This is a genomic window from Bradyrhizobium sp. USDA 4503 (genome assembly GCF_054055815.1).
The window spans coordinates 4,581,382-4,635,256 of record NZ_JBSRXS010000001.1 but is presented as its reverse complement, the minus strand read 5'-3'; the positions used below and the strand labels follow the sequence as shown (position 1 = coordinate 4,635,256).

Below are 53,875 nucleotides of genomic sequence, written 5' to 3'. Positions count from 1 at the left end.
GGCCACCGTCACCGAGAAGGCCACCGTCACCGAGAAGCCTGCCGAGAAATCGGCCGACCCCAAATCGGCCGATGTGAAGCCTGACGTGCCGGCCGATACCGCCAGCATCCTGGCCGACACCCGCCATCATCCGGCGGCGCCGAAGGCCGTCGCGAAGGTCGCGCCCGCCGCGCCGCAGCCGGCCGCGCCCGCGACGTCAGCCGCGCCGGTCGAGGCTGCTGTGACGCCCGAGGAAAGCCGCGACGCCAACGACCTCGCACGCGCCGCCATCGAGCGGCTGCGCAAGGAGCGTCCGCAGGAGGCGGCGCGGTCCCAGGATGCCACGCGCACCGATCTCGCCCGCCTGCCTGAGGCGCAGCGTCCGGCAGCCACGTCGGCGATCCGGCCGTTGCCGCCGCCGATCATGGTGTCGAGCCCGTCCACTGACAATGTCGATCAATCCTCGCAGCCGCGTCCGCCCTATGCCGCCGGCGGCCAGGATTCCAACCGGCTGACGCCGCCGGCCGACATTCCGGTCCCGGTGGTGCAGGCCCCGCTCGACCTGCGCGCCGAGGCGATCATGCCGGCGCAGAAGAACGAGCGCACGTCGGTGACCGACGACATGTTCTCCGGCATGAAGTCGATGTTCCACGCCGTCCTGCCGAAGTAGCCACAGCGCCGCTCGATCGTTTCTGACGGATTGCCTTCACGCCAAGGGCTAGCCGCCGGTGCGCGCCAGCCCGCTGCGCGCATTGCCGTCGCCTGGCCGCAGCGCGAGCGCGCGATTGTAGGACGCCGCCGCCTTGGCCTTGTCGCCGAGCCGCTCATAGGCCTGGCCGCGCGTGCTCCACGCCCCAACATTGCCGGGATCGGCCTGCACGGCCTCGTCGAGATCGCTGGCGGCCTGCTTGGCCTTGTCGAGCGCGAGGTAGCTGGTGGCACGGCCGACCAGGGGCTCGGCCCTCTGCGGCGACAGCCCGCTGGCTGCCGTGAAATCGTCGATCGCCTGCTGATGCTGTCCGCGGCCCTGATAGATCAGGGCGCGGCCGTAGAGCGCCTGGATGTTGTAAGGGTCGGCCGCCAGCGCCTGTTCGAACTCCGCCATCGCCTCGTCGAGCTTGCCGGAGCGCGCCAGCGCCTGCGCACGCGTGGTGTGATCCTTGGCGCTGTTGACGTCTTGCGGGGTGATGGTGTCGGCGGCGGGCTTGTCGGCGGTGGCAGCGGGCTTCGGCTTGTCGTCCGAGGAGCCCCATGAACCGAGGTCGAAGGAGCAGCCTGCGAGCGGCAGGCCGAGAAGCACTGCAATGATGACGAGATGCGGCGCGCAACGGCGCTGCGCCGGTCCTGGAAAGGGCGGGCGGGCTACCGGATCAGCCGTCATGCAAAATGCTCTTGCCGGTCGTTTTGCATGGGTACCCCGGAACGCGGCGTGCTTCAAAACGACAACGCGGGCCCGTGGCCCGCGCTGTTAGACTTCCATATCGGCAAAACGGTTCAGCGAGGGCCGCGACCGGCGCCTGCACCGCCCGGACGGCCGCCGCGGTCGCCACCGGGGCCAGCGCCGAACACCGGCTTCGGCTTCATCGGCAGCAGGCCTTCGCGCTGCAGCTTCTTGCGCGCCAGCTTGCGCGCGCGGCGCACGGCTTCGGCCTTTTCGCGAGCCTTCTTCTCAGACGGCTTTTCGTAGTGACCGCGGAGCTTCATCTCGCGGAAAATGCCCTCGCGCTGCATCTTCTTCTTCAGCGCCTTCAGGGCTTGGTCGACATTGTTATCGCGGACGAGAACCTGCACGCGGCATCCTCTTTTGAATTGATCGGTTCGGAATTCTGGCGAGGTGAAGGGACGGCAAAAGGCCTGCCTCTTAACCCTAGGCGCGCGCATGTATCAGACAAACGCGCAGATGTCCACCGGTCGAGTGACTTTCGGGCCTAGTAAAGCCACGAAATAGGACGAAAATGCCATTGTGCGGCCCTGATTTGGGTGGTTTGGCGCCCAGATGAGGGCCGCTCCCGGCGTTTTGGATAACCCGGACATTGGAAATAGGGGAGATGCGAGATGGAGATGAAGAAATACGCTGCCGAGGCCATCGGTACGTTCTGGCTCACATTCGCTGGTTGCGGCAGCGCGGTGATCGCGGCCGGCTTTCCGCAGGTCGGGATCGGCCTGGTCGGCGTGTCACTGGCCTTCGGGCTGAGCGTGGTGACCATGGCCTATGCGATCGGCCATATCTCGGGTTGCCACCTCAACCCGGCGGTGACGGTCGGGCTCGCCGCGGGTGGGCGTTTCCCGGGCGGCCAGGTGCTGCCCTACATCATCGCGCAGGTTGTGGGCGCAATCATCGCGGCCTGGCTGCTCTATGTGATCGCGAGCGGCGCGCCCGGCTTCGATGTCAGCAAGGGCTTTGCCTCCAACGGCTATGACGCGCACTCACCCGGCCAGTACAACATGGTGGTGTGCTTCATCACCGAGGTGGTGATGACCATGATGTTCCTGTTCATCATCATGGGATCGACCCATGGCAAGGCACCCGCCGGCTTCGCACCGCTCGCCATCGGCCTCGCGCTGGTGATGATCCATCTCGTCAGCATTCCCGTCACCAACACCTCGGTGAATCCGGCGCGCAGCACCGGGCCGGCGCTGTTCGTCGGCGGCTGGGCGCTGGGGCAGCTCTGGCTGTTCTGGGTCGCACCCCTGATCGGCGGTGCGCTCGGCGGCGTGATCTATCGCTGGCTCAGCGACGAGCCGACCGGCATCGTCGCCGGCGCGAAGACGGCGTGATCGGCGAGAGCGTTTTCGAGCGAAGTGGACGCCGGTTCGCGTGAAGAAAACGGGTAAACAAAAATCCAGAGCATCGGTTCTGATTCAATCAGAACCGTTGCTCTAATGGATCGTGGTTGCCACGATCCCATTTCCATCGATGCGACGAAGGCGGCTATCGGCCGCGTGTGGAATTATCCCTTGCGGGCCGGCGTCACTTCGGTGACGTGTCCCATCTTGCGGCCGGGGCGCGGCGTGCCCTTGCCGTACAGATGCACTGTGGCGCCGGGAACGGTGAGCCACTGCTCGTAGCTCAGGATGTCGTCGCCGATCAGGTTGGTCATGACGACGTCGCCGTGGCGCACCGGCTTGCCCAGCGGCCAGCCGGCGATCGCGCGGATGTGCTGCTCGAACTGTGAGATCGAGGCGCCGTCGAGCGTCCAGTGACCGGAATTGTGCACGCGCGGCGCGATCTCATTGACCAGCACCGTCGCCTTGCTGCCGTTGCCGGGCACCGCGAACATCTCCACCGCGAGCACGCCGACATAGTCGAGCGCCGAGGCGATCTCTTCGGCGATCGCGCGCGCCTGCGCGGCAAGCTCATCGGGGATCGCGGCCGGCGCGCGGGAAATTTTCAGGATGTGGTCGCGATGCTCGTTCTCGGTGACGTCGAAGCATTCGACTTCGCCGGACGCGGAGCGGGCCGCGATCACCGAGATCTCGCGCTCGAACGGCACGAAGGCCTCGAGGATGGCCGACTTGGTGCCGAGGTCCTCCCAGACCTGTTCGAGGTCATCGCCCTCGCGGATGATGGCCTGGCCCTTGCCGTCATAGCCGAAGCGGCGGGTCTTGATCACCGCGGGCAGGCCGATGCGTTCGATTGCCGTGCGCAGCGTGCCGACCGAGGACACGTCGGCGTAGTCGGCCGTGCCGATGCCGAGCTTGCTGATGAAATCCTTCTCGATCAGCCGGTCCTGCGTGGTCTCCAGGATCTTGTAGGCCGGCAGCACCGGGCGCCGCGCGGCGAGCACCATGGCGGTCGCGGCCGGGACATTCTCGAACTCATAGGTGACGACGTCGACATCGTTGGCGAACAGTTCGAGCGCCTCGACGTCGGCATATTCCGCGCAGGTCGCGTTCTGCACCACGTCGAACGCCGGGGAGTCCGGATCCGGCGAAAACACCTGGCAGCGGAGCCCGAGGCGCGCCGCGGCCATCGCCAGCATCCGGCCCAATTGTCCGCCGCCGAGGATTCCAATGGTGTCGCCCGGCTTCAGCTTCACTGCGTTCGAAGCCGTCACGCCGCGCCCTCCGGATGCTCGTTGACCGCGTCGGTCTGCTGCTTGCGCCAGGCCGCAAGGCGGGCCGACAGAGCCGGATCGTTGAGTGCGAGCACGCTCGCCGCGAGCAACGCGGCATTGATCGCGCCGGCCTTGCCGATTGCCAGCGTTCCGACCGGGACGCCGGCCGGCATCTGCACGATCGAATAGAGCGAATCGACGCCCGACAGAGCCTTCGACTCGACGGGAACCCCGAACACCGGAAGCTCCGTCAGCGCGGCCGTCATGCCCGGCAGATGGGCGGCGCCGCCGGCGCCGGCAATAATCACCTTGTGGCCGGCTGCCTTGGCGCCCTTGGCAAAGGCATAGAGCCGATCCGGGGTGCGGTGGGCCGAAACGATGCGCGTTTCGCAGGCCACGCCGAGCGCAGCCAGCGTCTCGGCGGCATGGCGCATGGTTTCCCAGTCGGACTGACTTCCCATGATGATGGCGATCGGAGCGGTCATCTCTTCAATTCTGTGCAGGAATCCAAAAGCATAGGCCGATTATAGGGACGGCCCGGGCGTCATCCAAGGCGTGGCAAGGGAGTTAGAATGGACTATCCTGTCTTGGTGAATCCCGGCAAGCCTTCATAAGCAGGCCTCAACAAGGATGCGCATGAAGAAGAAGACGACGTCGGCCGCCTCCGGGGCCGCGAAACGACGGAAAGGCGCGCCCGCCGCGCGCAAATCCAGGCCGGGCAAGACTGCAGCCAAGCGGGCTGGAACCAAACGGGCTGGAACCGGAGCTTCCACGCGAGGCGCGGTCGCATCCGGCGACAAATCGACCATCCGCAGCTTGCGGGCGCAGCTGGCGCGGGCGCAGGCCCGGATCGAGGAGCTGCAGGCCTCCGCCGAGACCGACTTCCTGCTCGACATCTTCAACCGGCGCGGATTCGAGCGCGAGCTCGCCCGTTCGCTCTCCTTCATCAAGCGTTATCAGGCCTCCGGTGCGCTGATCGTGCTCGACGTCGATCGCCTCAAGCCGATCAACGATGCCTTCGGCCACGCGGCGGGCGACGAGGTGCTGAAGGCGATCGTTGCCGCGATATCGGATCAGGTGCGCGCTTCCGATGTGATCGGCCGTCTCGGCGGTGACGAGTTCGCCGTGCTGCTGTGGAATCTCAGCGAGATCGATGCCCGCGCCAAGGCGGCTGCGCTGGAAGAGGCGATCGATCGGTTGACCTTCATGTTTCGTAACAGCCAGGTCACCGCAGGCGCCTCCGCGGGCGTTGCTATCCTTACCGCGCACTCGGATATCGATCGCGTGCTCGATGAGGCCGACCGTGCGATGTATGTGCGCAAGGCCCAGCGGCGCCACGAATCCCGAGAATTATAACGCGCTCAAATCCTCCGGCACATTTCCGTAAGCACGCAACAGCTTGGCATCGCCGAATTCGCCGATCGCAGGATCGCCGGTGCGGCTGAACGCGACGGCGCCGATGCTGCCGGGCATCCGCGACATGGTCTCCGCGCGGCGCAGCGCGACCGCCGAGCTCTGGCATTCCTCGGCATTGCCGGCGACCGGCGTGCCGTCATCATCCTGCATGAAGGGCAGTGCCACGTAATACGTTACATCGGCCATCGCTGTGCTCCCTGAAGATCAGGCCAAGGATCAGGCGGCATCGGTCGCCGCCCGGGTCTGCGCCGGCACGCAGCCGGCGGTGATCGCGGCCTGCAATTCCTCAAGCTCGGCTTCCAGATATTCGTTGGCCATGATCAGCGCCTTGATGGTGCTGCGCAGGTTGCCGTCGCACATCGCGATCGCCTGATCGCAGGCCTTCTCGTAGCGGCTGTTGTCGGGCAGGGAAGGCGGTGCGGACATGGCGAAACTCCCTCTGATGGCTGGCGGCTGGGCTGGCATGTTCTCTTTTTGTTCATGTGGAGTCAAGCGCCGGGAAACCGCCTTCCGTCCGTTGCCGCGAACGTGAAGCCGGCGAGGCGATGTGGATGACGGGGAAAACCGTCGCCCGGTCTGAACCGGAAGCGCCGAACCGCGAAGGCCCGCGCCGCGGCACGCGTCAGGCAATGATGTCGGGCGTGATCTGGTCTTCGATAAAGGCGATGCGATCGCGCAGTTGCAGCTTCCGCTTCTTCAAGCGCTGCAGCATCAAGAGATCCGGCGCCGGCGACTGATGCAGCGCGTCGATCGCGGCATCGAGGTCGCGGTGCTCTTGTTGCAGCCGCGCGAGTTCGGCGATTAGTTCGCGCTCATCCTGATCGTTCATGGTTGTGTATTAACTGATAAGCACGATAAGGTTGTTGCGGCTGAAGTCGCCGCTCGCCGGAATATCCTCCTTGAACGCGCGCCGCGCAAGCCGGACCGGTTCCATAGTCACGATTGGTTACAGATAAACCGAAATGAGTGCGTGCGGCATTTCGCGTCCCCCATCGACAGCGCCGTCCACTCGTGTACACTCGGCGGTCCGGATCGAACCTGAGGTTTAACGCACCGAGGAGTGTTCGCAATGGCAATACAGGCCCATCTCATTGAGCTGGAGCGTAAACACAAAATACTCGAGAACGAACTGCACGAAGCGCTCGTTCACCCCTCTGTAGACGACCTGCATATTTGCGAGCTGAAGCGCCGCAAGTTGATGGTCAAGGATCAAATCGAGCGGTTGAGACTGTCCGCCGACGACACGGTCCACTAGACCGCCCCCCTGCAAATTAGCAAATAGCCTGGCCTTTCACCGAGGGATGAACGCCCAAGCGCGCGCGCATCCCCCGGGAGGCCTTACTGTATTTGCTCAGAGTTCCGCCAACGCGCCGACATGGTCGGCGACCGCGAGGGACGATGTCAGTCCGGGCGATTCAATCCCGAACAGGTTGATCAGGCCCGCGACGCCATGATCGGCCGGCGCCTGGATCAGGAAATCCTGGGTCGCCACCGCCGGCGGCACGATCTTGGGGCGGATTCCCGAATAGCTCGGCATCAGCGCGCCGTCCGGCAGGGCCGGCCAGTATTTCCGGATCGCCGGATAGAACCGCTCGGCCCGATCAGGGTCGACCGCGTAATCGATGTGATCGATCCATTGGACGTCGGGCCCGAATCTCGCCTGGCCGGCCATGTCGAGCGTCAGGTGCACGCCGAGCCCGCCGGGTTCCGGCACCGGGTAGATCAGCCGCGAGAACGGCGCCCTGGCGCTGCAGCTGAAGTAATTGCCCTTGGCCAAATAGGCCGTTGGAATCAATTCGATCGGCATGCCCTCGACGTTGCGCGCGACTGCCGTCGCGCCGAGCCCGGCGGCATTGACCAGGAGATCGCAGGCCAGCGTTATCGGTGCGGCGCCGCCGGCCTCGATCTCGAACCCGTCGGCGGTGGCCCTGGCGTGGAGCAGCGGCGTATGGAAGGCGAACGCCGCCCCGGCCGCCTCGGCGTCACCGCGCAGCGCCAGCATGTAAGCATGGCTGTCGATGATCCCGGTCGAGGGCGACAGCAGCGCTGCGTCGCAATTCAGCGCCGGCTCCAGCGCGCGCGCCGCCTCGCCGGACAACAGCTGCATGTCGTCGACGCCGTTGGCCTCGGCATGCGCGCGGATCGACTGCAGCTTCTCGGTCTCCGCAGGCGTGGTGGCCACGATCAGCTTGCCGCAATTCTTGTGCGGGATGCCGTGCTCGGCGCAGTAGCGGTAGAGCGCCCGCTTGCCGCTGACGCACATCCGCGCCATCAGGCTGCCGGCGCGGTAGTAGATGCCGGCGTGGATCACCTCGCTGTTTCGCGACGAGGTCACCGTGCCGATCCCCTCGGCCTCCTCGAGCACAATCACTTCGCGGCCGGCCTGTGCCAGCCGCCGCGCCACGGCGAGGCCGATCACCCCCGCACCGACGATCACGCAATCAACCCTGTCCATCTCGTCCTTCAGGTCCGAAAATTTCCGCCCAGCCACGCCATGACCGTTGCCGCCAACATCGTTCAGCCGATCCGGCCGCCTTGGGCAAGTGCTTATTAGGCAAGTGCTTGGGCCATCTCAAATAGTTGGGAAGCCATGCCCTGTTAGTGGAGCATTAATCATGTCAGGGCAATTGCCATAAATTAAGTCAGCATTTTCCGGTTGCATCAGTACGCGTTTACCCGATCCAAACCGCCGGAGCCGGACACTCGCCCCGGAAATCCGCGGGTGATCGATGGTTGGCAGGAAGGTGCAGGCGGGCGGGAAGAATTCGATTCCGGCAAGGGCCGTGCTCTGCCTGATCGCCGCCGTCGCGCCGTGCGCTGCAGCTCGGGCCGGCACCGGTGCGTTCGCGCCGTCGAGCTATCTGGGCAGCCTCGATCCCGGCCTGGTCTGGGAGCTCCTGATCGGCAGCGTGGTGGTCGCGTCCTTTTTCGGCGCGGTCGGGCTGTGGATTCTCTCGGCGCTGCGCAAGGCCAAGCGCGCGCAATTGCGGCGCAACGCCTTCGTCTCGTCGGCACTCAACCATTTGAACCAGGGCGTGGTGATGACCGATGCGCAGGAGCGCATCGTGTTCTGCAACGACCGCTATCTCGACATCTACGGCCTGTCGCGCGCCGACATCAGGCGCAACATGACCGGCGTCGAGCTGCTGGAACTGCGCCGCGACCGCGGCGTGCTCGATCTCAGCGCCGAGGATTTCTTCGCCAGGGCCGCGGCGCCCGAGGGATTGGTTACCGAGCTGCCCGGCGGCAGGTCGGTGCTGGTGAAGTATTTTCCATTGCCGAACGGCGGCTCGGTCGCGACCCATCTCGATTGCACCGACCAGCGCAAGCTGTCGCGCAAGCTCGCCTCGACCACACAATTCCTGGAATCGGTGCTCGACAACGTTCCGGTCTGCGTCGCGGCCAAGAACATCGAGGACGGCCGCTACATCTTCGCCAACCGCGCATTCGAGCGCTTCTCGCGCTTCTCGCGCGATCACATCGTGGGCAAGCGCGCCGACGAGATCTTCCGCCCCGAGACCGCCGCCAGCATCGACACCGCCGACCGCGCGGCGTTGAGCGCGGCGGAAGGCTATCACCGCAGCGAATTCTTCGTCGAACGCGGTTCGGACAAGCGGATCCTCGCCTCCAACCGCGTGATCGCCCGCAACGAGGCCGGCGAGCCGGAATTCCTGATCGCGCTGTTCGAGGACGTCACCGATCGCCGCTCGCTGTCGCGCGAGCTCGAGAACAACAAGAAATTCCTCGAGCTCGTGGTCGACAACATCCCGGTCTCGCTGATCGTGCAGCGGGTCAGCGACGGCCGCTACCTCCTGGCCAACCGCAGCGCCGAGACGATCCTCAATCGCCGCCGCGAGGACGCCGCCGGCCTGACCGCGTCCGACATCTTCAATGCGCGTGAAGCCAAGCTGATCATCGCCCGCGACGAGGCCGCGATCAGGAAGCGCAGCATGATCGCCGAGGAGCATCCGATCTCGACCAAGGACGGCCTGCGGCTGTTCCTGACCCGCCGCATGACCGTGCTCGACGATGTCGGCGAGCCGCAATATCTGATCAAGACCCATGAGGACGTCACCGACCGGCGCCAGACCGAGTCGCGGATGGCGCACATGGCCTATCATGACGGCCTGACCGATCTGCCGAACCGCGCCGCCTTCCTGCAGGCGCTGACCCAGATGATCGAGGCCTGCGACGGCACCGACGAGGAGTTCGCCGTGCTCTGCGTCGATCTCGACGGGTTGAAGGAGATCAACGACGTCTACGGCCATGCTATGGGCGACAAGGTGCTGATCGAGGTCGCGCAGCGTTTGCAGGCCGTGGCGCGCGGCGGCGTGGTGGCGCGGCTGTCCGGCGACGAATTCGGCCTTATCATCGACGGCAAGCAGCCGGTCGCCGGCATCGCGCTGGCCGAGCAGGCCGCCGAGGCGCTCGGGCAGGATTTCCTGATCGACGGCAAGTCGGTGCGAACCGGCCTCACCACAGGGATCGCGGTGTTCCCGGACAACGGATCCGACGCGGCGTCGCTGCTGGCCAATTCCGGCGCGGCGCTGTTTCGCGCCAAGGCGAAGTCGCGCGGCACGATCTCGATCTTCGAACCGGAGATGGACCAGCAGATCCGCGATCGCCGCGTGCTGCACCAGGAGCTGTCGGTCGCGATCAAGAATGGCGAATTGTCGCTCTACTACCAGCCGCAGGCCGCCGCGGGCGGCAGCGTGGCGGCCAGCCAGATCATCGGCTTCGAGGCGCTGGCGCGCTGGCACCATCCGGTGCGCGGCTTCGTGCCGCCCGGCGACTTCATTCCGCTCGCGGAAGAAAGCGGCCTGATCGTCGAGATGGGCGAATGGATTCTGCGCGAAGCCTGCCGGGAGGCGGCCTCCTGGGCGATCCCGCTGCAGGTCGCGGTGAACCTGTCGCCGGCGCAATTCACCCATGGCGACCTCGTCGGCCTCGTGCATTCGATCCTGCTCGAGACCGGGCTCACGCCGGACCGGCTCGAGCTCGAAATCACCGAGGGCGTGCTGATCGAGGATTTCGACCGCGGCCTGTCGCTGCTGCGGCGGCTGAAGGCGCTCGGCGTCCGCATCTCGATGGACGATTTCGGCAGCGGCTATTCCTCGCTGAGCTACCTGCAGGCATTTCCGTTCGACAAGATCAAAATCGACCGTGCCTTCGTCATCAATCTCGGCCGCAACCCGCAATCGGCCGCGATCGTGCGCGCGGTGATCGATCTCGGCCACGGCCTTGAAATGTCGATCGTCGCCGAGGGCGTCGAGACCGAGGCGCAGCTCGACTTTCTCGCCGAAGAGGGCTGCGACGCGGTGCAGGGCTATCTGATCGGCAGGCCGGCCCCGATCGGTCAATTCGCCGCGCTGGTCGGCGGCGACCAGCTTGCCGAAACCGTGCGCAGAGCCGGGTAATTTGGCCTGAATCGCCCGGCCGGCTGTGCTTGCCATCCGCTGCACGTCCGGCTACATCTCGACCCACCACATCATTTCAGCCGAGAAAGGAGGGCTGCGTCGTGGCGAGATACACCGATCCCCACCTCAAGCGTGGCCCCGTCAACGCCCTGCAGATGCGTTTGCAGGGCTGACCGGAAACTCGCGCTAAATCCTTCCTGGTCTGCCCTTCGTGGCCGTGCGGCGTCGACGCTTGAGCGTTCGCGCCCGCACATCAATCCCTCGCCGCGCTTCGACACGCACATCCGATGATGGCTGGACGCCTCGGGATGTTGCGATTGCCGGCAAGACCAGAGAATTGATCGTGACCCTCATCAATGTCCGCAATCTCGGCGTGACGCTGAACGCGCCGCTGTTTTCCGAACTGAATTTCGTCGTCAATGCCGGCGACCGCATCGGGCTGGTGGCCGCCAATGGCCGCGGCAAGTCCACGCTGCTGCGCTGTATCGCAGATGCGATGGAGCCTAACGAAGGCGATATAACCCGCGCGCGCGGACTGACCGTCGGCCATGTCGAGCAGGATGCGCCGCCCAGACTGCTGGATACGCCGTTCCATGCCGCCGTGCTCGAGGCGCTTCCCGGCGAGCAGCGCGCCAGCGAGGGCTGGCGGGTCGACGTCGCCTTGCAATCGCTCGAGGTGCCGGAGGAGCTGTGGACGAGACCGCTGAAGCAGCTGAGCGGCGGCTGGCTGCGGCTTGCGGTGCTCGCCCGCGTGCTGGTGACCGAGCCCGACGTGCTGCTGCTCGACGAGCCGACCAACCATCTCGACCTCGCCAAGATCGGCCGGCTTGAGGCCTGGCTGAACGCACTGCCGCGCGAGATGCCGGTGGTGATCGCAAGCCACGATCGCGCCTTCCTCGATGCGACGACCAACCGGACACTGTTCCTGCGCCCGGAGCGGTCGCAGCTGTTCTCGCTGCCCTATACCGCGGCGCGCGCGGCGCTCGACGAATTCGATGCCTCGGACGAGCGACGCTATCAGCGCGACATGAAGGCCGTGCGGCAGCTCCGGCAGCAGGCCGCGAAGCTCAACAATCTCGGCATCAATTCCGGCAGCGACCTTCTGCTGTCGAAGACCAGGCAATTGAAGCAGCGCGCCGAGAGACTGGAGGAGACGGCGAAGCCCGCGCATCTGGAACGCTCGGCCGGAACGATCCGGCTCGCTAACCGCGACACCCATGCCAGGGTCCTGATCAGGCTGGACAACGCCGGGATCGCCACACCCGACGGCCGGCTGTTGTTCAGGACCGGCCAGCAGTTCATCTGCAAGGGCGACCGGATTGCGCTGCTCGGGCCGAATGGCGCCGGCAAGACCCGCTTCGTCGCGGCGCTGCGGCTGGCGATCGAGAATGCCGCAGCGGCACCGGCCGAGATCCGGGCCACCGAGTCATTGGTGCTTGGCTATTGCGATCAGGCGCTGGCCGATCTCGCCGATAGCGACACGCCGATGCGCATGCTGACGCGGCGCTTCGAGGTCGGTGATCAGCGGGCGCGCGGCCTGCTCGCCGGCGCCGGGCTCTCGATCGAGATGCAGGGCCGTCCGATCGGGCGGCTGTCGGGCGGGCAGAAGGCCCGCCTCGGCATGCTGGTGCTGCGGCTCACCCAGCCGAACTTCTATCTGCTCGACGAGCCGACCAACCACCTCGACATCGAGGGCCAGGAGGCGCTGGAAGACGAGTTGATGGAACAGCAGGCCAGCTGCCTCCTGGTGTCGCACGACCGCCAGTTCGTGCGCACGGTGGCCAACCGATTCTGGGTGATCGACGGCAGGAAGCTGATCGAGGTCGATGGACCGGAACAGTTCTTTGCCGCGGCCGGCGCGGGCTAGCGCGTGATGGAGTCAGGTTGGATAGCCGTCGCGAAGACGGTGTGCCTCTCCCGCTCGCGGGCCGTCGCAGGAGGAGCGCTGCCAAAATATCGAAAACAACCCCATGCAAAGTAGCCGGCGGCGGCCGGCGTTCGAGCAGGCTACTTGACACGTCGGGCAACTCAGGGGCATTATTCCAATATTCCGAAATCGTGCAAACGTACGATCGCCCCGCAAGCGGGAAGGTGAGTGTGCCGTGATTCACCCGGACATCATGTAGTTCAGCGCCGCGCCTTGACGCATTTTTCGTGCGAACCCGTCTTTTGTTCGCATTGAAATGCGATAGGCGTTGCGCATGGCGGACTACGACGTCGCGATCATCGGCGGTGGCCTGAACGGGACGAGCATTGCTCGTGATGCCGCCGGCCGCGGCCTGCGCGTGATCCTGCTGGAGCAGGGCGATCTCGGTTCCGGCGCATCGCAGGCTTCGCCACGGCTGGTCCATGGCGATCTGGCCGGGCTGGAACGGCGGGAGTTCTTCCGCGTCCGCCGGGCGCTGAGGGAACGCGACGTGTTGCTGCGCATTGCGCCGCATCTGGTGCGGCCGGTGCGCTTCGTGATCCCGGCGCATGCCGAGGAGCGGCCGCCGTGGCAGTTGCGGTCGTTGCTGCTGCTCTACGAACGGCTGACTTCGCGCAGCGGTCTGCCGCGCTCGGCGACGCTCGATGTCACCCACCATCCGGTCGGCAATGCGCTGAAGCGGCCGTTCGGAACCGCGTTCGAATACTCCGACTGCGTCGTCGACGATTCCCGGCTCGTCGTGCTCACCGCCGTCGATGCCGCAGCGCGCGGCGCCGATATCCGCACCGGCGCGCGCGTGACCCGGGCCGAGCGCGGCGAGACCTGGCGGCTGGTCGCGATCGACCGCGGCTACCGGCGGGTGATCACGGCGCGGGCGCTGGTCAGCGCGACCGGCGCGTGGAGCGCCTCGGTCGCCGACATCGTGCTGCGCGTGCCCGCGCCGCAGCTTGCGACCGTGCAGATCAGCCAGATTGTCGTGCGCCGCCTGTTCGACTGCGACAACGTCTATGTGTTTCAGAACCCTGACGGCCGGTTGATCTTCGCCAGTCCCTACGAGCGCGACTTCACCCTGATCGGCAGCGTCAGTCATCCCTTCAAGGGTGATCCGGCGGTGGTCGCAATTGGTGTGCGCGAGGAGGCCTATCTCTGCGACGCAGCCAATCGCTACTTTCGCGAACAGATCGCTCCAGTCGATGTGCTGCGGACCGTCTCCGGTGCCAATTCCGTGCTCGTGCCCGCGCGCCGGCACATGAGCGATGGCGCAGCGCTGCTCGATGTCAGGCGCGGCAAGGCGCCACTGCTTACGATCTTCGGCGGCGACGTCACCACCGCGCGGCGCCGCGCCGAGCGGACGGTGTCGGAGTTCACGCGGTTTTATCCGATGACGCCGCGCTGGACCGCAACGGCGCCGCTGCCGGGCGGCGAGTTCGCGTGGCAGCGCTTCGAGACCGAGGTCGACATCGTCCGCGACCGCTGGCGCTTCCTCGGCGAGGCGCAGGCGCGGCGGCTGGTGGCCGCCTATGGGCTGAACGTCAGAGATGTTCTGGGCGACGCCAAAGAGAAGGCCGATCTCGGCCCGGCCTTCGGTCCCGAACTGACCGGCGCCGAGGTGCGCTACCTCATGCGCAAGGAATGGGCGCGCTTTGCCGACGATATCCTGTGGCGCCGCTCAAAGCTCGGGCTGACCATGCCGCAAGCCGATCGCGACGCGCTTGCGGCGTTCATGGCGAAGATGGATTGAGCTCGATTCAAACCTCCCCTTGAAAAGGGGAGGTCGCTTTGCTCGCCAGAGCAAAGCGGGTGGGGATTCTGCCTCCATGACAACCGGTGTCGTTCGTGGCCGACCCCCATCCCGACCTTCCCCCTTTCAGGGAAGGAGGAGAGCTCCAGCAGCGGCTATTGCCGGGCCGCCTCCTGTGACCAGGCGAGGTCGCGCCGGGACGGACGGCGATGCAGCCGCTCCGAGATCAGGCTCGTTGCCTGCCGGCCCTGGCCGGCGCGCAGGCATGCGACGATGAAGGTGTCCTCCCACAATTCACGTTGCGCATGGCTGCCGCCGATTCGCACCAGCTCTGGCATCAGCGGCGCAAGGATGCGCACCGCGTCGTCGTGATCGCCGGCGGCGAAGGCCGCGATCCCGCGGCCGAGCCCGATCGCCGCGGGGCCCGGCGCCAGTCTGCCGTCGGCAGCGCGCGCGGCCATCTCGACCAGCCGCGCCTCGAGCGCGTCGTTGTTGGTCGTGGCTGCGACCAGCGCGTGGTGCACGTCGGCGAAATGCGCGCCGGCCTTCGGGAAGTAGCCGTCGCCATAGGCGGCGACATCCTTCCAATGCTGCTCGAGACCGGTCTTGCCGGCGACCGTCAGCCGCCACAGCAGCGAGGCCGTGTCGGTGAAGATATTGAGCGGCGGATAGGGGCGGCCTACCGGCTTGATGTGCTGCTCGTAAATGTCGAGCGCGCTGTCGGCGTCGCCTTCCTCGATCGCGATCAAGGCCAGGTGCCAGGCGAGATGGCCCTGCAGGAAACTCGTCCGGTCATTCGCCGGCAGCCAGGCGGAAAGGAAGCTGCGGCCTTCCGCCGCGTCGCCCTGCTCGAACAACGCATGCGCGACCGCGTGCGCGGCGCCGGCGTTCTCCGGCTTCAGCGCATAGCCGCGCTCGGTGATGGCGCGACCCGAGACGATATCGCCGGCCTCGGTTTTCGACCAGCCGAGATAGGTGAGGAACCACCAATCGTCGCCATAGTCGCCGGCGTAACGCTCGCAGACGGCAAGCCGCGCGGCGTCATGATCGGGCCGGCCGGAGAACGCATAGAGGCCGAAGGCGCCGAGCAACAGCGACAGCACCTGCGCATCGCGCGGATATTCGCTGAGATGCTGCTCGGCCGCGGCCATCGCCTTCTTGCCTTGGCCCTCGATCACAGACGCCATGATCTCGATGTGCTGGCGCTCGCGCGGGCTTGCGGCCGCGGCCAGCTGCCGTGCATCGGCCGCCTTGGCGCGGGCCTTGGCGCCTTCCATGTTGAGCTGGTGGACGCGGGCACGGCCGATATGGGCCAATGCGAAATCGGGGTCCTCGGCGATCGCCGCCTCGAATGCCGCATCGGCGCCATGCAGCGCCGCCAGCATGCGATCGACGCCGTCGACATAGTAGGCGGCGGCGCGGTCCGAGGTCGTTGTCAGCGGCAGGCCGTAGCGGTCGTGAATCATCGGTTGCCCTCCCGGATTTGGCTGCGGAGTCTAGCAGAGGCGCGGACGCCGACAATATTGCGGGAGATGTCCGTGAGGCGGTTGAGCCGGTGGCGATCCACCGCTAGCTTGCCGCCAGAATCGGACCTTACGGGGAATCGGGGCTGACGGACGTGACATCGGGCGAAGCGAGTGCGGAGGCGGCAAGGCCGTTGCCTGAACCGGCCGTCTCGGACATGCCGCTGCTGCGGGTCGAGGGTGTCGCCAAGTCGTTCGGCAATTTCCGCGCGGTCGACAAGCTCTCGCTCGATATCCGCGCCGGCGAGTTCTTCGCGCTGCTCGGCCCGAGCGGCTGCGGCAAGACCACGCTGCTGCGCATGCTCGCCGGCTTCGAGACGCCGGACGAGGGCCGCATCCTGCTTGGCGGCAGCGACATCGCGCAGGTGCTGCCGCATGAGCGGCCCGTCAACATGATGTTCCAGAACTACGCGCTGTTCCCGCATCTGTCGGTGCGCGACAACATCGCCTTCGGTCTGAAGCGTGCCGGCATGGCGCGCGGCGACATCGCGGCCCGCGTCGCCGAGATGGTGGCGCTCGTCAAGCTCGAGGGGATGGAGAAGCGCAAGCCCGACCAGCTCTCCGGCGGACAGCGGCAGCGCGTCGCGCTGGCGCGCTCGCTGGCGCGGCGCCCGCAGGTGCTGCTGCTCGACGAGCCGCTCGCGGCGCTCGACAAGAAGCTGCGCGAGAGCACGCAAGGAGAGCTCATGGAGTTGCAGCGCCGGCTCGGCATGACCTTCATCATCGTCACCCACGACCAGGAGGAGGCGATGACGATGGCCGGCCGCATCGGGGTGATGGATGCCGGCCGTCTGGTCCAGGTCGCCACCCCGCGCAATCTCTACGAGGCGCCGGCCTCGCGCTGGATCGCCGAGTTCGTCGGCGACATCAATCTGTTCAACGGCGAGGTCACGTCCCGCGAGAACGGGCGCCTGACGGTCGCGACGGCTGATGCGGGCAGGCTGGCGGTCAGCGAGCTGTGGCCGCCGGTGACCAGGCAGGTCGTTGCCGTCGCGATCCGCCCCGAGAAGGTGAAGCTGTCGCGCCGCGCGCCGGCAACGGACGGCGGCGCGTCGCAGGCGATCAACCGGCTGGACGGCGTCGTCACCGACGTCAACTATCTCGGCGGCGTGACCAGCTACCGGGTGAAGCTGGAGACGGGCGCGGTGGTGCGCGCGTCGATGGCCAACACCGCGCGGCTCGATGTAGATGCCTATCTCGCCGGCCAGCGTGTGGTGGCATGGTTCACCGCCGACGATTGCCTGGTGCTCGAACAATGAGCGCGCGCCGCATCTTCGCCCGGCCGGCGCGGTTCGCCGCGATCGCGCCCTATCTGTGGATGGTGCTGTTCTTCCTGGTGCCGTTCGGCTTCGTGCTGAAGATCAGCCTGTCGCAGACCGCGATCGCGCAGCCGCCCTATACGCCGGTGTTCGAGTTCACTGAGGGCCGCGCGGCGCTGGCCGCGGCGTTCGCGCAATTGTCGTTCGACAATTTCCGCCTGCTGATCTCGGACAATCTCTACATCCTGTCCTATCTGCGCAGCCTCGTCGTCGCGGTGACCGCGACGCTGATCCTGCTCCTGATCGGTTATCCCATTGCCTACGGCATGGCGCGGTTGCCGCAGCGTTGGCAGGGCGTGGCGATGATGCTGGTCATCGTGCCGTTCTGGACCTCGTTCCTGATCCGCATCTATGCCTGGATCAACATCCTGCAGCATGACGGCCTGCTCAACCAGGTTCTGCTGGCGCTGCACATCGTGTCCGCGCCGGTGGTCTGGCTGTCGACGGACAGCGCGATGTATCTCGGCATCGTCTATTCCTATCTGCCGTTCATGATCCTGCCGCTCTATGCGACGCTCTCCAGGATGGACGCGTCGCTGCTGGAGGCCGCGGGCGATCTCGGCGCCTCGCCGTTGCAGGCGTTCTGGCTGGTGACATTCCCGCTGTCGCTGCCCGGCGTCGGCGCCGGCGCGCTGCTCTGCTTCATTCCTGTTGTCGGCGAGTTTGTGATCCCCGACCTGCTCGCCGGCTCCAACTCGCTGATGATCGGGCAGACGCTGTGGCTCGAGTTCTTCACCAACAAGGACTGGCCGGTCGCATCGGCCGCCGCGGTCGCCTTGTTGCTGCTGCTGGTGCCGCCGCTCGTACTCTACGATCGCCTGCAGCGGCGTCAGCTCAAGGCCAACAGCTGATGACGCGCCCCGTCACCAGGCTCACCAGGCTCACCCGCTTCAACATGACGTCGCTGGCGCTCGGGCTGGCGTTCCTCTATCTGCCGATCGTCATCCTCGTGATCTACTCGTTCAACGCCTCGCGGCTGGTGACGGTGTGGGGCGGCTGGTCGCTGCGCTGGTACCGCGAGTTCTTTGGCGACCGCGCCATGCTGGAAGCGGCGTGGATGAGCCTGTCGGTCGCCGCGGTGTCGGCGACGCTGGCGACACTGCTGGGCACGCTGGCGGCGATCGGGCTGGCGCGCGGCGAGCGGTTCCGGGGCCGGGCACTGTTCTCCGGCATGTTGTATTCGCCGCTGGTCATGCCCGAGGTGATCTCCGGCCTGTCGCTGCTGCTTTTGTTCGTGGCGCTCAATGCCGAGCGCGGGTTCTGGACGGTGACGATCGCCCACACCACGCTGACGATGTGCTTCGTCACGGTCGTGGTGCAGTCGCGCCTCGCTACGCTCGACCGCAGCCTGGAGGAGGCCGCGATGGACCTCGGCTGCGATCCGGTGCGGGCGTTCTTCCTGGTGACGCTGCCGCTGATCGTGCCGGCGATCGTGGCGGGGTGGATGCTTGCCTTCACGCTGTCGCTCGACGACGTCGTGATCGCGAGCTTCACCACCGGCCCGGGTTCGGCGACGCTGCCGATCCGGATCTATTCCGAGGTCCGGCTCGGAGTGAAACCCGAGATCAACGCGATCTGCACGCTGGGGATCGCGCTGATTGCCGTGATCATCGTGATCGCCTCGTTCGCGTCGAAACTGTCGAGCGCGCGCGGCGAGAGCGCCGCGCCGCTGTAATTTCCGTCATTCCGGGGCGATGTGAAACATCGAACCCGGAATCTCGAGATTCCCCGATGCGCAATTGCGCATCTGAGGTCTGGTGCTAACGCACCATCCCGGAATGACAGCGCGTCACGACTTGACAGCGCCTGCCGTCAGCCCGCCGACCATGTAGCGCTTGAAGGCGTAATAGACCGCGGCCGGCGGCAGCGCGTAGATGAAGCCGGTGGTCATCAGGAGCTCCCACGGCGAGTCGTCCGCGGCGAGGAAGTTGCCGAGCGCGACCGGCAGCGTGATGTCGGTGTCCTTCGACAGCAGCAGGAACGCGTAGAGATATTCGTTCCAGGCGAGCAGGATCGCATAGGTGCCGACCGCGACCAGCGACGGCATCATCAAGGGCACATAGACCAGGCGGAACAGCTGCAGTGTGGTGGCGCCGTCCATCGTCGCGGCCTCGTCGAGCTCGACCGGCAGCTTGTCGGAGGCCTGCTTCAGGACCCAGATCGCGTAGGGCGCGGCGATCGTCACCATCGCGAGGATCAGCGACCAGTGATTGTTGAGCAGGCCGTAATTGCCCATGGTGCGGTACATCGGCACGGCGAGGAACGCGGCCGGAATGAAGTAGGTGAACAGCGCCATGTTCATGACGGCGCGGCCGCCCGGCACGCGCAGCCGCGAGATCGAGAACGCGGCGGCGGTGGCGACGAACAACGTCAGCGCACCGACCGCGAGCGCGATCACGGTCGAATTCCAGAACTGGATCCAGAAGTCGCGCAGGAAGTAATGCTGCTGGTGGAACACGATCGAGAAATTGTGCAGCGTCGGATGCGTCGGCCACAGCTTGCCGGTGAACGCGTCCTCCTTCGGCGAGATCGCGAACACGAACATGTGGTAGATCGGGATCATGGTCCAGATGAAGACCGGGATGCCGATCAGCAGCAGCTTGGCTTCGGTACCGACTTCGCGGAGGGTGGGCAGCTTCATCGCGACAACCGTTTCATCATGAAATAGACCAGCGGCAGCACGAACGGCATGGCGCAGACGATCGAGGCCATCGCCAGCGAGAGCTGGTCGAGGCGCAGATAGCGGATGCCGAGGGTCGACAGCACGTGGGTGAGGTCGGCGGGGCCGCCGCCGGTGAGCAAGTAGACGCTGTTGAAGTCGCCGAGCGTCCAGATCATCGAGAGCAGCGTGCAGGTGATGTAGAGCGTCTGCATCGACGGCCAGGTGATGTAGCGGAATTTCTGCCACCAATTGGCGCCGTCGACGTCGGAGGCCTCGTACAGATCGTGCGAGATCGCGAGCCGCCCGGTCAGCAGGATCAGCGTCCAGAACGGCAGCGACTTCCAGATGTGCACGCCGATCGCCATCGCCAAAGCGACCGACGGATCGTTCAGCCAGTTCGGGCCGTCGTCGCCGGTGAACTTGAAGATCAGCTGGTTGACCACGCCCCATTCGGGATTGAGCATGAAGCGCACCGACAGGATGGTCGGGATCGAGGGCACCGCCCAGGGCAGGATGAAGATGACAGACAGCCACCTGATCCAGGGCCGCTGCTGGGCGAAGAAGCCGGACAGGAACAGCGCGATCAGCATCTTGATGTTGATGCCGATGACCAGGAAGATCAGCGTGTTGATCGCCGCGCGCGCGAAGATCGGGTCGTGATAGAGCGCGACATAGCTCGCCGGATGGCGCGCCAGCCACAGGCCGTAGCCGACCGGATAGACCACGAAGGCGAGGAAGACGAGCAGATAGGGCGCGAGCAGCACGATGCCCCAGACCTGCGGCGGCGACAGCCGCGCCGACAACGGCGGCGAGGGGACATCGGATGCGGAGAGTGTGATCGCCATTCGATTACTCTAAGATGTCGCTTACGTCGTCGATGTCGCCTACGTCGTCGTCCCGGCGAAGGCCGGGACCCATAACCACAGGGCCCGGCCGTTGCCAGAAAGCCGTCGACCAGCCTGCTCCCAAATTACTGCCTCGGCGTATGGTCCCGGCTTTCGCCGGGACGACGCGGAGCAAGTGTCGGCAGTGCCGGTCATCGTTGATGTTACCCCGCGACCTGCTTGATGCGGGCGATCAGTTCGTCGACGGCCTTGTCCACCGGCACCTTCTCGCTGACGACGCGGTTCATGGCTTTGGCCCAGACGTTCTCGTTGTTCAGGATGGTGAACTTCCAGTTCTTGGTGAAGTCGAACGGCGCGGTGCCGCCGGTGAACTGATTCCACACCGCCTTGCGGTGCCGGTCGGCCTGCCAGAACGGGCTCGCCTGGCTGGCCTTGGTCACCGGGAACCAGCGACCGAGCGCGCCCTCGACATAGGGCCGCACATTGTCTTCCTGCATCAGGAACGCGATGAACTGCTTGCCTTCCGCCTTGTTCTTGGCGTTGGCGAAGATCAGCCCGGTCTTGACGTCGGAGCGGTACTTGATGGTCGAGCCGTCCGGTGCCTTGGGGAAGGACGCGGTGATGATGTCCTGCTCATAGGCCTGCTTGCCGGCGGCGCGCTGCGCGTCGGTCAGCGCCGGGTTGGTGGAATCCTCGAACCACTTCGCCGCGATCGAGATCGTGAAATTGTGGGTCATCACGATCGTCTTGTTGTGGAAGGCGACGTTGTTGTCCGGATCCTTCCAGGTCGTCGAGGAGGGCGGCGTGCAGCCCTTGATGTAGGTGTCGGTGTAGTCCTTCAGCGCGTGGATCAACCCGTCGCGCACCTTGGGATCGTCGACCAGGAGCTTGCCGTCGTCGTCGACCAGCTTGACATGATAGGCGTCCATGAAGGTGTAGAACGACTGGAACGAGTCGGTGGATTCCACGCCCATCGGCTGGCCGACGCCGTAGATGCGCTGGCCGGTCGCCTTGCGGATCGCCGGCTGCACCTTGTCGCACCAGAACGACCAGTAATCCTCCCACTTGGTCGGGATGTCGGCGGCCTTGAAGCCGGCCTTCTCGAGCATGTCGCCCCAGATCTGGACGTGCATGCTCTGCTGCTTCAGCGGGAAGCCGTAATAGGCCTTCTTCTTGGCGACGTCGTTGTAGAGCAGCGCCGTCTCCAGCGTGTTCGGCGCGAACGCGTCCTTCATCGGCAGCAGGATGTCGGAGAGATCCTCGAGTTTGCCTTCATAGGCCCATTTGCCCTGGGCCTGCACATCGTAGGTGTCCGAATAGGCGACGTCGGGCACGGTGCCGGAATCGAGCGCGGCGACCGTCTTCGGAATCATGTCCTGGATCGCGTATTGCGACAGTTCGACCTTGATGCCGGTCTTGGCTTCGAATTTCTTGATCGTCTCGAGCAGCGCGTCGTCTTCGGATTTGTAAAATCCCTTGCCCCACCAGACGGTGATCGTCTTGCCCTGGGCCAGAGCGGGTGCAGTTGCGGCGAACAGGCCGACCGCGGCGACCGCAATTGATAGCGCACCGATAACCTTGGATCTCACGTTGTTCTCCCTCATGAGGCCGGCTTTTTAACCGGTTGGAGAAAACACTAGCGCATGCCCGTGACCCGATAAAGATGTCGCGCCGCCGACTTGTGTAGGGGTTTGCGGCGAGCGCGTGGATCGGTCCCGGTGCATCGATGCGCAAAGTGAATGGATTCAGTTCGACTTCGCATTCTCGGCCGACGCCGCCGGTGCGCCGCCGGGCGCGCCTGCCGCAGCATCGGGCGCCGCCGCGGGCCGTGCGGCTCCTCCGCCGGTGAAGCGCTCGATCACCGAGCGCACCGCGTCACGGGTCTTGCGATCCTTCACCGCATCGAGCAGCGGAGCGGAGGCCGGCGAGCGGCGGATCAGGCTTTCCGGATCGGGGAAGATCAGCGGATCGTCCCACGGGCCCTGGATCACGAAGGGCAGATCGAAACCGTTGCCGCCGGCCGATGCCGAGGTCAGGCTGGCGACGCCCTTGAGATCGTATTCGCGCGACGGCACCGAGGCCGTGCCGGTCAGCGTGATCTTCGCGGTGGGGCTTTCGACATGAATGTCGTCAGCGGTCGCGACGCCGTCGGCGAATTTCACCGAGATGCTGAGATTGTCGTAGGGCGTCGAGCCGGAGCGGAAATTGCCGCCGCCGGACAGCGGCCGCTTCTCCAGCCGCTTCAACAGCTGCTCGACATTGAAGCCCGCGATCGCGCCGTCATGTCCATTCAGCGTCGCGGTGCCGTCGAGCGACGACGCGAGCCCGAACGGGCTCGAGCCCGAGGCGGTCAGCGAGACGTTCAGGTTGCCGCGGCCGGACAGCTTGTTGATGCCGAACAATTCGCTGGCGCAGGCCTGCAGATCGACATCGGTGAACTGGAATTGCGCCCTGACGTCGGCGACCGCATCCGAGCGCGCGATCGCGAACGAGCCCTTGGCGATGCCGCCATACATCTGCGCCTCGCCGACGCTGAGCGCCAGCGCGCCGCCGCGCAGATTGGCGCCGAACGCGGTGCGGCCGAGCTTGGACGGGCCGACCGTGACCTTGGCCGCCGACAGGCGCATGTCGAGATCGGTCGACGACAGCGAGGAAAGGTCGAACAGCTGCCTGTTCCAGTCGCGCTGGCCGCTGGCCAGCAGGCGGAACGTCGAGATGTAAGGCGTGAAATCGAGGTTGCCGGCGGCAAGCGTCGCCTGCAGCGTCTGCCGGCCGTTATTGGCGTAGGTCATCACGCCCTCGGCGACGTTGCCGTCGAGCTCGACATTGACATTGGTGAGCGCGACCGAGCCGCCGACCACATTGGCGCGGGCCTTCAGCGCGAAGCGGCCGAAGCCGCCACCGCCGCCGGGCGGGGCCTGGCCCATCCAGCGCAACGCGTTGCGCAGCGACGGTGAGTCCATGGTGGCGACGCCTTCCATCATCAGGCTGGTGCGGTTGGCGACGGTTCCGTCGAAAGCAACTTTCAGCGGCGCGCTGGCGAGCCGTGCCTTCAGACCGGAGCGGTCGCCCGACAGCAACGCGACGAAGTCGCTGGCGCTGATCGAGCCGTCGACGCGTTCGCCGCGCCAGTCGAACTGGCCGGTTGCGGCAAAGGAACGCGAGATCGAGGGCCAGGCCAGCGACAGGTCGATATCGCCGAGCTGCTCGGAGATGTTGTTGGTGCCGTCCTGGTAGTTCAGCTCGCCGTCCTGGATCCGGATTTCGGAGAACGACACCTGGTTCTCGGCGCCGGGCGTCATCGCCTTGGCGATGGTCTCGACGAACGGCGTCCAGTTGCTCTCGCCGGCGCCGTCGCGGACCACATGGATATGCGGACGGAGCATCATGACGTCGGCAATCTCGAACCGCCGCAGCAACAGCGGCAGCAGGCGCAGATTGGCGGTCAGCACGTCGACCTGCAGGGCGGGACCGATGGTATCGGCGCCCTTCAGCCCGACATTATGAAAGGAGACGTAGCTGCCCGGAAAAACCGAGACGTCGATCGGGCCGTTGACGACGAGTTCGAGCCCGGTCACGGCGCGGATCTGCGCCTCCACCGCGCGCTGCAGCGCGTCCCGGTTGAGGAACCACGACGTTCCGACCAGCCCGACCAGCGCCAGGCCGAAAAGCGCCGCGATCGGCATCCCCAGGCGCTTAATTCCTTGGGCCATCGTCAATGACATATCCGGGTCGGGTTGAATTTTGTCGGGTCGTCGTCGAACACAGCGGGCTCTCGCCGGAGGCCCCTGCCAACCCACGCAACTTGAAGGGTTTTCTTGTCGCTTTCAAGGCCATGTTGCTGCCGCGGGCCGCCGCCCGTCGCCGCACCGGGCCGTGATTGACGCATTGCGAAGATTTCGCCTAATAATCCGCTTTGCCACAGCCGTTCCGCGCCCTCCATCAGGTATTCGCTGCATGAACAAAGTTTATCCCGACGCCAAATCGGCACTCGATGGTCTCCTCAAGGACGGCATGATGATCATGTCGGGCGGCTTCGGCCTCTGCGGCATCGCCGAGACCCTGTCCGACGCGATCCGCGAGTCCGGCGTCAAGGGCCTCACCGTCGTCTCCAACAATGCCGGCGTCGACGGCATCGGCCTCAGCCGGCTGCTGGAGACCCGCCAGATCAAGAAGATGATCTCGTCCTATGTCGGCGAGAACAAGCTGTTCGCCCAACAGTATCTCGCCGGCGAGCTCGAGCTCGAGTTCAACCCGCAGGGCACGCTGGCCGAGCGCATCCGCGCCGGCGGCGCCGGAATCCCGGCCTTCTACACCAAGACCGGCGTCGGCACGCTGATCGCCGAGGGCAAGGAAGTGAAGGAATTCGACGGCGAGAAGTACATCATGGAACGCGGCCTGTTCGCCGACGTCGCCATCGTCCATGCCTGGAAGGGCGACACCGCCGGCAATCTGGTCTACCGCAAGACCGCGCGCAACTTTAACCCGATGATGGCGACCGCCGCGAAGGTCACCGTCGCCGAGGTCGAGCACCTGGTGCCGGCCGGCGAGATCGATCCGGACCACATCCATACCCCCGGCATCTTCGTCAAGCGCATCGTCGAGGTCGGGACCGGCAAGAAGCGGATCGAGTTCCGCAACACCCGTCCGCGGCCCGCCGCCTAAAACATAATCCTTCAGGAGAGCCACATGGCCTGGACCCGTGAACAGATGGCCGCCCGCGCCGCCAAGGAGTTGCGCGACGGCTATTACGTCAATCTCGGCATCGGCATCCCGACGCTGGTCTCGAACTACATCCCCGACGGCATCGACGTCAGCCTGCAGAGCGAGAACGGCATGCTCGGCATGGGCCCGTTCCCCTATGAGGACGAGGTCGACGCCGACCTGATCAACGCCGGCAAGCAGACCGTGAGCGAGCTGCCCTCGACCAGCTATTTCTCGTCGGCCGATTCCTTCGGCATGGTGCGCGGCGGCCATATCGATCTGTCGATCCTTGGCGCCATGCAGGTGGCGCAGAACGGCGACCTCGCCAACTGGATGATCCCCGGCAAGATGGTGAAGGGCATGGGCGGCGCCATGGACCTCGTCGCCGGCGTCAAGCGCGTCGTGGTCGTGATGGAGCATTCCGCCAAGGACGGTCCGAAGCTGCTCAAGCAGTGCAACCTGCCGCTGACCGGCGAACGCGTGGTCGACATGGTCGTCACGGATTTGGCGGTGTTCACCATCGACAAGCACGGCAAGGACGGCATGGCGCTGATCGAGCTCGCCGACGGCGTCACGCTCGACGAGGTCAAGGCCAAGACCGAGGCCGAATTCCGCGTCGCGCTGAAGAACACCTGAGATGATCGGCGCGGGACGATCCTCGATCCGTCCCGCACGATCCGATGACGCCGGCTTCATCGCCCGCATTGTCCTGGCCGCGCAGCGCGGCCCGTTGCCGCGCGGCTGGTTCGACATCGCGCTCGACCGGGGCGAGGCGGAATGCCTGGCGTTCATGACACGGCTCGCCGTGGCGCGGGTGCGGTCATGGTATCACGTCGCCCATTTCCTGATTGCTGAAGTCGATGGCGTGCCGGCTGCCGCGCTGTGCGCGATTCCGGCATCCGGAACCGTCCTCGCCGCACGTGCGGCGATCGAGGAAGTCGCAGCAGAGACCGGCATGGACGCCGATGCCATCGTCGCGCGCGGCGGCTATGCCCGTAACTGCTGGGTACAAGGCGGCGAGGGCGACTGGCTGATCGAGCATGTCGCCCGACAAGCGTCCCATCGCAGCGGCGGCCTGGTGCAGGACTTGATCCGCCGCGCACTCGCCGACGGCAAGACGGCCGGTTACACGCAGGCATCGATCTCGTTCCTGATCGGCAACGACGCCGCCGAACGCTGCTATGCCAAGGCCGGCTTCACCTTCGCCGAAGAGAAGCGCGACGCCGCCTTCGAAGCGATGACCGGCGCGCCTGGCTTTCGCAGATTTGCGCGGGCGATGTGAATAGGGCGCACGGCGAACGGCCCGCATATACATCTGTCGTCCCGGCGAAGGCCGGGACCCATACGCCGCGGCGGATGTTGCAGGCGGGACTCGTCGTTGCAATCGCGCATGACAATTCGCGTCGGTGGTTATGGGTCCCGGCCTGCGCCGGGACGACGGTGAGTGTGCGGCACCGCTTGTGAGTCATACGCCCGCATTTTCGCGACATGGTTTGTCCGGGTTGACAGTTTTTTGCTGAGTTTCCCGTCGGGCAGCCACACGGCGCGGCGCATTCGGCGCCCGCCGCCCGCTTGTCCGGTCGTCCATGCAATGGCAGAATTGCGCCATGTTGTGCAAAATCGGACACGGGCCATGCCACTCATCCGGATCTGGGTCTATGACGGCATCCTCGCTTCGGGCGTGGCGGGGATTGTCGACGTGTTCACCGCCGCCAATTCGGTGACGTCGCGGCGACCGCGACGTCGCAGCGGCACGCCGTCGCAGCTGCGGTGGCGCGTCGAGTCCTTGAGTGGCCGGCCGGTCCACACGGCGTCAGGCCAGGTCATCGGCGTCGATGGGCCGATCGGTGCGCGGTCTTCGGCAGACGCGGTGGTGATCCCGGGACCGTTCGTCGGCGATATCGAACGTTTCTTCGCGCGGCTCGATACCGTCGAGCCGCTACTCGCGGCGCTGCGTCGGCAGCATGAGCGCGGTACCCTGCTCGCGTCCTATTGCACCGGCAGCTTCATCCTCGCCGAGGCCGGCCTGCTCGACGGCAGGGTTGCGACCACCCATTGGGCGAAGGGACGGACATTCGCGATGCGCTACCCGGCAGTGGATCTGCGCGTCGCCGAGATCCTCACCGAGCAGAACCGCATTGTCTGCTCGGGCGCGGTGACCACCTCGCTCAATCTCGCGCTTCGGCTGGTCGAGAAATTCGCCGGTGCCGACGTAGCCGCCGAGACCGGCAAGCTGATGCTGATCGACAGCAATCGCGTCTCGCAGGCACCCTATGCCAGCCGCGCGCGCGACACGCAGCACTCCGACGCGCTGGTGGCGCGGGCACAGAGCATGATGGAGAAGTCGCTGCAACAGGGCTTCAGTCTGGCCAGGCTGGCCCGCGACCTTTCGGTCAGCGAGCGGACGTTGAACCGCCGCTTCAAGCTGGCGGTCGGCGAGGCGCCCCTGCAATATCTGCAGGCGCTGCGGGTGGATGTGGCCAAGCGCCTGATCGAAACCACGCGGCTGAAGCTCGACGCGGTCAGCGGGCGCGTCGGCTACAACGATCTGTCGACCTTCCGTCGTCTGTTCAAGCGCGAAACCGGGCTTTCGCCCCGCGAATACCAGCGTCGGTTCGTGCGCAGGGCCCCCGCTAGCTGAGAAGGCCGTGTCCGAATTTGCCCTGAGAATGGCGATACTGCCACTGCTGCAAGGAGCACGCCGCGCATAGACCTCGTCCTGTCAACAACAGGAGGTCGCCTCAATGCCGATGATCGACGTGACAATTCCCGAAGGAGCCCTGAAGCCGGAAGCGGAGGCGCGGCTCATCAAGGAGCTCGGCGATATCCTGATCGGCCACGAGGGGTTCGATCCGGCGAACAAGGTTGCGCAAGGCGTCACCGTTGTCTTCCTGCATCGGCCGGCCGCCGTTTATGTGGCGGGACAGCCATCGCCATCGCCACGATTTCGCATCGTCCCGACGGTCCCCGAGGGGCAGTACACCGAAGCCTCGCGCGCGGCCTTGGTGAAGGACGTCACCGACGCGGTGGTGCGCGCTGCCGGCGGTTCGTTCGAGGATGTGGCGCCGCAGGTCTGGGTGTTTCCGACCGAGATCCCCGACGGCCAGTGGGGCAGCCGTGGCGTCATTCGTCCGCTGCCGGACATCCAGGCCTTCATCGCCGGCGAGCACGAGCGCAAGGTCGGCGAGGCGCGTCTGGCGCGACGGCGGCGCGTCAAGGCGCTGGAGTTGCTTGCGGGCGCGCTCGACGCTGCCCGCAAGGGCGTCGACTGACGCGGGCACAACCATGACATCCGACACGCATTTCAGGCTCGCGGCGGTCCAGGCCGCCGCGGTGCAATTCGATCGCGACGCCTCGCTGGAGAAGGCCTGCCGCCTGATCGGCGAGGCCGGCGCCATGGGCGCGACGATCGCCGCCTTCGGCGAGACCTGGCTGCCCGGCTATCCCTTCTTCTGTCACGCGCCGACCGGGCCGAACACGTTTCGCGCGATGGCCGAATATCTCGACAACGCGGTCGAGATTCCCTCGCCCACGACCGATCGGCTCTGCGCCGCCGCCGAGGCCGCGGGACTGGATGTCGTGATCGGCGTCGCCGAACGTGATGCCGTGACCAAGGGCACGGTCTACTGCACGCTGCTGTTCATCGGCCGCGAGGGACGGCTGCTCGGCCGCCATCGCAAGCTGAAGCCCACCTTCAACGAGCGCTCGGTGTGGGCCGATGGCGACGCGGCGGGCCTGCGCGTGCATGAGCGGCCCTATGGCCGGATCAGCGGCCTCAATTGCTGGGAGCACAACACGATGCTGCCCGGCTATGCGCTGGCCGCGCAGGGAACGCAGATTCACGTCGCGGCGTGGCCGGGGCGGGAGCCCGCGGTGGCGCCACCGTCGCCGACGCCGCTCTGGCCGCGGCAGTTGTTGCTGTCGCGAGCGTTCGCCTCGCAAGCCGGCTGCTACGTCATCGCGGTCGGCGGCATGCGCTCGCACGAAATCACGCCGGAACGTTACCGCGAACTATCGACGATCGAGTACAGCGGTGACAGCGTCATCATCGATCCGCGCGGCGAGGTCATCGCAGGTCCGGCGCAGGGCGAGACCATCCTGATCGCGGACGGCTCGCGGGAGGCCGTGCTCGCCGCCAAGGCGCTGTGCGATATCGGCGGCCATTATTCGCGCCCCGACCTGCTGCGGCTGATCGTCGACCGCAATCCGCAGGAGCAGGTCATCGACTGCGGCTTCGCCGGGCGTGTCACGCCGGAGATGTGGGAGTGACGCGACGGCGCGGGTAACCCGCGCCGTCAAAGCCTGTAGCGAGAAAGGTCGCTCCGTGTCACGAAGCTTCCTGCGGAATTGCCGATGGTGATTCCTCGCCCTTGAGCTCCTCGAGGCTGCGGTGCCGCGGCTCGATGCCGAGCGCCCATACGGTGATGATCTGCACGATGAGCAGTCCGATCATCAGGGCCATCACGCCGGCGACGCCGCGCGCTTCGAACAGCATCACGACCAGGAATGGTGTCACGATGGTGGCACCTCGACCGAGTGTGTTGACTATGCCGGATGCCCGCAGCCGCACCTCGGTCGGGAACAGTTCGGGAATGTAGATGCCGAACAACAGTGCGACCAAGACATAGATCGGCACGGTCAGCGCGAAGCCGACGGCCGGCAGCAGGAATGGATCCGAGATCATCGGATAGATGACGCCGAGGATGATCGATATCAGCGATGCGCCGATGATCGTGGGCTTGCGGCCCCAGCGGTCGGCGGTCAGGGCGCCGATCGCCGAGCCGATCGGCGCGCCAAGCGCCATCAGCAGCGAGTAGCCGAACGAGGTCGCGACGGACAGGCCCTGCTTGATGAAGAATACCGGCAGCCAGGTCACGAAGCCATAGAGCAGCGTATTGATGGTGATCAGGCATACCGCACCGACGATCATGCGGGAGAGCAGCGGCGCGGTGAACAGCGTGGCGAGATCGGGCGACACCGGTGCCGGTGTTGCAGCCGCGGGCGGCGGCAAGGGTTGGCCCTGGGAAGCTTCCTTCTCGATCGCCTGCATCAGCGCCTCGGCCTCGGCGGTGCGTCCCACCGCCTCCAGCCAGCGCGGCGACTCCGGCAGCGACTTGCGCAGGTACCAGACGATCAAGGCGCCGACGCCGCCCAGCACGAACATCGCGCGCCAGCCGAATTGCGGGACGACGACCGATGCGACCAGCAGCGCGATGGGCAGGCCGGTCACGACACAGACGGCGGTGAAGCCGAGCCACTTCCCGCGGCTCCGGGCCGGCACGAACTCGGTCATGGTGGAATAGCCGACAACATTTTCGGCGCCGAGACCGACGCCCATCACGAAACGGCAGGCAATCAGAAAGGCCATGTTTGGCGCAAGCGCCGCCGCCAGGGACGCGATGCCGAACAGCAGCAAATTGAACTGGTAGGTGAAACGCCGTCCGTAACGGTCGCCGAGGAAGCCGGTGCCGAAAGATCCGAGCATCATGCCGACGAAGGTTGCGGAGATGAACGCGGCGTTTTGGGCGAGCGTCGAGAACCCGGTTTTCAGCGTCACGCCGAGCACTGTGCCGGCGATATAGATGTCGAAACCGTCGAAGAACATTCCGATCCCGATCAGGATCATGATCCGGCGGTGGAATGGTCCGATCGGTAGCCGATCGAGGCGGCTCCCGGCATTGACCGATGTCGACATATGCGCTCTCCCCTTGACTGTTTCCTCGGTGATGCGGCCCGCCATCTGTGGGCGGTTTGCCGCTTTGCTCGACTGCGGCTAGTTCAACCGGCGCTGGCTGGCCGTGTCGCGGTACCAATCGAACGGCTGTTCGTGGGTCGCGACCATCACGCTCTTGGTGTTGAAATGGTCGTCGAAGCTCTCGGTGCCGCATTCCCGGCCGATGCCGGAATCGTCAACGCCGCCCCAGGGCGAGGCCGGATCGAGCCGGTGGTGATCGTTGATCCAGACGATCCCGGCCTTGACCGCGGCGGCCACGCGATGCGCGCGCGCGACGTCGCGGGTGCGAATGGCGGCGGCGAGGCCAAAGGGCGAATCGTTGGCCAGCCGGAGCGCGTCGGCCTCGTCCTTGAAGGGGGTCACCGAGGTGAAGGGACCGAATACCTCCTCCTGGAAGATCCGCATGTCGGATTTGACGTCGGCGAACACGGTCGGTTCGACGAAATAGCCGTTGTCGTGGCCCGCGACCTTTGCGGCCACGCCGCCGGTGAGCAGCCGCGCGCCGTCTTCATGACCGTAGCGCGCATAGCTGAGAACGCGGTCGCGCTGGCGTGCCGAGATCACCGGCCCAAGCTGCGTGTTCGGATCGAACGGATCGCCAATGCGGATGGTGCGGGTCTTGGCCTGCAGCTTTTCGACGAACTCGTCGTAGATCGAGGCCTGCACGATATGGCGCGACGCGCAAACGCAGGTTTGGCCGGCGCCGATGAAGGCCCCGAACGCGGCATAGTTAACGGCGCGGTCGACGTCGAAATCGTCGAATATCATCACCGGCGTCTTGCCGCCGAGCTCCATGGTCTGGTGCGCGAACACCTTCGCCGCGGCGCTGCCCGCGATGCGGCCGGCTTCGGTCCCGCCGGTCAGCACAAGCTTGTCGATGTCGCCATGCTCAGCGAGCATCTTGCCGGCGCTCTGGCCGAGGCCAAGCACGATGTTGAAGACGCCGGGAGGCAGTCCGGCCTCGCTGAAGATCTGGGCGAGCTTCAGTGTCGTCAGCGGCGTGTATTCCGATGGCTTGACCACGGTGACGCATCCGGTCGCCAGCACGACGGCAAGCGACTTGCACAGGATCATGAGCGGGTGATTGAAGGGCGTGCAGTTGGCGACGATTCCGATCGGCGTGCGCAGGGTGTAGTTCAGATACGCGCCTTCGACCGGGATGACGGAATCGCGGCGCGACAGCGCCAGTCCGGCGAAGTAGCGGAAGAAATCCGGCAGGCGCGACAGCTGCGCGCGGGTTTCGTTGACCGGACGGCCGTTGTTCAACGTCTCCAGCCGGTACAGCGTGTCGAGATTGGCCTCGAACGCGTCGGCGAGCCTGTTGACGAGCCGGGCGCGCGCCCTCGTGTCCATCCCGCCCCACGCCTTGCCTTCGAATGCAGCGCGAGCGCTCTTCATCGCACGGTCGATATCCGCGGCGGTCGAATTCGGAATCCGGGCGATGACGTCGCCGGTCGCGGGATTGCGGACGTCGAGCATCTCGCCGTCTCCGGCCTCGACCTCGCGTCCGTCGATGAAGTTGCCGTGGATCTCGACGTCGATCGTCGCGGGCTTCGACGGAATGTTCATGGTGACCTCTCTTCGACGATGACGGCGTTGCGCTTGAGTGCCGGTAGCACGCGCTTTTCGGTCGCCGCGATGTGAGCCTTGATGATGCGGGCCGCGGTGCGTGCCTCGCGCCGCTGCATGGCGTCGATCAATGCGACATGCTCGGCCACGAGCTTCGCCGGGTCGTGGCCCTTCAGATTGGAGACGCTGACGCGCACCAGCCGATCGGCCTGGCCGATCAGGTCGCAGAGCGTGGTCGCCATGCGGCGGTTGCCCGACGCGTGCGCCAGCGCCGAGTGGAAGCCGCGATTGTAGGTGATGAAGTCCTCATGGCTGCCGGAGAAGCGACGGAATTCATCGAGTGATTTCAGGATGCTGTCGGGCGCGCTCTCGATTGCTTCGGCGACGCAGGCCGGCTCGAGCGCAAGGCGGAAGCGCAGCAGATCGCGCGCGTCGGACAGCGAGATCGGATTGACCCGGTAACCCTGGCGGGGCTGCACCGTCACGAGGTGCTCGCGCTCGAGCCGCAGCAGGGCGTCCCGGACCGGCTGGCGGCTGACGGCGTAACGCTCCGCCAGATCCTGCTCTCGTATTTCATCACCGGGAGCAAGCTGACACGATAAAATATCAGATCGCAGGTTTTCGTAGATATTCTCGCGGAGAAGGATCATTTTATTGGAGCCTCCTGCCCGTAAAATGCAGTTTGTGAAATATCACGTCAAGCTGAAATCCTTGAAATCCGGATGATTTGATTTATCAATCGTCCGCAGGGGCGCTTTGGAGCCCAAATGAGCGAATTTCGGGCGCGATTTGAAAGAGAGCGACGATGGACAGGCTTTTGGCCAACCGCACAGTCAACGCAGCCCAGTCGGGCGAGGGGCCGCCGCTGGTCCTGTTTCACTCGCTGCTGTCGGATCGCGCGAGCTTCGATGCGATCGTGCCGGAGCTTGCCCGGTCGTTTCGGACCATCGTGCCGGAACTGCCGGGATTCGGTCTATCGAGCGCGGTTGAGGGTGGCCTTGCCGCGATTGCCGACCGGATGGCGGACGCGGTGCATGATGCGGCTGATGGCACGCCGGCCATCCTGCTCGGCAACGGTTATGGCGGGTTCGTCGCGCTGCAGATGGCGATCCGCCACCCGGCGATCGCGAGCCGGCTGATCCTCGCCGACTGCGGTGCGGCGTTCTCCGAGCCGGGCCGCGAGGCGTTTCGCAACATGGCCAGGGTTTCACGCGAGAAGGGGCTCGCCGCGATCACCGACATTGCAATGCGCCGGCTGTTTGCACCGGATTTCCAGGCACAGCATCCCGCGCTGATGCAGGATCGCCGCGACGCATTCCTGCGCACCGATCTCAACGTGTTCTGCGCGGCCTGTGACGCGCTGGCGAGCCTCGATCTTCGTGCCAAACTACGCAGCGTGACTGTACCGACGCTCGTCGTGGTCGGCGAATATGACGAGGCGACGCCGCCGCCGATGTCATACGAATTGGCAGGCGGCCTGCCGAGAGCCAGGCTCAGGGTCATTCCGGGATGTGCGCATGTCCCGCAACTGCAATCGCCAAAACTGTTCCTCGATACGATCGGCGATTTCCTGGCGGTCAAGCATAACGCGCCCGCCTGAGGCGCGCGCAAAGGGCTGGATCGCGCCGCGGGTCACGCGGTGGCGTGCCGACAATTTGGGCAGAACGCCCAGCTAATGCCGTTTGACGCGACAGCATCTCTGCCTAGTCTGACCGGAGACGGAGATGAAACATGCGAGCGATCCTTGATCACTGCACCGGCGGTCGCAGGCGCAGCCTGCCGGCGGGCACGGATTTCATCGAGGAGGGCGGCAAGACCGGTCATCTGTTCGTGCTGCTCGAGGGCAAGGTGGAAGTCGTCAAGGGCGACAGTCTGGTCGCCGTGATCGACGAGGCCGGCGCGGTGTTCGGCGAGATGAGTGTGTTGCTCGACCGGGCGCACAGCGCCAAGGTGCGCACGGCCACTGATTGCGTCCTGTACGAGTTCGACGATGCGGCGTCGTTCCTGCGCGAGCAGCCGGAGGTGGCGCTGCTGATCGCGCAGCTCCTGGCGCAACGGCTTCATGTCGCCACGACCTATCTTGCCGACCTGATGCACCAATATGCCGATCACGGCACCCATCTGGCGATGGTCGGCGAGGTGCTGCAGAGCATGATCAACCTGCCGCCGATGCAGGTCGCGCCAGGCTCGGATCGGCAATCCGATCCAAGGATATGAGCCAGTCCGGCGCATCGCGCACAGGCGCCGCCGGCCGCGACAGCGGCGCCTTGAGATCGATCATCTGCGCATCGCCGGCGGCCAGCCAGAACGCCTTGTCCTGCGCGAGATCGAGCACGATGTAGACCGGAGGCCGGCCGGGCTGCAGGCCGGTGTTGAACACCCAGCTCGCCCCGATCCGGTCGAACCACGAGCCGCTCTGGATGAACGGCGATTGATGCACATGGCCCGAGATCACCAGCGCCGGATGGTGGCGCTCGATCCAGCCGAGCAGCTCGGCGTCGCCGAAAAAGCGCTTGCCGCCCCAGCTGGTCGGCGAATCCGCCGGCGGGGCGTGATGGACCCAGACCCAGCGGCGGTGCGGCATCGCGGCCGCCGCGCGAAGCTGATCGTCGATCCGCGCCTTGACCAGCGGGCCGTCCCACCACGGGCACACCGTGAACAGCGTGTCGCCGATGGCCAGATTGTCGCCGTCGCAGGCGACGCCGAACTCCCTGATGCCCGCGACCCAGCGCGCGATCTTCTCGCCCTCCGGGTTGCGCTCGTCGAGGTCGTGATTGCCCGAGCAGAAGATCACCCGCGTGAGATCGGCGAGCCGCGACAGGTATTTCGTGACGACGACGATCTGAGCGCGGAAATCGACCGCCGAGCCGAGGTTGAGCGCATCGCCGGCGAAGATCACGAGATCGAATTGCGGTGCCGCCGCCAGCAGCCAGTCGAACTGCGGCAACGAGTAATGCAGATCGGCGACGACAAGACAGCGCATCGGTGAAATCCGAATGCCCGGAAAACGGGCGGGGCCGCACGGCAATGAATTCAAACAAGCCGAATCGCAGCAAGATCTATGCCGCGCCGCGCGGATCCGACGCGACAGATGTTCGCAGTGTCCGGGAATCGGCCGGCAAGAGCGCGAAGGGCGGATCGCGGCTCACGCCCTTGCTGTGGCGTGGGCGAAGGTCACCTCGATCAGCGTGCCGGTGCGGCCGCCGGTCCGGATCTGGAATTTGGCGCGATTGGCTTCGACCAGCGCCTTGGTCAGCGACAGGCTGACGCCGCCGGAGCCGGCCTGATCTGATGGCGTCGGGGCGCGGAACGGCTCCAGCGCGGCGGCGACCTCGTTGTCGTTGAGACTCTGCCCGGTGTCGCGCACGCGCAGCATCACCTCGCCAAAATCCGACAGCGCGGTCGAGACGATCACCTGGCCGCCGGCATTGGCGAGATGGATCGAATTGCCGATCAGGTTCAGCGTGATCTGGCGCAACGCGCGGGCGTCAGCGACCACAGGCGGCAGCGTGTGGGCGAGCGAGGTGCGGATGATGATGCGCTCGCGGTTGGCCTGCGGCTGCATCACAGCGACGCAGCTCTCCACCATCTCGTTGAGGTTCTGGCTGGCGAAGGCGAGGTCGAGCTTGCCGGTCTCGATCCGCGACAGGTCGAGCAGATCGTTGACGATCGCGATCACCCGCTCGCCGGAGGCGCGGATGTCCTTCATGTATTCGACATAGCGCTCGTTGCCGAGCGCGCCGAAGCGCTCGCCGATCATCACCTCGGCAAAGCCGATGATGGCGTTGAGCGGCGTGCGCAGCTCGTGGCTGATCCGCGCCAGCATGTCGGACTTGGCGTTGGCGGCGCGTTCGGCGAGCCGCCGCGCCTCGCGCAATTCGCCTTCGCTCTTTTTGGTTTGCGAGAGATCACGGAACACCGCGAAGAAGTTCGGTCCATCGGCGCGGGTGCGGCCCATCGTCACCGACAGCGGGATGATGCCGCCTTGGCGGACGCGGCCGAGCGTCTCGCGGCCATGGTCGAGCAGGCTGGCGACGCCGGCCGATTTCAGGCTGGCAAGATAGTCGAAGATGCCGTGCTGGCTTTCCGGCGCGAACAGATCGGCGAGCTTGCGGGTGACGAACTCGTCGCCGTCATAGCCGAACAGCGCCTCGGCGCTGCGGTTGCAGGAATGGATGTTGCCGTCGGCATCGAACATGATGATGCCTTCGGCCGCGGTGTCGAGGATCGCGCCGAGCTCTTCGGCGTCGGCCTGGCCGGCTTGCGGCTCAGCCGGCGCAAGCAGCGGCTCGGCGGCCGCCGCAGGCTCCGGCTCGGATAGCGCGGCGGCGATCGCGGCATCCTCGTCCAGCGTGCGCGAGAAGATCAGCGCCAGCGCGGAATCGTCGTCCCAGGTGATGGTGTGCAGCCGCGCCTCGGCGGACACCGACTGCGCGCCGTGCTCGGCGCTCTGGTTCGCGGAGATCGTCACCGGCGTGCCGGTGCCCGACGTGCTGCTCGCCTGCGAGACGCCGGGCTCGACATAGAGCGCGTCGAGGCCGCCGGCGGCTTCCAGCGCGTGCAGGCTGTCATGGCCCATGCGCGAGAGGAAGGCGTGGTTGGCATAGAGCAGGCGGTCGAGCCGGTAGATCAGGATGCCGACCGGCAACAGATCGAGCAGTGCGCGGTCGCGCCGGGAATCGGCGCGCGGCGCCGGCTCCGCCGCAGCCAGCCAGCCGGCCTTTGGTGTTTCCGCCGGTGTCTCCAGCTGCGCGACCGCCTCTTGCGCTGGCGCCTCTGCTTGCTGCGGCGGTTCGCTTGCGGGCGGCGCTTCGCCGACCGGCTCGGCCGGCACGCTGTCGTCCGTCGTCGCGGCGAGACCGGCCTCGTTCTCGAGCCGCGCCGACAATTGACGGGCGAGCTCGTTGAAGGCGTTGTTCTCGACCGGCGTCAGCGACGGCGGCCGGGTGTCGCCGGCGGGACGGAACGGCACCACATTCGGTGGCGGGTCGTGACGCACTTCGTGCGTTTCCTCGTGCGTTTCCACGGCGTGATCCGGATCGGCTCGGTGTGAAGTCTCTGCGGCTGTCGGCTCGGTCAATTCCTCGGGTGGTGCTGCTGCGGTCGTGTCGGGCGGCGGCTCCGCGTGCGGCGGAGGATTGTCCTGTGGCGCGGCGGGCCCGGGCGGCGCAACGGTGCGCGGCACCGGTGCGACATCGGCCGACAGCGATTGTGGCGCGACCGTGCCGCTGAAGAACTCATAGCGGCGCAATGCGGCGAGTCGCGCAAGTCCGTCGAGGTCGCGACACACACCAAAGCCGCGATAGCCGGCGAAATTCCTGGCACGATCGAACACCGGCAGGCCGGACAGTTCGACCGGCAGCCGGCCGCCACCGTCGACCGGCCAGTGCAGCGTGATGCCGCTCCAAGTGTCATGGCTGGCGAACGCCTGCATCACGCGGCCCTCGGGATCGAGGCCAAAACTCTCGGCGATGTCGCTCCACAGCCGGCCGAAGCCCGCCGCGGTGTGCAGGCCGATCAGGCGGGTGAATTCATCGGAGCCAAGCGAGAAGCGGGCCTCATGGTCCATCTGCCACATGAAGCGCAGCGGATGGCGCCGCACCGGCAACGGCTCGTCGAGCCATGATGGTGGTGGCACCGGCGCCAATGTCGCGGGCTCCGGCTCGGCGGCAGGCGGCGGCGCGGGCGCATCCGCGATCGCATAAGGCGAGGTGGCGGGATCGGCCGGGGGCGCCGATATTTCCGGCGCGTGCGTGCGTGCCATCTCTGCGAGATCATGCGCGGGCTCCGGCACGGGCTGTTCGGCGTGCGTCTCCGTGGGCACTTCGATCAGCGCTTCCGACAGCGGCTCCTCGACGGCGGGGTTTTCGTCAGGTGTGGTGTCGAGAGGTGCAGTCTCGACGGGCGCTGTCGCTGCGTTTGTCTGTTCTGCTGACGCGGGCGGCGACGGAAGCTGCGCAGGCTCTTCGATCTGCGCGCCGTCCGGCACTTCGATCAGTGCTTCCGACAGCGGTTCCTCGGCGGCAGGTGTTTCGTCTTGCGTGGTGTCGAGAGCTGCGGTCTCGACGTGCGCCGCCTCTGCTGCCGCGGCAGATGGAGCAGCATTCTCAGGTTCGGATTTGGCCGCGCTGACGATCGGCTCGATCGTGACGCGCTCTTCCAACTGCGGATCCAGCGCGTCGAACAAGGCGATCGGTGCTGCGCTGGCCGTCGCGGGCGCTTCGTCATGCGCAACGGCTTGTTCTACAACTGCAGGTGCTGGCGGCGGCTCTACGGCCATGGCCTCTTGCTGCGCTGGCGCTGCGGGAGCCGGTGCTTCGCGCGCCGGCGTCTCCGGCTCAACCGGCGCAGGCACGATCGGCGCCGGCCTTGCGGCGAGATGCGCCGCCGGCTTGATCAACGCGACCAGCGCGCGATCGGCGCCGTGCCCGATCCGCTGCAGCACGACGCGGCCGATCGCAACGCTCGCCGCCGCGCGGCCCTGCGCCAGCGCCTCACCGCGCGCGGCATCGAGACCGGCTTCGGTGAGGTCGTGCAGGCCGGGCAGCGTACGCGCCGCCTCATTGGTTGCGACCAGCAGTCCGTTGCTGGTGAAGGCGGCGGCCGGACGCGGCAAGCCCTGCAGCAGCCGCTGCAGGCGTTCCGCGAGCGGCATGCCGCGGCCGGTCGCGTTGAGCGCCGTCATCAGGATGCCGTGGCTGCCGTCCGGCAGGTCGATCCGGGCGCAGCCGCAGGTCGCGAGCATGCCGGGCGTCGCGCCGAAGCCGCGCAGCCGCTCCAGGCGGACCGCGCCATTGGCGTTCAGGCTGTGGCCGAGCCGCGCGACCTGGCGGCGGTGCGGATCGGCCGGGCCGAAGCCGCGCTTCGCCAGCTCGGCGCCGTTGGCGGCACCGAATACCTGCGCGCCGACGGGATTGGCCCAGAGAATCCGCGCGCCGTCGGCCGCCCACAGCCATGCCGGCAGGGCGCCCGTCGCATGATCCGCCAGCCTGACATCGCCGAGCGCCTGGATCTGGAATTCCGCGTCACTCATCACGCAAGATTTGACCGCATGGGTTTGGCTTTCTTCCTTAAGCTCAGCCGAAGGCCCGGCAGCCGCAGGACGACAGCCTTAACAGAAGGTTAGTATCGCAACTGGGGGGCGGCAGGTCCATGTCCGCAGCGAAACTGCCCCCGCCAAAGCCGGGATAACGTTAACTCGGCTGAACGATCCACAGCCGTTTGGCGTTGTCGGGCAAAGAGAGGTTGCTGCGAGCCGCGCGATGCGGAACCAGGCGGCGCCGCGTCACACCTGCGATTGCAGTGCCACGATATATATTCTGCCGTCTATCTTGCCCTGGGCCCGCAGGGCCAAGCGGCGGGCCGATCAGCAAGCGAGGGAGAGCGACCATGAGCGACAACGGGCGTGACCATTTCGAGATCCCCAAGTTCGAGATTCCCAAGGATATGCGGTCGATGGCGGAGGCGAGTTTTGAGCAGGCGCGCAAGGCGTTCGAGCAATTCGTGACCAACGCCAAGGACACCGCCGGCAAGATCGAGGAGCGCAACGCCACGGTGCGCGCCGGCGCCAAGGATCTTTCGACCAAGGCGCTGTCCTATGCCGAAAAGAACGTGCAGTCGTCGCTGGACTACGCCGAGGCGCTGCTCAAGGCCAAGGACCTCAGCGACGTCATGCGGCTGCACAGCGAATATGTGCAGGGCCAGATGCGCTCGCTCGCCGAGCAGGCCAGCGAGATGGGCCAGGCCGTCAGCCGGGCCGCGATGGACGCGGTCAAGCCGAAGAACTGACGAGGCGCATTGGCCGCGGCCGACCCTGGCGCATTCAGCCTCGGTCGGCCGCGGTAATCTTTTGTTCCGTCAGATAAAAAATGTGGCGTCGCACGCGATCTTACGTTGCGTTGCACAAAATTGACATGATATGGGTGTTTATTAGGCGCGCCCGACGAAGGGCACTCCCGTGAATCAAGGCAGCGTGATCCATTTCAGCGCTCCCGGCCTGATGGGCTCCGGGACGTCCGCAATGGTCACATCTACTCACCCGTTGCGAAGGATTACACGTATGACCAACCCGTCCGATCCGTTTTCCGCCTCGATCATTCCGTTTGAAGTTCCCGAGCAGATGCGCGCGTTCGCCGAGAAGGGCGTTCTGCAGGCCCGCGACAGCTACGCCAAGTTCAAGGACGCTGCCGAGACCCACAACTCGACGGTCGAGGCCGTGTTCACCTCGGTGAGCAAGGGCGCCAGCGAGTATTCGGCCAAGCTGATCGAGTTCTTCAAGGCCAACACCACCTCCTCGCTCGACTTCGCCCAGGAGCTGTTCAGCGTGAAGTCGCCGACCGAAGCGGTCGAGCTGTGGACGTCGCACGCCCGCAAGCAGTTCGAGACCTACACCGCGCAGGCCAAGGAACTGGCCGAGCTCGGCCAGAAGGTCGCCAGCGAGACCGCCGAGCCGATCAAGGCCAGCGCCTCGAAGTTCTACAAGCCGGCCGCCTGATCGCTGCCGTTTGGGAGACCAGCGAAAGGCCCGGGCCGAAGCGGTCCGGGCCTTTTTGCTGGGCAGGAGCCCGTCAAGCGGCCCGACATAACAGCGGAAATCGGCGCGTTACGGCCTTGCCAAAGCGCGGCGTTGCACCTAGTTTCCGCCCGAAATCGCCGCCCGCTTGAGCGGGCCGCGCGTCAGGATGCAGTTGTAGCTCAGTTGGTTAGAGCGCCTGTCTGTGGAACAGGAGGTCGGTGGTTCGAGCCCACCCAACTGTACCATCCGCAAGATCATTCAGCGCGACATCGCAAGATCAGACCATCGCAAGGTCGCTCGCCCTTGTCGCCCGGCGTGTCACCGCGTCCGCTTGCACTTCTCCGTCCCGTCACCCAAACTGACTGACACGACGCCTTAACGACGCCTAGTGACACCTTTGGGGGGATGCATGGGGATCGCCTGTTCAAGGAGTTTTTCGTTTGCGTTGATATCAAGCATCGCTCTTGCGGCGCTGCTGCTGCCGGGCCGAAGTGAGGCCTATACGCAAGACCAGCAGCAGGCCTGTACGCCGGATGCGTTCAGGCTTTGCGGCCCCGAGATTCCCGACGTCGATCGCATCACGGCCTGCATGATCAGGAACAAGGCGCAGCTCTCGCCGGCCTGCCGGGTGTTCTTCCGCGGTGGTCCCGAGCCGCGTGAAGCGAGCGAGCGCGTGGAACGGCGTGCTGCCAAGCACAAGGCCGCCAAATCGCACAGGGCGAAGAAGTCCACCCACTAAATGATTCCCATCGCGCGCACGCGGCTAACTTGGCGCATTCTCGTCGAGCGGACCGCTGTGCGCTTCACCTCGCCCCGCGTGCGGGGAGAGGTCGGAACGCATCGTCAGATGCGTTCCGGGTGAGGGGGAGTCTCCACAAGCGCAACTATCGCCATCCACGCGGAGACAGCCCCTCACCCCAACCCTCTCCCCGTAAGAACGGGGAGAGGGAGCGCAGCGCCATCGCGGTCAACGCAATCTCATCGCGCGGTGGATCGCCTCCATGCGATTTCAAGGTTGCGATGCGCGACAGACTGACGCCTTGTGACGCTGTCACGCAGCATCATCTCTGGGGCTTGTATTGTCAGCCAAATCTGTTCCGCTTGTGGAACGGATGGAGTGGGACGCGTGAGCGAATACTACAAACAAGAGATCGATCGGCACTTCGCCTGGTTCGAAGCCAAGCTGCCGGAAAAGCCGGCGCGCTTCGTCGCGTGGCTGCGCAAGCCGTCGTCGCGCTATGTGCGGATTCCGCTCGCGATCCTCCTGATCATCGGCGGCATCTTCAGCTTCCTGCCGGTGCTCGGACTCTGGATGCTGCCGCTCGGACTCCTTTTGTTCGCGCAGGACGTTCCGTTCCTGCAGAAACCGACCGCGCAATTGCTCGGCTGGATCGAGCGCAAGTGGATCGAGCGCGAGCGCGCGAAAGCTGCCGGAAAACGCTAGGCACTGAGTCAAATCAAACGCTTAGCGCTTCCATTTGCGGTTGCGTCATAAGTTCGGTGTGACGCAAAAAGCAAAACGCACCGGTGATCTTGGCCACTTTGCGGATTGCAAGAAATTTTTTCTTTCGCGAATCAGCGTGCTGATTCATTTTCGCCTCCTGGGGTCAATCTGGAGGCCAACGTATGAACGTGATTGTTTTCGCTTCGCGTAAGGGGGGCTCGGGAAAAAGTACCCTGGCTGCTCACCTCGCCGCGCAAGTGCACAAGGCAACGAAGCCCTGTCTGCTGATCGACGCCGATCCGCAGGGCTCGCTGACTCTCTGGCACAAGCTGCGCGGCACCAACGAGCCGGCGATCAAGACGGCGGTGAACTCGGTCAGCGGGATCATTGCCCAGGCCAAGCGTGACGGCATCGAGTGGGTGTTCATCGACACGCCGCCGAACCTCTCGGCCGTGGTCGACGACTCCATCAAGAACGCCACGATGGTGATCATTCCGGCGCGGCCCGGCGTGTTCGACGTCAACGCCGTGCAGGAAACCATCCAGACCTGCCGCTCGATGCGCAAGCCCTATGCCGTCGTGATCAACGGCGCACCCGCGCAGCGTGACGGCGCCGAAAGCCGCATCGTCGCGATCGCGCGCGAGGCGCTGGCGAAATTCCGCGCACCGGTGTGGAGCGGCCAGATCACCAACCGCGCCGATCTTCTGATGGCGCTCGGCCAGGGCGAAGGCGCCCGCGAATATTACGCCGAAGGTCGCGCCGCTGCCGAGATCAATCGGCTGTGGGCCGCGATCGAACGCTCGATCAAGGCGATCCGCGGCACGGCGTCGGCGTCCGGTACGATGCACAAGCAAGCGGCGTAACAACGCCGCTTACGTTCGAAATGGAAAGAACGCGCGGCTCCCGCGCGTTTTTTGTCGTCGAGAATATTGGAGTCATTCCGGGGCATGCGAAGCATGAGCCCGGAATCTCGAGATTCCGGATTCGATGCTCACGCATCGCTCCGGAATGACGGAGGGGATGCCCTCACGCCACCATCAGCAGATAGAACACGATCACCGGCGCCAGGGTCAGGATCACCGACCAGATGCCGACAGCCCATAAAATATCCTCGGTCGTAAAGCCCGGCTCGGCACCCGGCCTCACGGCAACAAACCCATTCCTCGAATTCACGACGCCCCCGCGCTGGTCTTGGCAATGCGGAAGGCTGTACGCGAGCGGATTTAAGATACCGGTCGGAATTTCGCGGGCATTTGCGCGCGGGTGCTACTTCGGATTAACCACAGCCCCGCCGGTCGGTCGCGTTCGGCCGGGTGCCGTTCGCTTCAGTGCATTGCTCCGTCCCGATCGCGGATCGCTCCGAGATGCTCGTTGATCCGGAATACGATCAGGATGAACTCGGCGGCGATGCGCGAGAACACGATGCCGACGAAGACGCTGGCGATCGACGCGAGCAGCTGGATGAATCCGACGAACGGGCTGATCGCCATCGCCGTGAGGCTCCACAGGATGCCGGAGATCCCGAACAGCACGATGACCGCGATCACCAGCCAGTAGAACGTCTTGATGATCGTGGGCGTGATGAAGCGGTCCCACTGAAACAGATCCTGGAAATCGAACATCATGGTTCTCCCGGCCAGCCGAATATGATTCGCGTCTCGTTCATCCTACTGCGTGACCGCCGGCGTGATCACTTCATCCCGGGAGCCTGCGCCGCAGGCGTCCGTCGGGAAGAGGCTTTCGCCGGGCCAATGGTTCGGGACGGCGCCAGGCGCCTCCGCGACCAGAGGGATCGATACCGCAGAAGCCCATTCGGTCTCGCCAAAGGCGAGCCCCGGACCGGGCGCCGGCAGTCCAGGGGCGAGCTATGCGAGTGGGCCGGTTGTGATTGCCGCAAATAACGGCCACAATCGGGCTTCCCTCCGGCATATCCTCACCCAATGACCACGCTGACCTTCGAAGACTTCAAGCCCGGCCGCTTCGGCACGTTCGGCCCGCGCCATGTTTCACGCGAGGAGATCCTCGCCTTTGCCGCCGAATTCGACCCGCAGCCGATGCATCTCGACGAGGAGGCGGCGAAGAAATCCATGCTCCGCGGCCTGTCGGGCTCGGGCTGGCATCTCGGCTCGCTGATGATGCGGATGCTGTTCGACGGCTTCATCGGCCGCACCGCCTCGCTCGGTTCGCCCGGGGTCAACGAGATGCGCTGGGTGGCGCCGCTGCGTCCGGGCGACGATTTGACGCTGGATGTCGACGTCGTCGAGGCGCGCGTCTCGAAGAGCCGGCCCGAGACCGGCATCGTCACTTTCAAGGGCACCATCCGCAACGCGCGCGGCGAGATGCTGTGCGAGATGGAGTCGCCGATCATCGTCAGCCGCCGCGACGGCGCGAGCGCATAGGAGAGGTCATGCGCTTTTTTGAAGATATCGAGATCGGCGCGCGGCGCGAGTTCGGCTCCTTCACCTTCACGCCCGAGGACATCAAGAGGTTCGCCGCGCAGTTCGATCCGCAGCGCTTCCATCTCGACGAGGAGGAGGGGCGCAACTCGCTGTTCGGCGGGCTCGCCGCATCGGGCTGGCATGTCGCCAGCGTCTGCATGAAGCTGCTCGTCGCCGACGGCAAGCGGCTCGCCGCGGAAGCCGCCGCGCGCGGCGAGGAGGTCGCGGTCTGGGGGCCCTCGCCGGGCTTTCGCGAACTGCGCTGGATCCGCCCGGTGCTGGCGGGCGATACCATCAGCTTCACCAACCAGGTCGAGACCAAGCGCACGTCCGAAAAGCGGCCCGAATGGGGCATCCTTCAGGCCCGCAACACCGGCGTCAATCAGCGCAACGAGGTGGTGTTCTCGTTCCTCGCCACCGCTTTCGTGCCGCGGCGGAATCCCGGTTCCTGATGTTGCCCGCGCGCCTCTGATGTTGCCCGGACGCCATGGTTAGCGGATGACTTCTGCTGCCGACGCAGTTGTGCGTTGCGTGGAACTCAGTTTTTGCTAACGCATTCTGAACCTTTGTCCCTGCCTTATGGTTTGAGGGCACGGACATCTGGCAAGAATGACTGGGGATACCATGGCAGATCGCAGCGCGCTGAAACTCGTCGGCATTATCTTCGCGACGGTAACGGTTGTGGTGATGCTGGCCACCGGAATGGTCGTGAAGGGCTTTGCCGACGGCAATTATTCCTTCGAGACCACCGCGAGCATCGACCGCTGATTGACCGTCTGTAACTCCCGGCGCTCGAGGGAGCGCAGGTGGCGTGCATTTGCGCTTTTCAATGTGATCTGTCGGCAGGCTGCGTCACATTTCTTCCAAGCTTCAGTCTAACGATTCCAGATCAGCACCATCACGACCGTCGCGGCTGCCAAGATGCCGATGAAGCGGATCATGATCGTGCCGATGCCCTGCTGCGGCTGGCGCAGCGGAATCGGATCGGCGGCGTTATCCGGCCGGACGCTCTGCATGACTTCGTCTCCAAATGGATGCCCGGCTAGTGTCCCGAATCCGAAGTTCGCATCATTTGCCGCACCTTCGGAGCGAACTTCGGATTCGATAAGGACACTAGCAAACCTTTGATTCTAGTGTGCTTTATGAATGCGAAGTTCGTGAAAGTGGCTGCCGCGAAATCGCACAAACTTCGCATTCAGCACACTAGGCGCGGTCCGGACGCGAATTCCGGATTGGACGCGGGCTCGACATCCCCAGTTCAAATCGGCTTCTGCAAAAAATTGACGTCGCGGAGTTTACACCGCGCTGAATAACGAATCGTTCTGCGCTGAATCAGGCCGCAAAGCGAAGCCGCCGCCCCCTGTTCAGGAGGCGGCGGCGATCAGTTTGGAAAACTGAAGTATCAGCTGTTGCGCAGGCCGTCGGCGGCGCGCTTCCACTGCGAGACGTTGTCGGCGATCATGCGCGTCGACTTCATCGCGGCCTGGCTGAGCTGGGCATAGCCGGAGATCTCGCGCTGGACGCGCTGGCCCTCGGCATGCAGCAGGTCACGCAGGCTCTCGAGCTCGCCGATCAGCTTCTCGATCTCGGCGAGCGAGGTGCCGGCGACGCGCTGGATCAGCGAGTTGACGTTGCTGACGGTGGCATCGGTGTTGGAGTCGGTCGGCGCGGTCTCCGGGCTCGCCACCGGCCGGCGCAGATAGGCGATATCGTTGCGCACGAAGTCGCGGATGCCGGCTTCGACTTCCGAGACGGCGGCGAGGTTGGTGTCGACCTCGGACGTCGTTTCGACTTCGGCTTCCTCGGTACGGTTGGTGGCGTTCATCGGCTTTCCCCTTGTTCGCAATGGCGAAGCGCGGCTTGTCCCCCGCACGACGAATTGATGAAGTTACGGACCTATCAGTGCCGCCGAATTTGACCGCATCTGGGCCAAGTTGCGGCAATGCCTGATCATTTAGCGCGATAGAGCTAACAGACCGTTCACCATGAGCGCTTGTAGCCGGCGCTGATGCTCTTGCTGGTGGTGCCCTGGGAGGTCTCGCCGACCGAGCCGGAGACGGTAACGCCGTCGAACAGCTTCTGCTCGGCACCGATCCGGCGCAGCCATCTGTCGTCGGAGGTCGACAGCGTCTGGCCTGCCGTGATGCTGGTGCCGGTGTCGTTAACCGACAGGCTCGCCGACTGATCGGTGTCGTAGCTGCGCGAGGAGTGGTTGATGATGCCGGGCACCGGGACCACGCCCTGCTGGATGAGGTTGTAGCCGTTCTGCAGCGTCAGCGAATATTGCTCCGACAGCGGCACCGACTTGCTCAAGGAGGTGCCGACCTTGCTCTGGTCGGCGGAGGGATCGACCCGCGCCTCGACCGAGGTCTTGTCCCAGATCGAGGCCACGCCGCCGGTCGAGATCGCGGCCCAGGCCGAGCCGCCGGACTGCGGCAGGCTGCCGCCATTGGCGAGCCGCTCCGACAATTGCTCCGACGTCGTCATCGTGCCTTGCCTCGCGACCGTCATGTCGGCGCCGATGCGGGTATCGAGGAATGGCGAGATCGACTGCTTGACCGACACCGCCGACGAGCCATTGGCGTTGTTGTTGGTCGACCAGGATGGATCCTTGCCGGCGACGCTGACGGGCCTGGCCGCACGCTTCGGCGCCAGCGTGGGCAGGCTCGTAGAATCGGTGTCGAGCTGGCTCCAGTCGAGCTTGCTCTCGTCGATGTCCTTCAGGATGTCGGCGTCATTGGCATTGGCCGCCGGCGGCTCCTCGTCGGCCGCAGCCTCGGCGTTATCAGCTGCGGTATCCTGGGCTGCGGGAGCGATCTGCCACGGCGGGGTTTGCGCGGCGGCCGGCAGCGCCATCGCCAGGCTGAAGCCGGCCGCCAGCACCTGCAGCCTTGCCCAGCCAAATCGTAATGTGAAAGTCATTCCCAGCCCGCAAATTCCAGAGCCGCAGCATGCATTGCCGTGGCGCAAAATTGTGGCATCGGCGCTCTGAAAGCAAGTGATCAACGCGTGATCGTCATGTCCGGGACAAACGCGCCGCGCGTTCGCGCGGCGCGTCCCGAGCGCGGCCGTTCGGGGCTGGCAAAACAGGCCGCTGCCGGGGCGCCTGAACGCGAAGACGCGCTTCGCGCTTTAGCGCCCCGGACATGACGAAGGCGTGAAAAGCCGTCAGACCGCGATGCGCGGCAGATGGATCGGGTAGCCGACGGTCTGCTCGACGAGGTCGAAACTGTCGACCAGCACGCGGAAGCTCGTCAGCTTGCCGGCCCTGAACTGCGCGAAATGCGCGATCCGGAGCGAGATCGGCTTGTTGGAGTCGAGTGCCGTCAGCGAATAGCGCAGCATCGAGGCTGCGGAATCCACGCCGAGCATGATCTGTTCCCGGTCGAAGCGGTGAACCCTGAGGTTCTCGCCGATCTGCCGGATCACCTCGAGCACCGCGGCCTTGCCGCGGCGCGCGCCGAAAAAGGAAAACAGGTCGATCGGCCCATAGATGGACCATTCGACCTCGTCGTCGAGCAGCGGCTCGATATCTTCAAGCTGGCGTTCGTTGATCGCGCGATGCAATGCGCGCGAAAAACGCCAGAGACTATGCTCTGTCATTTTGGCCTTGTCCTGAAACTGGATTTTCAAACGCAAACGGATGGCAGGGGGTCAGCGCCGACGCCTTGCCAGGTTGCTGCACATCGCTATTGCGGCCTGAAATAGTGCCGAACGGCAAAAACGCAAATGACTTTTTTGCAATGCACAATTGCGCGGAATTTTACCGGAATGTGACCGCCGACCTCTGGATTCTGGTTCCGACGCGCTTTTTTGATGCGAACCGGCATCCACCCCGCATCACGTGGGGAGTAGGCTTCGCGCGAAAAGGCTCCGGTCGCCGCAATTCAGCGGTCGCGCTGCCGCACCGGTTGCCGCTCGATCACGATCTCGGCGTCGCGGATCGCCACCACCGCGAACAGCAGCGCGCCGCCGATGCCGCCGATCCCGGCGCCGAGCGGCATGAAGGTGAAAAACACCAGCGTTCCGCTGTCGATACCAGAGGTTCTGGCCAATCCGATCCAGCTAAGCCCGGCTCCGATGCCGAAGGCGGCGCCGCCAAGGGCGCCCAGCGCCAGGCCAAGCACAGCGAGCAATGCGATTTTCATCGTGATTTCAGCCCCGACCGCAACAAGCCCGGTAATAAGTCAGCGCCGGGCTGTCGAGGTTCAACGCCGGCGTTGCGAATTTGCCTGCACGATGTCGTCGTGCCCGGTCAGCGCCGCCGCGACGTCGCGCTCCAGCACCTGCTGGACGAGGTCGAAGGTGTCGATGATCTCGCGGATCTCGGTGATCTTGCCGTCGCGCAGCGTGTAGAACACCGCCACATCGAACTGCACCACGCGGGCGTTGTTGCGCTTGCGGAAGAACACGCGCAGCTGCGCGGCGACCCTGTCGCCCTGGGTCACCACGATCGGCGCCTCATAGCGCATGTCCGAATAGCGCTCGTGGATCGTGGTCCACATCTGGCGCAGCGCGGCCTTGCCGCGGTGCTGGCCCATATGCGGAAGAATGTCGATCGGGGCGTTGGCGAGAAACGCGACGTCGTCGCTGCAGCGATCGAGCGCGCCCTCGATGCCGCCGGCATAATAAACGTCGAGGAAGTTCAAGACGCGCTGCCGGTTCAAATCCTCGCCCATGATCGACTCCGCCGGTCCGACTCGCTCTGGCCCGGCATTGTGAACCGGAGCATTCCACAATCAAACAACATATGTTTGACGCGCGAGACGCGATTAGGTTTGGCAACCAGCGCGTGCATTGTGGCGCAAAATGCATGCGGCGCGCCGGTTCGCGTAATGCGACGACGGGCGGCTGTCGCGGTGCAGGCGGCGGTTTATTCCGCGCCTGCGCCGCTTAAATCTTCGCGCCCGCGGCCTTGCCGCGGCGCCGCCGGCCCGTATGCTTCGCGGCGGAAGGCGGCCGAACAGAGCCGCCCCGATGGGGAAAGACCAATGAAGCGCATCACCCACTTCGCCGCGATCCTGTCGCTGCTGGCATGCCCGGCGATCCCGCCCGCCTTCGCACACACGCCGCAGCAGCCTGCCCACCAGCTCTACAACGAAGGCGACCTGAAGCTCGAGAGCGGCGAGGCGATCGAGGATTTCTCGATCTCCTACGTCACCCACGGCACGCTGAACGCGAAGAAGTCGAACGCCATCCTGATGGTGACCGCGATCTCGGGCAATCATCACCGGCTCGATTTCATGATCGGCCCCGGCAAGGCGCTCGACCCCGACAAGTATTTCATCGTCTGCACCGACGCAATCGGCAACGGGCTGACCACGTCGCCGAGCAATTCGAAGGCGCAGCCGCGGATGCAGTTTCCGAAATTCGCGATCCGCGACATGGTGGAATCGCAGTATCGGCTGATGAAGGAGAAGCTCGGCATCGACCATGTCGTCGCCGTGGTCGGCCCCTCGATGGGCGGCATGCAGGCGCTGCAATGGGGCGTCAGCCATCCGGACTTCATGGACGCGCTGGTTGCGATGGTGCCGCTTGCGAAGACGCCGGCCTGGTCGGTCGCGGTGATGGAGGCCTCGCGCAAGGCGATCATGAACGATCCGGCGTGGAAGGAAGGCAATTACGAGGCGCCGCCGGAGAAGGGCCTCAAGCTGTTCCGCGATATCGTCGCGCTGCTCGCGGCGCGCACGCCCGATATGTATGCGGCGCAGTTCAAGTCCGGCCCCGACGTGCTGCCCTGGATGGCCGAGCAGGAGACCGCGCTATGGAAGCTGTTCGACGCCAACGACTGGATCTACCAGAGCTGGGCCTATGACCGGCACGATGTCGGCACCACGGCCGGGTTCGGCGGCGACACGGCGAAGGCGCTGGCTTCGATCAAGGCGAAGACGCTGATCCTCACCGGCACCAAGGACCTGCTCAATCCCGAATTCGAGCCGAACCAGATGGCAAAGGACATTCCCGGCGTGACGATCAAGACGATCAGCCCGGGCACCGTGACCGGCCACGCCTCGGCCGGCGGTTTCTTCCCGGCGGATGTCGAGTTTCTCAACCGCGAGACCGGCGTGTTCCTCGACGGCGTGACCGACGGCGGCAAGAAACTGGAGTGATCGGCTGAACCGGCCGCGTCTCGCAGACGTGGAGGCATGCGGCGGGCAGCTGTCCGCGAGTTAATGAAACCTCCGCTCGCGCGCCCGGTTGGTTCGGCGTGGGCGACGCATCCGCAATGAGGAGTTCCGTATGAGAAACACCATGCCGCTTGCCGTCGCCGCCCTGGTTGTCTCCAAATAAATCATGCGAGCGCGCACCGCGCGACGGTGAGCCGGCGTCGACGCCGGCCACGAGGCCTTGAGCTCCTCCGGGGCCGGCCGGTGAAATCGCGCCGGCTCGCTGTCGCGGTGCGTTCGACAACAGCCAATCCGACGGCGCCGCCTTGCCGGCGGCGGGGTCGATGGTGAACCGCTTATTCTTCCCGGAACCGGCCGTGCCGCTGCACCGTTGATGCGGCAGCATTGCATTGGAGCCGTATCATGAGATCGATTGTTCTCGCGTCCGTCATTGCCGTCAGTGCACTCGCCTTGGCGCCGCCTGCCGACGCCAAGGGTTGCATCAAGGGCGCCATCGTCGGCGGCGTCGCCGGTCATTATGCCGGCCATCACGGCATGCTCGGCGCCGCCGCCGGTTGCCTCTACGGCCGCCATCACGCCAAACAGCAGCGCCAGCAGCAGCCGCAGTCACAGCCCGCGCAGCAGGAGAAGCTGTAGGATCAGCTGTGAAGCCACATCTCCAGAAACGTGAAGCACATTCCGGGAACGCCGTCCGTCCCGGCCGCGTTGTCTCCATGCGTAACGGAGACGATGATGACGAAACCAAAGACAAAGACCATCCAGCCCGTTCCCGACGACAACAAGAGCCACAAGGGCCCCGGCAGCACCCCGAGCGTTCCCATCGACACCACCAAGGGGCATCGCGACGACGAGAAGCACAACATCCGCGAGCAGGCCGCGCACGGTAATCTGACCCAGAACACCAGCAACAAGCGATCGGGGTAGGGCGGCCACACTCTCGGTGTCGTCCTGGCGAAAGCCAGGACCCATAACCACCCAATTCAGTGATGAGCGGGATCGCGGCCCAATGTCGCGCAGCAATAGAGATATGGGGTAATGGGTCCTGGCTTCGCCAGGACGACGATGAGCGTCCGATTCTCTCCTAGGCCACCGAAGCGATCGGGGGTTTTGCCAACAGTATCGCTCTGCGGTCATGAACCAGATTTTCCAGGCGGTGGGCTACGACATTCAGCGTCGCGGTGTCGACCGCATTTTCATCGCCCGCCTCGGCCTTGAGACGTTCGCTCTTAAGAATATTGTCGATCTCGTCCTCGATGTCTGAAAGTTCGTTCTCGAAGCTGACCGTGCGGATCCGGCGCGCGAGGCCGTAAAGGGTGTCGAGGGGACCCTCGCGGAATTCGGGCTGCCCGATGCCCAAAAACTTCCACGCAGCGGCAAGCACCGAGGCAATTCCTCCAAGGATCATCGGGCCCAGATAAATGTAGTTGCTGTATTCATCGAGGAAACTCTGCGTGGTGCCGTTGTAGACGGCCAACGCTCCGGGATGGACGGGAAGGTAGGCGTCCGCATCAGTGCTTGGGGCCGTGATCTGGGCAATGAGAGGATTCTCTCGCAGCAGCTCTCTACGTACTTTCAAAATGCTCTGGGTCAGATTTGTTGCAACGTCGGCGCTGAGGCTCTTTCGCGCGACAAGATAGAGCGACGTCCTCAGAGTCGTCAGGTCGTCATCGGGGACGGGAGGTGATCCGCGCAGGGTGCCCTTTGGCAGGTCGAAGCTCTCATAGGCGCGATTGCCGTCTGCAATTGCCGCGGCCGAGTCGATCGGGATCAGGATCGGGCTCGCTTTTGTACCTTGCGGGAAAAAGCCCTTCACCAGCGCAATGTATTTCTCCGTCAGCGGGATGACCACAAGCAGGGCGTGGACCTGTTTTGATGCAACGGCCTGCCGCGCATCCCGCAAGCCGAGGTTCTTGAAAACCGTCTTGGTCCGGGCAAGATCGTAGGTGCTGTTCAACACATCGACGAGTTTGGCGTTTGCCTCGCCTCCGAGCACGCCCACGGTCTGGCCCTTGAGCTTGCTGATGCTGTCGATCGATGAACCGGGCGGGGCGATGAGAAGTGCAGTCAAGTGCGACAGCACGACAATGGCCTGGGCTTTGGACAAGTCGCCGACGTCACCGCGAACGGCAGCGAGATCGACATTTCCTGCAGCGAACAGTTTGCCTGATTCAACGGCTGTTCCGGTGTCGACGACCTTCAACCGTACCGAAGCGCCGTCGGAGGCAAGCTGATTGGCGACCGCCGTCATTGCGCTGGCTGCTTCTCCGTCGATCGAGCCGACCGCCAGCGTCAGCGTTACCGGACGATTGTACCAACGATATCCATAGAGCCCGGCGGCCGTGCAGAGAGCAGGATCACGCCAACCAGCGAAACAACGCGGAGCCAGAACGGCATTCTGACCGAAATCATGACGACTTCCCCAATGCCGGAACAACTATGGCTTCAAAATGTAAGGG

At 65.3% G+C, this 53,875-nt stretch carries 57 protein-coding genes and 1 tRNA gene (1 of these 58 cut by a window edge); 30 read left to right on the top strand and 28 right to left on the bottom strand.

Annotation, left to right across the window (positions count from 1 at the left end):
• Positions 1 to 649 carry the 3' portion of a hypothetical protein gene (locus ACVMIH_RS22465; RefSeq protein ID WP_456863374.1) on the top strand. 275 nt of this gene lie to the left of the window's left edge, so 649 of the gene's 924 nt are visible here — the last part of the coding sequence; the start codon falls outside the window, past its left edge; its stop codon occupies positions 647 to 649.
• Positions 650 to 697: 48 nt separating this feature from the next.
• Here ACVMIH_RS22465 and ACVMIH_RS22460 read toward each other — a convergent pair whose 3' ends face one another.
• Together ACVMIH_RS22460 and rpsU are read right to left on the bottom strand one after the other, a co-directional pair.
• Entirely contained in the window at positions 698 to 1,360 is a 663-nt protein-coding gene (locus ACVMIH_RS22460; RefSeq protein WP_057019012.1) for a tetratricopeptide repeat protein, read from the bottom strand.
• Between the two features lie 113 nt (positions 1,361 to 1,473).
• Positions 1,474 to 1,770, bottom strand: a complete 297-nt coding sequence (rpsU, locus tag ACVMIH_RS22455; RefSeq protein ID WP_021078544.1) for a 30S ribosomal protein S21 — start codon at positions 1,768 to 1,770, stop codon at positions 1,474 to 1,476.
• Between the two features lie 264 nt (positions 1,771 to 2,034).
• Here rpsU and aqpZ point away from each other — a divergent pair, with 264 nt between their 5' ends.
• Positions 2,035 to 2,757 carry an aquaporin Z gene (gene aqpZ, locus ACVMIH_RS22450; protein ID WP_057019013.1) on the top strand — a complete coding sequence of 241 codons (723 nt, stop codon included), beginning with the start codon at positions 2,035 to 2,037 and terminating at the stop codon, positions 2,755 to 2,757.
• A gap of 173 nt (positions 2,758 to 2,930) precedes the next feature.
• Here the strand turns inward: aqpZ and ACVMIH_RS22445 are convergent, their stop codons facing one another.
• On the bottom strand, positions 2,931 to 4,037 hold the full coding sequence (locus ACVMIH_RS22445) for a 5-(carboxyamino)imidazole ribonucleotide synthase (RefSeq protein ID WP_168855438.1): 1,107 nt from the start codon (positions 4,035 to 4,037) through the stop codon (positions 2,931 to 2,933).
• Positions 4,034 to 4,522: a 5-(carboxyamino)imidazole ribonucleotide mutase gene (purE, locus tag ACVMIH_RS22440; RefSeq protein WP_028335999.1), complete on the bottom strand. Its 489-nt coding sequence runs from the start codon at positions 4,520 to 4,522 to the stop codon at positions 4,034 to 4,036. The genes ACVMIH_RS22445 and purE overlap by 4 nt, the downstream gene beginning before the upstream one ends.
• A 145-nt stretch (positions 4,523 to 4,667) precedes the next feature.
• On the opposite strand from purE, the gene ACVMIH_RS22435 reads away from it, so the two are divergent.
• Positions 4,668 to 5,393 carry a GGDEF domain-containing protein gene (locus ACVMIH_RS22435; protein WP_057019015.1) on the top strand — a complete coding sequence of 242 codons (726 nt, stop codon included), beginning with the start codon at positions 4,668 to 4,670 and terminating at the stop codon, positions 5,391 to 5,393.
• Here the strand turns inward: ACVMIH_RS22435 and ACVMIH_RS22430 are convergent.
• The 3 genes from ACVMIH_RS22430 to ACVMIH_RS22420 all read right to left on the bottom strand — a co-directional run bounded on the left by ACVMIH_RS22430 (position 5,388) and on the right by ACVMIH_RS22420 (position 6,282).
• On the bottom strand, positions 5,388 to 5,639 hold the full coding sequence (locus ACVMIH_RS22430) for a hypothetical protein (RefSeq protein ID WP_018268738.1): 252 nt from the start codon (positions 5,637 to 5,639) through the stop codon (positions 5,388 to 5,390). The two genes, ACVMIH_RS22435 and ACVMIH_RS22430, sit on opposite strands and share 6 nt — an antisense overlap.
• 30 nt (positions 5,640 to 5,669) lie before the next feature.
• Positions 5,670 to 5,879 carry a hypothetical protein gene (locus ACVMIH_RS22425; RefSeq protein WP_253588851.1) on the bottom strand — a complete coding sequence of 70 codons (210 nt, stop codon included), beginning with the start codon at positions 5,877 to 5,879 and terminating at the stop codon, positions 5,670 to 5,672.
• Between the two features lie 196 nt (positions 5,880 to 6,075).
• Positions 6,076 to 6,282: a YdcH family protein gene (locus ACVMIH_RS22420; RefSeq protein ID WP_016847372.1), complete on the bottom strand. Its 207-nt coding sequence runs from the start codon at positions 6,280 to 6,282 to the stop codon at positions 6,076 to 6,078.
• A gap of 240 nt (positions 6,283 to 6,522) precedes the next feature.
• On the opposite strand from ACVMIH_RS22420, the gene ACVMIH_RS22415 reads away from it, so the two are divergent.
• The gene (locus ACVMIH_RS22415) at positions 6,523 to 6,708 is read left to right on the top strand and encodes a YdcH family protein (protein WP_016847370.1); all 186 of its coding nucleotides are present in this window, start codon (positions 6,523 to 6,525) and stop codon (positions 6,706 to 6,708) included.
• Positions 6,709 to 6,804: 96 nt separating this feature from the next.
• On the opposite strand, the gene ACVMIH_RS22410 is transcribed toward ACVMIH_RS22415, so the two are convergent.
• Positions 6,805 to 7,908 carry an NAD(P)/FAD-dependent oxidoreductase gene (locus ACVMIH_RS22410; protein WP_456855278.1) on the bottom strand — a complete coding sequence of 368 codons (1,104 nt, stop codon included), beginning with the start codon at positions 7,906 to 7,908 and terminating at the stop codon, positions 6,805 to 6,807.
• Between the two features lie 274 nt (positions 7,909 to 8,182).
• Between ACVMIH_RS22410 and ACVMIH_RS22405 the strand changes: the two genes are divergently transcribed.
• The 3 genes from ACVMIH_RS22405 (at position 8,183) to ACVMIH_RS22395 (ending at position 14,538) form a co-directional block, all read left to right on the top strand.
• Positions 8,183 to 10,870: a sensor domain-containing protein gene (locus ACVMIH_RS22405; RefSeq protein ID WP_456855279.1), complete on the top strand. Its 2,688-nt coding sequence runs from the start codon at positions 8,183 to 8,185 to the stop codon at positions 10,868 to 10,870.
• A gap of 343 nt (positions 10,871 to 11,213) precedes the next feature.
• Positions 11,214 to 12,737: an ABC-F family ATP-binding cassette domain-containing protein gene (locus ACVMIH_RS22400; RefSeq protein ID WP_057019052.1), complete on the top strand. Its 1,524-nt coding sequence runs from the start codon at positions 11,214 to 11,216 to the stop codon at positions 12,735 to 12,737.
• Between the two features lie 334 nt (positions 12,738 to 13,071).
• On the top strand, positions 13,072 to 14,538 hold the full coding sequence (locus tag ACVMIH_RS22395; RefSeq protein WP_057019019.1) for a glycerol-3-phosphate dehydrogenase: 1,467 nt from the start codon (positions 13,072 to 13,074) through the stop codon (positions 14,536 to 14,538).
• 155 nt (positions 14,539 to 14,693) lie between these two features.
• On the opposite strand, the gene ACVMIH_RS22390 is transcribed toward ACVMIH_RS22395, so the two are convergent.
• Positions 14,694 to 15,923, bottom strand: coding sequence for a tetratricopeptide repeat protein (locus tag ACVMIH_RS22390; protein ID WP_082653939.1), 1,230 nt, complete (start codon positions 15,921 to 15,923; stop codon positions 14,694 to 14,696).
• A 296-nt stretch (positions 15,924 to 16,219) separates the two neighbouring features.
• On the opposite strand from ACVMIH_RS22390, the gene ACVMIH_RS22385 reads away from it, so the two are divergent.
• From ACVMIH_RS22385 to ACVMIH_RS22375, 3 genes are read left to right on the top strand one after another with little or no spacing between them, the layout of a single operon-like run.
• A complete protein-coding gene (locus ACVMIH_RS22385) occupies positions 16,220 to 17,320 on the top strand; it encodes an ABC transporter ATP-binding protein (protein ID WP_244558894.1) in 1,101 nt (366 codons plus the stop codon).
• A complete protein-coding gene (locus ACVMIH_RS22380; protein WP_057019022.1) occupies positions 17,317 to 18,231 on the top strand; it encodes an ABC transporter permease in 915 nt (304 codons plus the stop codon). The genes ACVMIH_RS22385 and ACVMIH_RS22380 overlap by 4 nt, the downstream gene beginning before the upstream one ends.
• The gene (locus ACVMIH_RS22375) at positions 18,231 to 19,055 is read left to right on the top strand and encodes an ABC transporter permease (RefSeq protein WP_456855280.1); all 825 of its coding nucleotides are present in this window, start codon (positions 18,231 to 18,233) and stop codon (positions 19,053 to 19,055) included. The genes ACVMIH_RS22380 and ACVMIH_RS22375 overlap by 1 nt, the downstream gene beginning before the upstream one ends.
• Positions 19,056 to 19,169: 114 nt before the next feature.
• Here the strand turns inward: ACVMIH_RS22375 and ACVMIH_RS22370 are convergent, their stop codons facing one another.
• The 4 genes from ACVMIH_RS22370 to ACVMIH_RS22355 all read right to left on the bottom strand — a co-directional run bounded on the left by ACVMIH_RS22370 (position 19,170) and on the right by ACVMIH_RS22355 (position 24,600).
• The gene (locus tag ACVMIH_RS22370) at positions 19,170 to 20,021 is read right to left on the bottom strand and encodes a carbohydrate ABC transporter permease (RefSeq protein WP_076829618.1); all 852 of its coding nucleotides are present in this window, start codon (positions 20,019 to 20,021) and stop codon (positions 19,170 to 19,172) included.
• On the bottom strand, positions 20,018 to 20,887 hold the full coding sequence (locus ACVMIH_RS22365; RefSeq protein WP_076829621.1) for a carbohydrate ABC transporter permease: 870 nt from the start codon (positions 20,885 to 20,887) through the stop codon (positions 20,018 to 20,020). Before ACVMIH_RS22365 ends, ACVMIH_RS22370 begins: the two co-directional genes overlap by 4 nt.
• 203 nt (positions 20,888 to 21,090) lie before the next feature.
• Positions 21,091 to 22,476, bottom strand: a complete 1,386-nt coding sequence (locus tag ACVMIH_RS22360) for an ABC transporter substrate-binding protein (RefSeq protein ID WP_057019053.1) — start codon at positions 22,474 to 22,476, stop codon at positions 21,091 to 21,093.
• Positions 22,477 to 22,632: 156 nt separating this feature from the next.
• On the bottom strand, positions 22,633 to 24,600 hold the full coding sequence (locus ACVMIH_RS22355; protein WP_076829623.1) for an AsmA family protein: 1,968 nt from the start codon (positions 24,598 to 24,600) through the stop codon (positions 22,633 to 22,635).
• A 244-nt stretch (positions 24,601 to 24,844) separates the two neighbouring features.
• Here ACVMIH_RS22355 and ACVMIH_RS22350 point away from each other — a divergent pair, with 244 nt between their 5' ends.
• The 6 genes from ACVMIH_RS22350 (at position 24,845) to ACVMIH_RS22325 (ending at position 29,860) form a co-directional block, all read left to right on the top strand.
• A complete protein-coding gene (locus tag ACVMIH_RS22350) occupies positions 24,845 to 25,552 on the top strand; it encodes a CoA transferase subunit A (protein WP_016842309.1) in 708 nt (235 codons plus the stop codon).
• A 24-nt stretch (positions 25,553 to 25,576) separates the two neighbouring features.
• On the top strand, positions 25,577 to 26,227 hold the full coding sequence (locus ACVMIH_RS22345) for a 3-oxoacid CoA-transferase subunit B (protein WP_018268725.1): 651 nt from the start codon (positions 25,577 to 25,579) through the stop codon (positions 26,225 to 26,227).
• A 1-nt stretch (position 26,228) separates the two neighbouring features.
• Entirely contained in the window at positions 26,229 to 26,873 is a 645-nt protein-coding gene (locus ACVMIH_RS22340) for an N-acetyltransferase (RefSeq protein ID WP_076829626.1), read from the top strand.
• A gap of 351 nt (positions 26,874 to 27,224) precedes the next feature.
• Positions 27,225 to 28,232, top strand: coding sequence for a GlxA family transcriptional regulator (locus tag ACVMIH_RS22335; RefSeq protein WP_076829629.1), 1,008 nt, complete (start codon positions 27,225 to 27,227; stop codon positions 28,230 to 28,232).
• A 103-nt stretch (positions 28,233 to 28,335) separates the two neighbouring features.
• Complete coding sequence (locus ACVMIH_RS22330) at positions 28,336 to 28,863, top strand: tautomerase family protein (RefSeq protein WP_456792967.1); 528 nt, start codon at positions 28,336 to 28,338, stop codon at positions 28,861 to 28,863.
• A 13-nt stretch (positions 28,864 to 28,876) separates the two neighbouring features.
• Positions 28,877 to 29,860 (top strand): carbon-nitrogen hydrolase family protein, encoded by a 984-nt coding sequence (locus ACVMIH_RS22325; protein WP_456863371.1) that lies wholly within the window; start codon positions 28,877 to 28,879, stop codon positions 29,858 to 29,860.
• A 58-nt stretch (positions 29,861 to 29,918) separates the two neighbouring features.
• Here the strand turns inward: ACVMIH_RS22325 and ACVMIH_RS22320 are convergent, their stop codons facing one another.
• The 3 genes from ACVMIH_RS22320 to ACVMIH_RS22310 all read right to left on the bottom strand — a co-directional run bounded on the left by ACVMIH_RS22320 (position 29,919) and on the right by ACVMIH_RS22310 (position 33,544).
• Positions 29,919 to 31,286, bottom strand: coding sequence for an MFS transporter (locus ACVMIH_RS22320; RefSeq protein WP_456782622.1), 1,368 nt, complete (start codon positions 31,284 to 31,286; stop codon positions 29,919 to 29,921).
• 78 nt (positions 31,287 to 31,364) lie between these two features.
• A complete protein-coding gene (locus ACVMIH_RS22315) occupies positions 31,365 to 32,894 on the bottom strand; it encodes an aldehyde dehydrogenase (protein ID WP_253588862.1) in 1,530 nt (509 codons plus the stop codon).
• A complete protein-coding gene (locus tag ACVMIH_RS22310) occupies positions 32,891 to 33,544 on the bottom strand; it encodes a GntR family transcriptional regulator (protein WP_253588863.1) in 654 nt (217 codons plus the stop codon). Before ACVMIH_RS22310 ends, ACVMIH_RS22315 begins: the two co-directional genes overlap by 4 nt.
• Before the next feature lie 155 nt (positions 33,545 to 33,699).
• Here ACVMIH_RS22310 and ACVMIH_RS22305 point away from each other — a divergent pair, with 155 nt between their 5' ends.
• Both ACVMIH_RS22305 and ACVMIH_RS22300 read left to right on the top strand, forming a co-directional pair.
• The gene (locus ACVMIH_RS22305; protein WP_456863368.1) at positions 33,700 to 34,494 is read left to right on the top strand and encodes an alpha/beta fold hydrolase; all 795 of its coding nucleotides are present in this window, start codon (positions 33,700 to 33,702) and stop codon (positions 34,492 to 34,494) included.
• Positions 34,495 to 34,625: 131 nt separating this feature from the next.
• Positions 34,626 to 35,111: a Crp/Fnr family transcriptional regulator gene (locus tag ACVMIH_RS22300; RefSeq protein WP_229192476.1), complete on the top strand. Its 486-nt coding sequence runs from the start codon at positions 34,626 to 34,628 to the stop codon at positions 35,109 to 35,111.
• Here the strand turns inward: ACVMIH_RS22300 and ACVMIH_RS22295 are convergent.
• Both ACVMIH_RS22295 and ACVMIH_RS22290 read right to left on the bottom strand, forming a co-directional pair.
• Entirely contained in the window at positions 35,050 to 35,877 is an 828-nt protein-coding gene (locus ACVMIH_RS22295; RefSeq protein ID WP_456863366.1) for a metallophosphoesterase family protein, read from the bottom strand. The genes ACVMIH_RS22300 and ACVMIH_RS22295 overlap by 62 nt on opposite strands.
• A gap of 162 nt (positions 35,878 to 36,039) precedes the next feature.
• On the bottom strand, positions 36,040 to 39,927 hold the full coding sequence (locus ACVMIH_RS22290; RefSeq protein ID WP_456863363.1) for a PAS domain-containing protein: 3,888 nt from the start codon (positions 39,925 to 39,927) through the stop codon (positions 36,040 to 36,042).
• Positions 39,928 to 40,283: 356 nt separating this feature from the next.
• Here ACVMIH_RS22290 and ACVMIH_RS22285 point away from each other — a divergent pair, with 356 nt between their 5' ends.
• The 5 genes from ACVMIH_RS22285 (at position 40,284) to ACVMIH_RS22265 (ending at position 42,853) form a co-directional block, all read left to right on the top strand.
• On the top strand, positions 40,284 to 40,682 hold the full coding sequence (locus ACVMIH_RS22285; protein WP_092085090.1) for a phasin family protein: 399 nt from the start codon (positions 40,284 to 40,286) through the stop codon (positions 40,680 to 40,682).
• A gap of 271 nt (positions 40,683 to 40,953) precedes the next feature.
• Positions 40,954 to 41,388: a phasin gene (locus tag ACVMIH_RS22280; protein ID WP_028336028.1), complete on the top strand. Its 435-nt coding sequence runs from the start codon at positions 40,954 to 40,956 to the stop codon at positions 41,386 to 41,388.
• A 189-nt stretch (positions 41,389 to 41,577) separates the two neighbouring features.
• Positions 41,578 to 41,654 (top strand) — tRNA-His (locus ACVMIH_RS22275).
• A gap of 200 nt (positions 41,655 to 41,854) precedes the next feature.
• Positions 41,855 to 42,148 carry a hypothetical protein gene (locus ACVMIH_RS22270; RefSeq protein ID WP_375162575.1) on the top strand — a complete coding sequence of 98 codons (294 nt, stop codon included), beginning with the start codon at positions 41,855 to 41,857 and terminating at the stop codon, positions 42,146 to 42,148.
• Between the two features lie 378 nt (positions 42,149 to 42,526).
• On the top strand, positions 42,527 to 42,853 hold the full coding sequence (locus ACVMIH_RS22265) for a hypothetical protein (RefSeq protein WP_018273595.1): 327 nt from the start codon (positions 42,527 to 42,529) through the stop codon (positions 42,851 to 42,853).
• A 13-nt stretch (positions 42,854 to 42,866) separates the two neighbouring features.
• Here ACVMIH_RS22265 and ACVMIH_RS22260 read toward each other — a convergent pair whose 3' ends face one another.
• Positions 42,867 to 43,001 (bottom strand): hypothetical protein, encoded by a 135-nt coding sequence (locus ACVMIH_RS22260; RefSeq protein WP_301322284.1) that lies wholly within the window; start codon positions 42,999 to 43,001, stop codon positions 42,867 to 42,869.
• A gap of 34 nt (positions 43,002 to 43,035) precedes the next feature.
• Here ACVMIH_RS22260 and ACVMIH_RS22255 point away from each other — a divergent pair, with 34 nt between their 5' ends.
• Positions 43,036 to 43,716, top strand: coding sequence for a ParA family protein (locus ACVMIH_RS22255; protein WP_028336032.1), 681 nt, complete (start codon positions 43,036 to 43,038; stop codon positions 43,714 to 43,716).
• A 163-nt stretch (positions 43,717 to 43,879) separates the two neighbouring features.
• On the opposite strand, the gene ACVMIH_RS22250 is transcribed toward ACVMIH_RS22255, so the two are convergent.
• Both ACVMIH_RS22250 and ACVMIH_RS22245 read right to left on the bottom strand, forming a co-directional pair.
• Positions 43,880 to 44,026: a hypothetical protein gene (locus ACVMIH_RS22250; protein WP_162832441.1), complete on the bottom strand. Its 147-nt coding sequence runs from the start codon at positions 44,024 to 44,026 to the stop codon at positions 43,880 to 43,882.
• A 152-nt stretch (positions 44,027 to 44,178) separates the two neighbouring features.
• Positions 44,179 to 44,475: a DUF4282 domain-containing protein gene (locus ACVMIH_RS22245; protein WP_028340592.1), complete on the bottom strand. Its 297-nt coding sequence runs from the start codon at positions 44,473 to 44,475 to the stop codon at positions 44,179 to 44,181.
• A 318-nt stretch (positions 44,476 to 44,793) separates the two neighbouring features.
• On the opposite strand from ACVMIH_RS22245, the gene ACVMIH_RS22240 reads away from it, so the two are divergent.
• The 3 genes from ACVMIH_RS22240 to ACVMIH_RS22230 all read left to right on the top strand — a co-directional run bounded on the left by ACVMIH_RS22240 (position 44,794) and on the right by ACVMIH_RS22230 (position 46,059).
• Entirely contained in the window at positions 44,794 to 45,252 is a 459-nt protein-coding gene (locus ACVMIH_RS22240) for a MaoC family dehydratase (protein WP_057019033.1), read from the top strand.
• A gap of 8 nt (positions 45,253 to 45,260) precedes the next feature.
• Complete coding sequence (locus ACVMIH_RS22235) at positions 45,261 to 45,743, top strand: MaoC family dehydratase (RefSeq protein WP_076829845.1); 483 nt, start codon at positions 45,261 to 45,263, stop codon at positions 45,741 to 45,743.
• Positions 45,744 to 45,915: 172 nt separating this feature from the next.
• On the top strand, positions 45,916 to 46,059 hold the full coding sequence (locus ACVMIH_RS22230) for a hypothetical protein (RefSeq protein ID WP_016841369.1): 144 nt from the start codon (positions 45,916 to 45,918) through the stop codon (positions 46,057 to 46,059).
• Between the two features lie 107 nt (positions 46,060 to 46,166).
• Here ACVMIH_RS22230 and ACVMIH_RS22225 read toward each other — a convergent pair whose 3' ends face one another.
• The 6 genes from ACVMIH_RS22225 to ACVMIH_RS22200 form a co-directional block, all read right to left on the bottom strand.
• Positions 46,167 to 46,307 carry a hypothetical protein gene (locus ACVMIH_RS22225; RefSeq protein ID WP_167350365.1) on the bottom strand — a complete coding sequence of 47 codons (141 nt, stop codon included), beginning with the start codon at positions 46,305 to 46,307 and terminating at the stop codon, positions 46,167 to 46,169.
• Between the two features lie 386 nt (positions 46,308 to 46,693).
• The gene (locus ACVMIH_RS22220; protein ID WP_076829847.1) at positions 46,694 to 47,116 is read right to left on the bottom strand and encodes a hypothetical protein; all 423 of its coding nucleotides are present in this window, start codon (positions 47,114 to 47,116) and stop codon (positions 46,694 to 46,696) included.
• Positions 47,117 to 47,271: 155 nt separating this feature from the next.
• The gene (locus ACVMIH_RS22215; protein WP_456855286.1) at positions 47,272 to 48,213 is read right to left on the bottom strand and encodes a hypothetical protein; all 942 of its coding nucleotides are present in this window, start codon (positions 48,211 to 48,213) and stop codon (positions 47,272 to 47,274) included.
• A gap of 246 nt (positions 48,214 to 48,459) precedes the next feature.
• A complete protein-coding gene (locus ACVMIH_RS22210) occupies positions 48,460 to 48,894 on the bottom strand; it encodes a nuclear transport factor 2 family protein (RefSeq protein ID WP_456855287.1) in 435 nt (144 codons plus the stop codon).
• A 284-nt stretch (positions 48,895 to 49,178) separates the two neighbouring features.
• A complete protein-coding gene (locus tag ACVMIH_RS22205; RefSeq protein ID WP_456782618.1) occupies positions 49,179 to 49,439 on the bottom strand; it encodes a hypothetical protein in 261 nt (86 codons plus the stop codon).
• 60 nt (positions 49,440 to 49,499) lie between these two features.
• On the bottom strand, positions 49,500 to 49,970 hold the full coding sequence (locus ACVMIH_RS22200; protein WP_057019035.1) for a nuclear transport factor 2 family protein: 471 nt from the start codon (positions 49,968 to 49,970) through the stop codon (positions 49,500 to 49,502).
• Between the two features lie 312 nt (positions 49,971 to 50,282).
• Here ACVMIH_RS22200 and ACVMIH_RS22195 point away from each other — a divergent pair, with 312 nt between their 5' ends.
• From ACVMIH_RS22195 to ACVMIH_RS22185, 3 genes are all read left to right on the top strand, one after another.
• Entirely contained in the window at positions 50,283 to 51,401 is a 1,119-nt protein-coding gene (locus ACVMIH_RS22195; protein ID WP_456855288.1) for an alpha/beta fold hydrolase, read from the top strand.
• A gap of 420 nt (positions 51,402 to 51,821) precedes the next feature.
• Complete coding sequence (locus ACVMIH_RS22190) at positions 51,822 to 52,055, top strand: hypothetical protein (RefSeq protein WP_253638637.1); 234 nt, start codon at positions 51,822 to 51,824, stop codon at positions 52,053 to 52,055.
• A gap of 96 nt (positions 52,056 to 52,151) precedes the next feature.
• The gene (locus ACVMIH_RS22185; protein WP_172646835.1) at positions 52,152 to 52,343 is read left to right on the top strand and encodes a hypothetical protein; all 192 of its coding nucleotides are present in this window, start codon (positions 52,152 to 52,154) and stop codon (positions 52,341 to 52,343) included.
• 157 nt (positions 52,344 to 52,500) lie between these two features.
• Here ACVMIH_RS22185 and ACVMIH_RS22180 read toward each other — a convergent pair whose 3' ends face one another.
• Positions 52,501 to 53,853, bottom strand: a complete 1,353-nt coding sequence (locus ACVMIH_RS22180; protein ID WP_456863360.1) for a TAXI family TRAP transporter solute-binding subunit — start codon at positions 53,851 to 53,853, stop codon at positions 52,501 to 52,503.
• Positions 53,854 to 53,875 lie beyond the last annotated feature (22 nt).

Excerpts from the sequence above, each read along its gene's own strand:
- ACVMIH_RS22410 (WP_456855278.1), bottom strand. The coding sequence starts at position 7,908 with ATGGACAGGGTTGATTGCGTGATCGTCGGTGCGGGGGTGATCGGCCTC.
- ACVMIH_RS22365 (WP_076829621.1), bottom strand. The coding sequence starts at position 20,887 with ATGGCGATCACACTCTCCGCATCCGATGTCCCCTCGCCGCCGTTGTCG.
- ACVMIH_RS22405 (WP_456855279.1), top strand. The coding sequence starts at position 8,183 with ATGGTTGGCAGGAAGGTGCAGGCGGGCGGGAAGAATTCGATTCCGGCA.
- ACVMIH_RS22420 (WP_016847372.1), bottom strand. The coding sequence starts at position 6,282 with ATGAACGATCAGGATGAGCGCGAACTAATCGCCGAACTCGCGCGGCTG.
- ACVMIH_RS22305 (WP_456863368.1), top strand. The coding sequence starts at position 33,700 with ATGGACAGGCTTTTGGCCAACCGCACAGTCAACGCAGCCCAGTCGGGC.
- ACVMIH_RS22395 (WP_057019019.1), top strand. The coding sequence starts at position 13,072 with ATGGCGGACTACGACGTCGCGATCATCGGCGGTGGCCTGAACGGGACG.
- ACVMIH_RS22280 (WP_028336028.1), top strand. The coding sequence starts at position 40,954 with ATGACCAACCCGTCCGATCCGTTTTCCGCCTCGATCATTCCGTTTGAA.
- ACVMIH_RS22390 (WP_082653939.1), bottom strand. The coding sequence starts at position 15,923 with ATGCTGGCGGCGCTGCATGGCGCCGATGCGGCATTCGAGGCGGCGATC.
- ACVMIH_RS22325 (WP_456863371.1), top strand. The coding sequence starts at position 28,877 with ATGACATCCGACACGCATTTCAGGCTCGCGGCGGTCCAGGCCGCCGCG.
- ACVMIH_RS22320 (WP_456782622.1), bottom strand. The coding sequence starts at position 31,286 with ATGTCGACATCGGTCAATGCCGGGAGCCGCCTCGATCGGCTACCGATC.
- ACVMIH_RS22230 (WP_016841369.1), top strand. The coding sequence starts at position 45,916 with ATGGCAGATCGCAGCGCGCTGAAACTCGTCGGCATTATCTTCGCGACG.
- ACVMIH_RS22220 (WP_076829847.1), bottom strand. The coding sequence starts at position 47,116 with ATGAACGCCACCAACCGTACCGAGGAAGCCGAAGTCGAAACGACGTCC.
- ACVMIH_RS22215 (WP_456855286.1), bottom strand. The coding sequence starts at position 48,213 with ATGACTTTCACATTACGATTTGGCTGGGCAAGGCTGCAGGTGCTGGCG.
- ACVMIH_RS22340 (WP_076829626.1), top strand. The coding sequence starts at position 26,229 with ATGATCGGCGCGGGACGATCCTCGATCCGTCCCGCACGATCCGATGAC.
- ACVMIH_RS22200 (WP_057019035.1), bottom strand. The coding sequence starts at position 49,970 with ATGGGCGAGGATTTGAACCGGCAGCGCGTCTTGAACTTCCTCGACGTT.
- ACVMIH_RS22195 (WP_456855288.1), top strand. The coding sequence starts at position 50,283 with ATGAAGCGCATCACCCACTTCGCCGCGATCCTGTCGCTGCTGGCATGC.
- ACVMIH_RS22240 (WP_057019033.1), top strand. The coding sequence starts at position 44,794 with ATGACCACGCTGACCTTCGAAGACTTCAAGCCCGGCCGCTTCGGCACG.
- ACVMIH_RS22375 (WP_456855280.1), top strand. The coding sequence starts at position 18,231 with ATGACGCGCCCCGTCACCAGGCTCACCAGGCTCACCCGCTTCAACATG.
- ACVMIH_RS22355 (WP_076829623.1), bottom strand. The coding sequence starts at position 24,600 with ATGGCCCAAGGAATTAAGCGCCTGGGGATGCCGATCGCGGCGCTTTTC.
- ACVMIH_RS22370 (WP_076829618.1), bottom strand. The coding sequence starts at position 20,021 with ATGAAGCTGCCCACCCTCCGCGAAGTCGGTACCGAAGCCAAGCTGCTG.
- ACVMIH_RS22430 (WP_018268738.1), bottom strand. The coding sequence starts at position 5,639 with ATGGCCGATGTAACGTATTACGTGGCACTGCCCTTCATGCAGGATGAT.
- ACVMIH_RS22290 (WP_456863363.1), bottom strand. The coding sequence starts at position 39,927 with ATGAGTGACGCGGAATTCCAGATCCAGGCGCTCGGCGATGTCAGGCTG.
- ACVMIH_RS22345 (WP_018268725.1), top strand. The coding sequence starts at position 25,577 with ATGGCCTGGACCCGTGAACAGATGGCCGCCCGCGCCGCCAAGGAGTTG.
- ACVMIH_RS22245 (WP_028340592.1), bottom strand. The coding sequence starts at position 44,475 with ATGTTCGATTTCCAGGATCTGTTTCAGTGGGACCGCTTCATCACGCCC.
- ACVMIH_RS22310 (WP_253588863.1), bottom strand. The coding sequence starts at position 33,544 with ATGATCCTTCTCCGCGAGAATATCTACGAAAACCTGCGATCTGATATT.
- ACVMIH_RS22185 (WP_172646835.1), top strand. The coding sequence starts at position 52,152 with ATGACGAAACCAAAGACAAAGACCATCCAGCCCGTTCCCGACGACAAC.
- aqpZ (WP_057019013.1), top strand. The coding sequence starts at position 2,035 with ATGGAGATGAAGAAATACGCTGCCGAGGCCATCGGTACGTTCTGGCTC.
- ACVMIH_RS22225 (WP_167350365.1), bottom strand. The coding sequence starts at position 46,307 with ATGCAGAGCGTCCGGCCGGATAACGCCGCCGATCCGATTCCGCTGCGC.
- ACVMIH_RS22255 (WP_028336032.1), top strand. The coding sequence starts at position 43,036 with ATGAACGTGATTGTTTTCGCTTCGCGTAAGGGGGGCTCGGGAAAAAGT.
- ACVMIH_RS22425 (WP_253588851.1), bottom strand. The coding sequence starts at position 5,879 with ATGTCCGCACCGCCTTCCCTGCCCGACAACAGCCGCTACGAGAAGGCC.
- ACVMIH_RS22295 (WP_456863366.1), bottom strand. The coding sequence starts at position 35,877 with ATGCGCTGTCTTGTCGTCGCCGATCTGCATTACTCGTTGCCGCAGTTC.
- ACVMIH_RS22210 (WP_456855287.1), bottom strand. The coding sequence starts at position 48,894 with ATGACAGAGCATAGTCTCTGGCGTTTTTCGCGCGCATTGCATCGCGCG.
- ACVMIH_RS22260 (WP_301322284.1), bottom strand. The coding sequence starts at position 43,001 with ATGAATCAGCACGCTGATTCGCGAAAGAAAAAATTTCTTGCAATCCGC.
- ACVMIH_RS22285 (WP_092085090.1), top strand. The coding sequence starts at position 40,284 with ATGAGCGACAACGGGCGTGACCATTTCGAGATCCCCAAGTTCGAGATT.
- ACVMIH_RS22205 (WP_456782618.1), bottom strand. The coding sequence starts at position 49,439 with ATGAAAATCGCATTGCTCGCTGTGCTTGGCCTGGCGCTGGGCGCCCTT.
- ACVMIH_RS22460 (WP_057019012.1), bottom strand. The coding sequence starts at position 1,360 with ATGACGGCTGATCCGGTAGCCCGCCCGCCCTTTCCAGGACCGGCGCAG.
- ACVMIH_RS22415 (WP_016847370.1), top strand. The coding sequence starts at position 6,523 with ATGGCAATACAGGCCCATCTCATTGAGCTGGAGCGTAAACACAAAATA.
- purE (WP_028335999.1), bottom strand. The coding sequence starts at position 4,522 with ATGACCGCTCCGATCGCCATCATCATGGGAAGTCAGTCCGACTGGGAA.
- ACVMIH_RS22315 (WP_253588862.1), bottom strand. The coding sequence starts at position 32,894 with ATGAACATTCCGTCGAAGCCCGCGACGATCGACGTCGAGATCCACGGC.
- ACVMIH_RS22300 (WP_229192476.1), top strand. The coding sequence starts at position 34,626 with ATGCGAGCGATCCTTGATCACTGCACCGGCGGTCGCAGGCGCAGCCTG.
- ACVMIH_RS22335 (WP_076829629.1), top strand. The coding sequence starts at position 27,225 with ATGCCACTCATCCGGATCTGGGTCTATGACGGCATCCTCGCTTCGGGC.
- ACVMIH_RS22380 (WP_057019022.1), top strand. The coding sequence starts at position 17,317 with ATGAGCGCGCGCCGCATCTTCGCCCGGCCGGCGCGGTTCGCCGCGATC.
- ACVMIH_RS22435 (WP_057019015.1), top strand. The coding sequence starts at position 4,668 with ATGCGCATGAAGAAGAAGACGACGTCGGCCGCCTCCGGGGCCGCGAAA.
- ACVMIH_RS22190 (WP_253638637.1), top strand. The coding sequence starts at position 51,822 with ATGAGATCGATTGTTCTCGCGTCCGTCATTGCCGTCAGTGCACTCGCC.
- ACVMIH_RS22330 (WP_456792967.1), top strand. The coding sequence starts at position 28,336 with ATGCCGATGATCGACGTGACAATTCCCGAAGGAGCCCTGAAGCCGGAA.
- ACVMIH_RS22235 (WP_076829845.1), top strand. The coding sequence starts at position 45,261 with ATGCGCTTTTTTGAAGATATCGAGATCGGCGCGCGGCGCGAGTTCGGC.
- ACVMIH_RS22385 (WP_244558894.1), top strand. The coding sequence starts at position 16,220 with ATGCCGCTGCTGCGGGTCGAGGGTGTCGCCAAGTCGTTCGGCAATTTC.
- ACVMIH_RS22350 (WP_016842309.1), top strand. The coding sequence starts at position 24,845 with ATGAACAAAGTTTATCCCGACGCCAAATCGGCACTCGATGGTCTCCTC.